At 72.3% G+C, this 57671-nt stretch carries 48 protein-coding genes and 1 other RNA gene (2 of these 49 cut by a window edge); 10 read left to right on the top strand and 39 right to left on the bottom strand.

The genetic code is table 11. The features are described 5' to 3' along the window. Nucleotides 1-787, bottom strand: partial view of an RDD family protein gene (locus ACIQ1J_RS24120; protein WP_403559881.1) — the beginning only. It extends 1067 nt beyond the left edge of the window; only the first 787 of its 1854 coding nucleotides appear in the window; the start codon lies at nucleotides 785-787; the stop codon falls past the left edge of the window. Between the two features lie 252 nt (nucleotides 788-1039). On the opposite strand from ACIQ1J_RS24120, the gene ACIQ1J_RS24115 reads away from it, so the two are divergent. Then, nucleotides 1040-1459: an SsgA family sporulation/cell division regulator gene (locus tag ACIQ1J_RS24115; RefSeq protein WP_403559879.1), complete on the top strand. Its 420-nt coding sequence runs from the start codon at nucleotides 1040-1042 to the stop codon at nucleotides 1457-1459. A gap of 13 nt (nucleotides 1460-1472) precedes the next feature. Here ACIQ1J_RS24115 and ACIQ1J_RS24110 read toward each other — a convergent pair whose 3' ends face one another. Beyond that, nucleotides 1473-2909 (bottom strand): FAD-binding oxidoreductase, encoded by a 1437-nt coding sequence (locus ACIQ1J_RS24110; RefSeq protein WP_210960723.1) that lies wholly within the window; start codon nucleotides 2907-2909, stop codon nucleotides 1473-1475. 99 nt (nucleotides 2910-3008) lie between these two features. On the opposite strand from ACIQ1J_RS24110, the gene ACIQ1J_RS24105 reads away from it, so the two are divergent. After that, complete coding sequence (locus ACIQ1J_RS24105; RefSeq protein WP_403559877.1) at nucleotides 3009-4421, top strand: tetratricopeptide repeat protein; 1413 nt, start codon at nucleotides 3009-3011, stop codon at nucleotides 4419-4421. A gap of 6 nt (nucleotides 4422-4427) precedes the next feature. Here ACIQ1J_RS24105 and hppD read toward each other — a convergent pair whose 3' ends face one another. Further along, entirely contained in the window at nucleotides 4428-5573 is a 1146-nt protein-coding gene (gene hppD, locus ACIQ1J_RS24100; protein ID WP_403559875.1) for a 4-hydroxyphenylpyruvate dioxygenase, read from the bottom strand. Nucleotides 5574-5707: 134 nt separating this feature from the next. On the opposite strand from hppD, the gene ACIQ1J_RS24095 reads away from it, so the two are divergent. The 5 genes from ACIQ1J_RS24095 (at nucleotide 5708) to ACIQ1J_RS24075 (ending at nucleotide 10056) form a co-directional block, all read left to right on the top strand. Next, nucleotides 5708-6190, top strand: coding sequence for an Lrp/AsnC family transcriptional regulator (locus ACIQ1J_RS24095; RefSeq protein ID WP_121747227.1), 483 nt, complete (start codon nucleotides 5708-5710; stop codon nucleotides 6188-6190). Between the two features lie 42 nt (nucleotides 6191-6232). Continuing rightward, the gene (locus tag ACIQ1J_RS24090; RefSeq protein WP_210960726.1) at nucleotides 6233-6880 is read left to right on the top strand and encodes an ABC transporter permease; all 648 of its coding nucleotides are present in this window, start codon (nucleotides 6233-6235) and stop codon (nucleotides 6878-6880) included. A gap of 97 nt (nucleotides 6881-6977) precedes the next feature. Then, nucleotides 6978-8186 (top strand): betaine/proline/choline family ABC transporter ATP-binding protein, encoded by a 1209-nt coding sequence (locus ACIQ1J_RS24085; protein WP_210960801.1) that lies wholly within the window; start codon nucleotides 6978-6980, stop codon nucleotides 8184-8186. Next, complete coding sequence (locus ACIQ1J_RS24080) at nucleotides 8183-9061, top strand: ABC transporter permease (RefSeq protein ID WP_403559872.1); 879 nt, start codon at nucleotides 8183-8185, stop codon at nucleotides 9059-9061. Before ACIQ1J_RS24085 ends, ACIQ1J_RS24080 begins: the two co-directional genes overlap by 4 nt. A gap of 29 nt (nucleotides 9062-9090) precedes the next feature. Further along, nucleotides 9091-10056, top strand: coding sequence for a glycine betaine ABC transporter substrate-binding protein (locus ACIQ1J_RS24075; protein WP_403560230.1), 966 nt, complete (start codon nucleotides 9091-9093; stop codon nucleotides 10054-10056). 30 nt (nucleotides 10057-10086) lie between these two features. On the opposite strand, the gene ACIQ1J_RS24070 is transcribed toward ACIQ1J_RS24075, so the two are convergent. From ACIQ1J_RS24070 to ACIQ1J_RS24005, 14 genes are all read right to left on the bottom strand, one after another. Further along, entirely contained in the window at nucleotides 10087-10866 is a 780-nt protein-coding gene (locus ACIQ1J_RS24070; protein WP_403559870.1) for a S16 family serine protease, read from the bottom strand. A 210-nt stretch (nucleotides 10867-11076) separates the two neighbouring features. Then, nucleotides 11077-11742 (bottom strand): IclR family transcriptional regulator, encoded by a 666-nt coding sequence (locus ACIQ1J_RS24065; protein WP_403559868.1) that lies wholly within the window; start codon nucleotides 11740-11742, stop codon nucleotides 11077-11079. 302 nt (nucleotides 11743-12044) lie between these two features. After that, the gene (locus tag ACIQ1J_RS24060) at nucleotides 12045-13841 is read right to left on the bottom strand and encodes a DEAD/DEAH box helicase (RefSeq protein ID WP_403559866.1); all 1797 of its coding nucleotides are present in this window, start codon (nucleotides 13839-13841) and stop codon (nucleotides 12045-12047) included. Between the two features lie 164 nt (nucleotides 13842-14005). Beyond that, nucleotides 14006-15466, bottom strand: a complete 1461-nt coding sequence (locus tag ACIQ1J_RS24055; protein ID WP_403559864.1) for an MFS transporter — start codon at nucleotides 15464-15466, stop codon at nucleotides 14006-14008. An 88-nt stretch (nucleotides 15467-15554) separates the two neighbouring features. Then, nucleotides 15555-16145 carry an SUKH-4 family immunity protein gene (locus ACIQ1J_RS24050; protein WP_403559862.1) on the bottom strand — a complete coding sequence of 197 codons (591 nt, stop codon included), beginning with the start codon at nucleotides 16143-16145 and terminating at the stop codon, nucleotides 15555-15557. A gap of 123 nt (nucleotides 16146-16268) precedes the next feature. After that, nucleotides 16269-18584, bottom strand: a complete 2316-nt coding sequence (locus ACIQ1J_RS24045) for a xanthine dehydrogenase family protein molybdopterin-binding subunit (protein WP_403559860.1) — start codon at nucleotides 18582-18584, stop codon at nucleotides 16269-16271. Continuing rightward, nucleotides 18581-20668 carry a 2Fe-2S iron-sulfur cluster-binding protein gene (locus ACIQ1J_RS24040; RefSeq protein WP_403559858.1) on the bottom strand — a complete coding sequence of 696 codons (2088 nt, stop codon included), beginning with the start codon at nucleotides 20666-20668 and terminating at the stop codon, nucleotides 18581-18583. Before ACIQ1J_RS24040 ends, ACIQ1J_RS24045 begins: the two co-directional genes overlap by 4 nt. Next, nucleotides 20665-21558, bottom strand: coding sequence for a xanthine dehydrogenase family protein subunit M (locus ACIQ1J_RS24035; protein ID WP_121747238.1), 894 nt, complete (start codon nucleotides 21556-21558; stop codon nucleotides 20665-20667). Before ACIQ1J_RS24035 ends, ACIQ1J_RS24040 begins: the two co-directional genes overlap by 4 nt. A gap of 355 nt (nucleotides 21559-21913) precedes the next feature. Next, entirely contained in the window at nucleotides 21914-23527 is a 1614-nt protein-coding gene (locus ACIQ1J_RS24030; protein WP_403559856.1) for a beta-N-acetylhexosaminidase, read from the bottom strand. A gap of 1 nt (nucleotide 23528) precedes the next feature. Next, nucleotides 23529-24374, bottom strand: a complete 846-nt coding sequence (locus ACIQ1J_RS24025; protein ID WP_121747240.1) for a carbohydrate ABC transporter permease — start codon at nucleotides 24372-24374, stop codon at nucleotides 23529-23531. Further along, complete coding sequence (locus tag ACIQ1J_RS24020) at nucleotides 24371-25336, bottom strand: carbohydrate ABC transporter permease (RefSeq protein WP_403559853.1); 966 nt, start codon at nucleotides 25334-25336, stop codon at nucleotides 24371-24373. The genes ACIQ1J_RS24025 and ACIQ1J_RS24020 overlap by 4 nt, the downstream gene beginning before the upstream one ends. Beyond that, nucleotides 25333-26631, bottom strand: coding sequence for an extracellular solute-binding protein (locus ACIQ1J_RS24015; RefSeq protein ID WP_403559851.1), 1299 nt, complete (start codon nucleotides 26629-26631; stop codon nucleotides 25333-25335). Before ACIQ1J_RS24015 ends, ACIQ1J_RS24020 begins: the two co-directional genes overlap by 4 nt. A gap of 189 nt (nucleotides 26632-26820) precedes the next feature. Beyond that, nucleotides 26821-27114, bottom strand: a complete 294-nt coding sequence (locus ACIQ1J_RS24010) for a DUF3039 domain-containing protein (protein ID WP_055417189.1) — start codon at nucleotides 27112-27114, stop codon at nucleotides 26821-26823. A gap of 56 nt (nucleotides 27115-27170) precedes the next feature. After that, nucleotides 27171-27743, bottom strand: a complete 573-nt coding sequence (locus ACIQ1J_RS24005) for a YqgE/AlgH family protein (protein ID WP_210960737.1) — start codon at nucleotides 27741-27743, stop codon at nucleotides 27171-27173. A 234-nt stretch (nucleotides 27744-27977) separates the two neighbouring features. On the opposite strand from ACIQ1J_RS24005, the gene murA reads away from it, so the two are divergent. Beyond that, nucleotides 27978-29324, top strand: coding sequence for a UDP-N-acetylglucosamine 1-carboxyvinyltransferase (murA, locus tag ACIQ1J_RS24000; protein WP_121747244.1), 1347 nt, complete (start codon nucleotides 27978-27980; stop codon nucleotides 29322-29324). A gap of 163 nt (nucleotides 29325-29487) precedes the next feature. Here murA and ACIQ1J_RS23995 read toward each other — a convergent pair whose 3' ends face one another. The 13 genes from ACIQ1J_RS23995 to ACIQ1J_RS23935 form a co-directional block, all read right to left on the bottom strand. Next, nucleotides 29488-29769 carry an HU family DNA-binding protein gene (locus ACIQ1J_RS23995; protein ID WP_003950507.1) on the bottom strand — a complete coding sequence of 94 codons (282 nt, stop codon included), beginning with the start codon at nucleotides 29767-29769 and terminating at the stop codon, nucleotides 29488-29490. 352 nt (nucleotides 29770-30121) lie between these two features. Beyond that, nucleotides 30122-31537, bottom strand: a complete 1416-nt coding sequence (locus ACIQ1J_RS23990; protein WP_403559847.1) for an NAD-dependent malic enzyme — start codon at nucleotides 31535-31537, stop codon at nucleotides 30122-30124. Between the two features lie 427 nt (nucleotides 31538-31964). Further along, entirely contained in the window at nucleotides 31965-34277 is a 2313-nt protein-coding gene (locus ACIQ1J_RS23985) for a HelD family protein (protein WP_403559845.1), read from the bottom strand. Nucleotides 34278-34447: 170 nt separating this feature from the next. Then, a complete protein-coding gene (locus tag ACIQ1J_RS23980; protein ID WP_403559843.1) occupies nucleotides 34448-35227 on the bottom strand; it encodes a zf-HC2 domain-containing protein in 780 nt (259 codons plus the stop codon). Nucleotides 35228-35298: 71 nt separating this feature from the next. Further along, nucleotides 35299-35823, bottom strand: coding sequence for a sigma-70 family RNA polymerase sigma factor (locus ACIQ1J_RS23975; RefSeq protein WP_247696390.1), 525 nt, complete (start codon nucleotides 35821-35823; stop codon nucleotides 35299-35301). Nucleotides 35824-36019: 196 nt separating this feature from the next. After that, nucleotides 36020-36610 carry a CGNR zinc finger domain-containing protein gene (locus ACIQ1J_RS23970; protein ID WP_403559840.1) on the bottom strand — a complete coding sequence of 197 codons (591 nt, stop codon included), beginning with the start codon at nucleotides 36608-36610 and terminating at the stop codon, nucleotides 36020-36022. A 176-nt stretch (nucleotides 36611-36786) separates the two neighbouring features. Further along, nucleotides 36787-37938, bottom strand: coding sequence for a uroporphyrinogen-III synthase (locus tag ACIQ1J_RS23965; protein WP_403559838.1), 1152 nt, complete (start codon nucleotides 37936-37938; stop codon nucleotides 36787-36789). A 107-nt stretch (nucleotides 37939-38045) separates the two neighbouring features. Continuing rightward, nucleotides 38046-39407: a nitrate/nitrite transporter gene (locus tag ACIQ1J_RS23960; protein ID WP_403559836.1), complete on the bottom strand. Its 1362-nt coding sequence runs from the start codon at nucleotides 39405-39407 to the stop codon at nucleotides 38046-38048. 142 nt (nucleotides 39408-39549) lie between these two features. Continuing rightward, entirely contained in the window at nucleotides 39550-40527 is a 978-nt protein-coding gene (locus tag ACIQ1J_RS23955; protein ID WP_403559834.1) for a hypothetical protein, read from the bottom strand. 101 nt (nucleotides 40528-40628) lie between these two features. Next, nucleotides 40629-41981, bottom strand: a complete 1353-nt coding sequence (locus ACIQ1J_RS23950; RefSeq protein WP_403559832.1) for an acyltransferase — start codon at nucleotides 41979-41981, stop codon at nucleotides 40629-40631. Next, complete coding sequence (locus ACIQ1J_RS23945) at nucleotides 41978-44176, bottom strand: glycosyltransferase (protein ID WP_403559830.1); 2199 nt, start codon at nucleotides 44174-44176, stop codon at nucleotides 41978-41980. The genes ACIQ1J_RS23950 and ACIQ1J_RS23945 overlap by 4 nt, the downstream gene beginning before the upstream one ends. After that, complete coding sequence (locus ACIQ1J_RS23940; protein WP_403559828.1) at nucleotides 44176-45093, bottom strand: hypothetical protein; 918 nt, start codon at nucleotides 45091-45093, stop codon at nucleotides 44176-44178. The genes ACIQ1J_RS23945 and ACIQ1J_RS23940 overlap by 1 nt, the downstream gene beginning before the upstream one ends. Nucleotides 45094-45964: 871 nt before the next feature. Further along, nucleotides 45965-46936: a LysR family transcriptional regulator gene (locus tag ACIQ1J_RS23935; RefSeq protein ID WP_403559826.1), complete on the bottom strand. Its 972-nt coding sequence runs from the start codon at nucleotides 46934-46936 to the stop codon at nucleotides 45965-45967. A gap of 83 nt (nucleotides 46937-47019) precedes the next feature. On the opposite strand from ACIQ1J_RS23935, the gene ACIQ1J_RS23930 reads away from it, so the two are divergent. Then, nucleotides 47020-48330: an MFS transporter gene (locus ACIQ1J_RS23930; protein WP_403559824.1), complete on the top strand. Its 1311-nt coding sequence runs from the start codon at nucleotides 47020-47022 to the stop codon at nucleotides 48328-48330. 48 nt (nucleotides 48331-48378) lie between these two features. On the opposite strand, the gene ssrA is transcribed toward ACIQ1J_RS23930, so the two are convergent. From ssrA to ftsE, 5 genes are all read right to left on the bottom strand, one after another. Continuing rightward, nucleotides 48379-48778, bottom strand: a transfer-messenger RNA (tmRNA) gene (ssrA, locus tag ACIQ1J_RS23925). A gap of 106 nt (nucleotides 48779-48884) precedes the next feature. After that, nucleotides 48885-49364 (bottom strand): SsrA-binding protein SmpB, encoded by a 480-nt coding sequence (gene smpB, locus ACIQ1J_RS23920; RefSeq protein ID WP_073723717.1) that lies wholly within the window; start codon nucleotides 49362-49364, stop codon nucleotides 48885-48887. A 46-nt stretch (nucleotides 49365-49410) separates the two neighbouring features. Then, complete coding sequence (locus ACIQ1J_RS23915) at nucleotides 49411-50598, bottom strand: S41 family peptidase (RefSeq protein WP_403559821.1); 1188 nt, start codon at nucleotides 50596-50598, stop codon at nucleotides 49411-49413. A gap of 68 nt (nucleotides 50599-50666) precedes the next feature. Continuing rightward, the gene (gene ftsX / locus ACIQ1J_RS23910) at nucleotides 50667-51584 is read right to left on the bottom strand and encodes a permease-like cell division protein FtsX (protein ID WP_403559820.1); all 918 of its coding nucleotides are present in this window, start codon (nucleotides 51582-51584) and stop codon (nucleotides 50667-50669) included. Between the two features lie 32 nt (nucleotides 51585-51616). Then, on the bottom strand, nucleotides 51617-52306 hold the full coding sequence (gene ftsE / locus ACIQ1J_RS23905) for a cell division ATP-binding protein FtsE (RefSeq protein WP_053131878.1): 690 nt from the start codon (nucleotides 52304-52306) through the stop codon (nucleotides 51617-51619). Nucleotides 52307-52521: 215 nt separating this feature from the next. Between ftsE and ACIQ1J_RS23900 the strand changes: the two genes are divergently transcribed. Next, nucleotides 52522-52713, top strand: coding sequence for a hypothetical protein (locus tag ACIQ1J_RS23900; RefSeq protein WP_210960753.1), 192 nt, complete (start codon nucleotides 52522-52524; stop codon nucleotides 52711-52713). Nucleotides 52714-52838: 125 nt separating this feature from the next. On the opposite strand, the gene ACIQ1J_RS23895 is transcribed toward ACIQ1J_RS23900, so the two are convergent. From ACIQ1J_RS23895 to ACIQ1J_RS23880, 4 genes are all read right to left on the bottom strand, one after another. Then, nucleotides 52839-53549, bottom strand: coding sequence for a hypothetical protein (locus ACIQ1J_RS23895; RefSeq protein ID WP_403559817.1), 711 nt, complete (start codon nucleotides 53547-53549; stop codon nucleotides 52839-52841). Nucleotides 53550-53873: 324 nt separating this feature from the next. After that, nucleotides 53874-54980, bottom strand: coding sequence for a peptide chain release factor 2 (gene prfB, locus ACIQ1J_RS23890; protein ID WP_403559815.1), 1107 nt, complete (start codon nucleotides 54978-54980; stop codon nucleotides 53874-53876). An 87-nt stretch (nucleotides 54981-55067) separates the two neighbouring features. Next, nucleotides 55068-56312 (bottom strand): serine/threonine-protein kinase, encoded by a 1245-nt coding sequence (locus ACIQ1J_RS23885; protein WP_210960756.1) that lies wholly within the window; start codon nucleotides 56310-56312, stop codon nucleotides 55068-55070. A 143-nt stretch (nucleotides 56313-56455) separates the two neighbouring features. Next, on the bottom strand, nucleotides 56456-57671 hold the 3' portion of the coding sequence (locus tag ACIQ1J_RS23880) for a serine/threonine-protein kinase (RefSeq protein WP_403559812.1). Its footprint extends 509 nt past the window's final position; the window shows 1216 of its 1725 coding nt (coding positions 510-1725); its start codon lies off the right edge, out of view; its stop codon occupies nucleotides 56456-56458.

The raw sequence follows: 57671 nt of genomic DNA, 5'->3' as shown, positions 1-57671 counted from the left end.
CGGACCGGGCGTCGGCGGACCGGCCGCCGCCCACGGGGCCCGCGGGTACCGAGCCGCCACCGGCGGCCCCGGCCGGGGCACCACTCGCCGCCCCCGCACCACCACCAGCGGGACCGCCGGAGGCCTGCCCGGCCTGGGCACCGCTGCCCACCGCACCCGCACCGGCACCGGCACCGGCACCGGCACCGGCACCACCAGCGGGACCGCCGGAGGCCTGCCCGGCCTGGGCACCGCTGCCCACCGCGCCCGCACCGGCACCGGCACCGGCACCAGCGGGACCGCCAGAAGCAGGCCCGGCCTGAGCACCGCCCACCGCACCCGCGCCGGAACCCGGCCGGGCCGGGCCGCTGCCCGCGCCGGCGGGGCCGGGCTCGGCCGCCGCTCCCCCGGCCGGTCCCGCCCCCCGGGCGTGCGGAACCCTCGGGTCCGCGCCCTGGGCGGCGCCCGGCCAGGCGACGCGGTGGTTCGGATCGTCGGCGAAGCCGGACTGGCGGGAGCGGTCGGCGCCCCAGGCCGTCGCGGGTTCCGGGCGGCTGCCGTGCTGGGACGCGGCGCCGGGCGGCTCCTCGACCGGGTCCTCGTCGAAGAAGTGCGGGCCGGTCTCCTCGACGGAGGGCCGCGCGCCGGGCGGAGGCGCGAGCGACTCGCCGTCCTTGGGGGCGGGCCGGCTGGTGCCCGGCACCCAGGAGGCGCCGTTCCAGTACCGGACGTATCCAGGAATGGACGGGTCCGGGTAATACCCTTCGCGGGGCCTGTCGTCGCCGGGGGCCGGGGTTGGGGCGCTCATGTCCGTCGTCCCGTATCTGCTCGGGGGTTGATATGGGGGCTCAACATCTATCAGACGGGCGCAATCCGCACCGCCGGTCCCGCCGGACCCACCCCTTTCCGGGCAACCTCTGCATGGACCTTCACACCGGGGACAGAGTTGGGAAAAAGTTCCGCGAACCCGCGTAACGCTCGCGGCCGCGGCCGCTCTCACTCGTGCGGGCCCGTTCCAGGCGGCCCGTGCGGACCCGTACGAGAGAGGAACAACCCCGCCATGCACCCCAACCCCACCGTCGTGGAGCGCGAACTGGAGCTGCGGCTCATCCTGTCGCCCGAGCGCGGCATCCCGGTAGCCGCCCTGCTCGGCTACCACACCGACGACCCGTACGCCGTCCACATCACCTTCCACATCGGCTCCGGCCACCCGGTGCACTGGACTTTCGCCCGCGATCTGCTGGTGGAGGGGGTGTTCCGGCCGTGCGGGCACGGGGACGTACGGGTGTGGCCGTCGAAGGCGGAGGGCCGCAGCGTCGTGCTCATGGCACTGAGCAGCCCGGACGGTGACGCCCTTCTGGAGGCGCCGACGGCGCAGGTGTCGGCCTGGCTGGAGCGGACCCTGCGGGCGGTGCCGCCCGGCACCGAGGGCGGGCAGCTCGGTATCGACGACGGGCTGGCCGAGCTGCTCGCCCGGTGACGGGGAGGAACGGTCAGAAGAGCTTGCCCGGGTTGAGGATGTCCAGCGGGTCGAAGGCCCGCTTGACCGCACGCTGCATCTCCAGGCCCACGGGGCCGATCTCCCGCGCCAGCCACTCCTTCTTCAGGACGCCCACGCCGTGCTCGCCGGTGATGGTGCCGCCCAGTTCCAGGCCGAGGGCCATGATCTCGTCGAAGGACTCGCGGGCGCGCCGGGACTCGTCGGGGTCCTGGGCGTCGAAGCAGACGGTGGGGTGGGTGTTGCCGTCGCCCGCGTGGGCGCACACGCCGATGGTGAGGTCGTACTTGGCGGCGACGCGCTCGATGCCCTCCAGCATGTCGCCGAGCCGGGACCGGGGCACGCACACGTCGTCGATCATCGTCGTGCCCTTGACGGCCTCGAGGGCGGTGAGGGACAGGCGGCGGGCCTGGAGGAGGAGCTCGGACTCGGCCGCGTCGTCGGCGGGCACCACCTGCGTGGCGCCCGCGGCCTCGCACAGCGCGCCGACGGCGGCGAGGTCGGCGGCCGGGTCCGCGGTGTCGAAGGCGGCGAGCAGCAGGGCCTCGGTGGTCTCCGGCAGACCCATGTGGGCGAGGTCGTTGACCGCCTTGACGGTCGTACGGTCCATCAGTTCGAGGAGGGACGGCACGTGCCCGCCCTCCATGATCCGGCAGATCGCGTCGCAAGCGGCGGTCGCGGAGGCGAACTCGGCGGCCAGCACGAGCTGCTCGGGCGGCTTGGGGCGCAGGGCGAGGACGGCCCGTACGACGATGCCGAGGGAGCCCTCGGAGCCGACGAACAGGCGGGTGAGGTCGTACCCGGCGACGCCCTTCGCGGTGCGGCGGCCGGTGGACATCAGGCGGCCGTCGGCGAGGACGACCTCCAGGCCGAGGACGTACTCGGCGGTCACCCCGTACTTGACGCAGCACAGGCCGCCGGAGGCGGTGCCGATGTTGCCGCCGATGGTGCACATCTCCCAGCTGGAGGGGTCGGGCGGGTAGTACAGGCCGTGTTCGTTCACCGCGCGGGAGAGCGTGGCGTTGACGACGCCCGGTTCGACGACGGCGACGCGGTCGACGGGGTTGATCTCCAGGATGCGGTCCATCCTGGTCAGGGACAGCACGACGCAGCCGTCGCTGGCGTTGGCCGCGCCGGACAGGCCGGTGCGGGCGCCCTGCGGGACGACGGGGACGCGCAGCGCGGTGGCGGTGCGCATCACGTGCTGGACCTCCTCCACGGTGCGCGGCAGGACCACCGCCGCGGGGGCGCCGGCCGGGCAGAAGCTCGCCATGTCGTTGGCGTAGGAGGCGGTGACGTCGGGGTCGGTGAGGACGGACTCGGCCGGCAGGCCGGCGAGCAGCCGGTCGACGAGGGTGCCGGAGGCCGCCGTGACCGCTCCGGCTTCGTGGGCTGCGTCGTCTTTGTCGCGAGGCGCTTCGATACGGCTCATGATCGGAGGTTCGCACCCGGGGGCCATCGGTGTGAACCCCGTCGACGGCACCCGGCGCAAGACCCGGTGCGATCGTCGCATTGGCGCACAGTAAGCGCCATGGAGGTCATGAAGAGGGAGACCGAGAACGGGTGGCGCTCACGCCGCCGGAGCCGGGTGCTGATCGTCTCCGTCGCCGGGGCCGTCGTACTCGGCGGGGTGCTGGTGCTGCTCCCCCGGGACAGCGGCGACGCTTCCCCGCCCGCGCCGGGGCCGGCCGCGCTGGCGCGCGGGGCGGTCACCACGGGCCTGCCGGCCGCGCTGCCCGACCTGGCCGCGCTGATCGGCGACCGGGAGACCCACCTGCGGGCGCATCCGCTGGATGGCGTGTCGTGGGCGGTGCTGGGGGCGGCGTACGTCGAGCAGGGCCGGCGTACGGCGGACACCGCGAACTGGCCGAAGGCCGAGAAGGCGCTGCGCACCTCGCTGAAGGTCGGGGCGGAGCGCAATCCGCAGGCCCTGGAGGGGCTGGCGGCGCTGGCGGTGGCGCGGCGGGACTTCCCCGCGGCGAAGAAGTGGGGCGAGAGCGCGGTCGAGGCGGCGCCGAAGCGGTGGACGGCGCACGCGGTGCTGATCGACGCCTACACCGGTCTCGGCGATCACGAGGGCGTGGGGCGGGCCCTGGACAAGGTGATGGAGCTGCGCCCGGGGACACCGGCGGTCAGGGCGCGGGCCGCGGCCGTCTACCGGGACCGGGGCTGGCGGGAGGACGCGGCGGCGCAGATCTCCGACGCGGCGGCGGCCGCCGAGGCGCCGGCCGAGCGGGCGGCGTATCTGGAGCAGGCGGGGCGGCTGGCGTTCGAGCGCGGGGACCGTCAGGAGGCGCTGCGGTTCTTCCGGGAGGCGCTGCGCACGGACCCCGACCAGCGGGCCGCGCAGGCCGGGCAGGCGCGTGCGCTGGCGGCGCTGGGCCGGACGACGGACGCGCTGTCCGCGTACCAGGCGGCGCTGGCCAAGCGGCCGAGCCCGGAGTACGCGCTGGAGCTGGGCGAGTTGTACGAGTCGCTGGGGCTGGACCAGGCCGCGCGGGTGCAGTACGACCTGCTGCGGGCGCGGGTGCGGGGCGCCGAGGCGGCCGGGGCCGACGAGGAGCTGGTGCTGGGGCGGTTCGAGGCGGACCACGGGGACCCGGCGGCGGCGGTGCGGCGGCTGCGGACCGAGTGGGGGCGGCAGCCGGGGATCGCGGTGGCCGACGCGCTGGGCTGGGCGCTGCACCGGGCCGGTGCGGACGAGGAGGCGCTGGAGTTCGCGACGATCGCGACCGACGGCGACCAGGGCGGCGGGGTGCGCAGCGCGCTGCACGTGTTCCACCGGGGTGTGATCGAGAGGGAACTGGGGCGGTACGGGCCCGCGCGGCGGCATCTGCGGGAGGCGCTGATGATCAACCCGTACTTCTCGCCGCTGCGCGCGCCGGAGGCGGAGCGGGAGCTGGCGGAGCTGGGCGAGCCCTCCGTGGAGGACCCGCCCGACTAGCCGCCGTCAGAGGTTGCCGCGCCTCTCCTGCTCGCGCTCGATCGCCTCGAACAGGGCCTTGAAGTTGCCCTTTCCGAAGCCCATCGAGCCGTGCCGTTCGATCATCTCGAAGAAGACGGTCGGGCGGTCCTGGACCGGCTTGGTGAAGATCTGCAGCAGGTAGCCGTCCTCGTCCCGGTCGACGAGGATCTTCAGCTCGCGCAGCGTCTCCACGGGCACCCGGGTCTCGCCCGCCCACTCGCCGAGCGTGTCGTAGTACGAGTCGGGCGTGTCCAGGAACTGGACGCCGGCCGCCTTCATCGTGCGTACGGTGGCCACGATGTCGTTGGTGTTCAGCGCGATGTGCTGGACGCCGGCGCCGCCGTAGAACTCCAGGTACTCGTCGATCTGGGACTTCTTCTTGGCGACCGCGGGCTCGTTGATCGGGAACTTGACCTTGAGGGTGCCGTCGGCGACCACCTTGGACATCAGCGCGGAGTACTCGGTGGCGATGTCGTCGCCCACGAACTCCTTCATGTTCGTGAAGCCCATGACCTTGTTGTAGAAGCCGACCCACTCGTTCATGCGGCCGAGTTCGACGTTGCCGACGCAGTGGTCGACGGCCTGGAAGGTGCGCTTGGCGGGCGGCTCGACCATCGGCTGGGCCGCGGTGTAGCCGGGCAGGTACGGGCCGTCGTAGCCGGTGCGCTCGACGAGGGTGTGGCGGGTCTCGCCGTACGTGGCGATGGCGGCGAGGACGACGGTGCCGTGCTCGTCCTTGACCTCGTACGGCTCGGCGATGGAGCGGGCGCCGTGCTCGACGGCGTAGGCGTGGGCGGCGCGCGCGTCCGGGACCTCGATGGCGAGGTCGACGACGCCGTCGCCGTGCTCGGCCACGTGCCGGGTGAGGAAGTTCCCCCACTCGGTGGCGGGCTTGACCACCGAGGTGAACACGAAGCGGGCGGAGCCGTTCTCCAGGACGTAGCTCGCGGTCTCCCGGCTGCCGTTCTCCGGTCCGGAGTAGGCGACCAGCTGCATGCCGAAGGCGGTGGAGTAGTAGTGCGCCGCCTGCTTGGCGTTGCCCACGGCGAAGACGACCGCGTCCATTCCCTTGACCGGGAAGGGGTCGGCCTGCCGGGCGGTGTCGGGAGTGTGGTGTGTGGTCTGCGTCATAGCCGCAGGGTCTCCCGCGTCTGCAAGGTGCGCAATAGTTTGCGTCTTCACTGGGCAACCTGACCAGTGATACGGCGGTCGGGCCGGGCGATCTGTACAGGATGACCAGGGTGACCGGCCGGGAGGGCGCGGGCATGGCGATCGATCGACTGGACGGGCGGATCATCGGGCTGCTGGCCCGGGAGCCGCGGATCGGGGTGCTGGAGATGTCCCGGCGCCTGGGCGTGGCGCGCGGCACCGTGCAGGCGCGGCTGGACCGGCTTCAGTCGAACGGAGTCATCCGCGGCTTCGGCCCCGAGGTGGACCCGGCGGCGCTCGGCTACCCGGTCACCGCGTTCGCCACGCTCCAGATCCGGCAGGGCCAAGGCGCCGACGTACGGGCCCACTTGGCGACCGTGCCGGAGGTACTGGAGCTGCACACCACGACCGGCACCGGGGACATGCTGTGCCGGCTGGTGGCCCGCTCGAACGCCGATCTCCAGCGTGTGATCGACCTGGTTGTCGGTTTTGATGGCATCGTCCGGGCCTCCACGGCGATCGTCATGGAGAACCCCGTTCCGCTGCGGATCATCCCGCTGGTGGAGCAGGCGGCCGAGGACAGCGGCAGACGCGACTGAGACCGGCTCCCCGGCCGGCCCGAATCCCGGAGGTGAGCGGCGGTGAACTTCTGGGAGTTCGTGGGCAGCCGCCACCAGCAGCTGCTCACCGACGCCTACCAGCACGCCAGCGCCGTCTTCCAGTGCATGGTCGTGGCGACGCTGCTCGGGGTCCTGATCGGCGTCGTCACCTACCGCAGCGACTGGGCGGGGAACCTGGCGACGCTGACCACCTCGACGATCCTGACCATCCCGTCGCTGGCCATGATCGGTCTGCTCATCCCGATCGTGGGGCTCGGCGTGCCGCCGACGGTGACCGCGCTGGTCCTGTACGGGCTGCTGCCGATCGTGCGCAACGCGATCGTCGGCCTGCGCGGGGTGGACCCGGCGCTGGTGGACGCCGCGACGGGCATCGGGATGTCGCGCGTGGCCCGGCTGCTGAGGGTGGAGCTGCCGCTGGCCTGGCCGCCGATCCTCACCGGCATCCGGGTCTCGACGCAGATGCTGATGGGCATCGCCGCGATCGCCGCATACGCCTCCGGGCCGGGGCTCGGCAACGAGATCTTCCGCGGGATCGCCTCGCTGGGCAGCAAGAACGCGCTGAACCAGGTCCTCGCGGGCACGCTCGGCATCATCATCCTGGCGCTGCTGTTCGACGCCGCGTACGTCCTGCTCGGGCGGCTGACCATTCCGAGGGGGATCCGTGTCTGAGACCACCGGGGCGACCGGTCACGGTGCCGCCACCGGGGCGACCGGTCACGGTGCCGCCACCGGGACGACCGGTCACGGTGCCGCCACCGGGGCGACCATCGAGCTGGACTGCCTGACCAAGCACTACCCCGGCAACCCGCAGCCGGCCGTCGAGAACGTGTCGATGGAGATCAAGGCCGGCGAGACGGTCATCTTCGTCGGCCCCTCGGGCTGCGGGAAGTCGACCACCCTGAAGATGATCAACCGGTTGATCGAGCCCACCGGCGGACGCATCCGCATCGACGGCGAGGACGTCACCGACATCGACCCGGTGAAGCTGCGCCGCAAGGTCGGCTACGCGATCCAGGCCTCCGGCCTCTTCCCGCACATGACCGTCGCCCAGAACATCGCGCTGGTACCGAAGATGATCGGCTGGTCGAAGGCGCGGATCCGCTCGCGGGTGGAGGAGATGCTCGACCTGGTCGGACTGGACGCCGGGGAGTTCCACGGCCGTTATCCGCGCCAGCTGTCCGGCGGCCAGCAGCAGCGGGTGGGCGTGGCGCGGGCGCTGGCGGCCGATCCGCCGGTGCTGCTGATGGACGAGCCGTTCGGCGCGGTCGACCCGATCACGCGGGACCACCTCCAGGACGAGCTGATCCGGCTCCAGCACGAGCTGCACAAGACGATCGTCTTCGTCACCCACGACTTCGACGAGGCGATCAAGCTGGGCGACCGCATCGCCGTGCTGCGCGAGCGCTCCCACATCGCGCAGTTCGACACCCCGGAAGCCATCCTCACCAACCCGGCGGACGACTTCGTCTCCGGTTTCGTGGGCGCCGGGGCGGCACTGAAGCGGCTGAACCTGACCCGCGTGCGGGACGTGGGCATCACCGACTACCCGACGGTGACCGTGGAGGACCCGCTCCAGCACATCTTCAACGCGCTGCGGGCGGCCGGCACCAACGAGATCCTGCTCCTCGACCGGCGCCGCCGCCCCTACAAGTGGCTGCGGCGCGGCGACCTGATGCGGGCCAAGGGCTCGCTGGCGCGGGCCGGGACGCTGGTCCACGACACGGTGACCCGGGACGCGACCCTGCGGGACGCGCTGGAGGCGGTACTCACCGACAACACGGGGCGGGTCGCGGTCACCGGGCGGCGCGGCGAGTACGAGGGCGTCGTCGACATGGAGACGCTGCTGAACTCCGTGCACGAGCTGCTGGAGGCCGACCGGCTGGACGCGCTGGAGCACCAGCACGACCTGGAGGAGACCCGGGCGGAGCAGACCCATGCCGAGCAGGAGGGTTTCGGAGGGGAGGCGAAGGCGTGAGCAGCACTTCCGGCCCTTCGTCCGGCTCCTCGTCCGGCCGGCAGCCCGAGGGCGAGCGCGAGACCGGGGGGATCGCCTACGGCGACGACGACGAGGTGGAGCAGGAGCCCCGCCCGCCGTCCCCGGCGGCGACGAGGCGGCGGGTCGGCTGGCGGAAGCTGACCTTCCTGCCCGCGGCCCTGGTCGCCGTACTGCTGGCGACCTGGCTGTGGTTCCGGCAGGCCGACCTGGACGCGCTGAGCGAGAACGCCCTGTCCGACGGGCAGGTCACCAAGGCGCTGTGGCAGCACGTCCAGCTGACCGTGATCTCCACCTTCTTCGTGCTGATCATCGCGATCCCGCTGGGCATCCTGCTCACCCGCCCGATGTTCCGGAAGGCCACGCCGGTAGCCATGACGTTCGCCAACATGGGCCAGGCGACCCCGGCGATCGGCCTGCTGGCGCTGCTGGTGATCTGGCTGGGCATCGGCCGCCGGGCGGCCCTGATCGGCATCATCATCTACGCCGTCCTGCCGGTGCTCTCCAACACCATCGCCGGCCTGAAGGCGAACGACCCGGCCCTGCTGGAGGCGGCGCGCGGCATCGGCATGTCCCCGCTGGGCGTGCTCACGCGCGTGGAGCTGCCGCTGGCCGTCCCGCTGATCCTGGCCGGCGTGCGCACGGCCCTCGTCCTCAACGTCGGTACGGCGACGCTGGCCGTCTTCGGCGGGGGCGGCGGGCTGGGCGTGCTGATCACCACCGGGATCACCAGCCAGCGGATGCCGGTGCTGGTGCTCGGCTCGATCCTCACCGTGGCCCTCGCACTGCTGGTGGACTGGCTGGCCTCGCTCGCGGAACTGCTGCTGCGGCCCCGCGGCCTGGAGGTGCGGACATGAGCAGGCGGTTCGCGGCACGGCCCCGGGTCCTGCGACGCCGTACGTGGCTGGTGACGGCGGCGCTGCTGGTGGCGGCCTCCGGCTGCGGGCTGACCAGCGGCTCCCCCATGGTCGACGACGTCGGGCCCGGCACGATCGGGAAGGGCCGGCCACTGGAGGGCGCCGACCTCACCGTCGTGTCCAAGCAGTTCACGGAGCAGCTGGTCCTCGGCGCGATCATGGGCATCGCCTTCCAGGCGGCCGGCGCGGAGGTGCTCGACCGCACCGGCATCCAGGGCTCCGTCGGCACCCGGGCGGCCGTGGAGAACGGCGACGCGGACGCCACGTACGAGTACACGGGCACCGCCTGGATCACGTACCTGGGGCACGCCGAGCCGATCACCGACCCGCGCGAGCAGTGGGAGGCCGTGCGCGAGGAGGATTTGGAGAAGGGGCTGACCTGGCTGCCGCCGGCCGAGCTGAACAACACCTACGCGCTCGCGATGAACCAGGCGAACTACAAGAGGTACCGGACGAAGACCCTGTCGGAGGTGGCCGAGCTGTCGAAGTCCGACCCGGCCGCGGTGACGCTGTGCGTGGAGGTCGAGTTCGCCAACCGGGCGGACGGGCTGCCGGGCATGGAGAAGGCGTACGGGATGAACATCCCGGCCGGGAACGTCACGGACATGGACACCGGGATCATCTACACCCAGACGGCCGACGGCGCCTGCACCTACGGCGAGGTGTACACCACCGACGGGCGGATCAAGTCGATGAACCTGGTGGTGATGGAGGACGACAGGAACTTCTTCCCGAACTACAACGCGGCGCCGATGGTCCGCACGGACGTCCTGAAGAAGTGGCCGGCGATCACCGACGTCCTCGCTCCGGTCACCAAGGCGCTCGACAACGACGTGGCGCGGACGCTGAACGCGAAGGTCGACGTCGACGGCGAGGACCCGCACCAGGTCGCGCTGGACTGGATGGTCGAGAAGGGTTTCGTGACGGAGGGCTGAGCGAAGGCCGGGCGGGGAGCTCCGCCTCCCTCAGCAGGCGGGGACCTCGCCCTTGCCCGTCTCCAGGGCCTCGAGCGAGTCGACGGCCCCGTCGAGGGTGGTGACCGGGATCAGCCTGAGCCCCTTCGGCAGCTCCGCCCGCGCGTCCGAACACTCCGCCTTCGGCACCAGGAAGACCGTGGCCCCGTCCCGTCGCGCGGCCTGCGTCTTCAACGGCACACCGCCTACGGCACCGACCTTGCCACCGGTGGTGATGGTTCCGGTACCGGCGATGACCCGGCCGCCGGTGAGGTCGCCGGCGCCCAGCTTGTCGACGATGCCGAGGGAGAAGAGCAGTCCCGCGCTGGGGCCGCCCACGTCCTCCAGGCGCAGGTCGACGTCGACGTCCGCCTCGTCGAGGTCCAGGTGGGCCAGCGCGGCGGTGGTCGCCGCGTCCTGGGACTCCCGCATCTGGTCCTCGTTGTACTCCTCGATCTCCTTGACGTCGTCGCCGCTCGGGTAGACGGCGTCGCGCGGCATGACCGCCCGGTCGGTGTCGAACCAGCTGCCGAGAACGTCACCGAGCTGCACGCTCGCGTCCGGGCCGGTCGCCTCGATGGTCGTCATACGCAGCTGACCGCTCGTCTCGTGCGTGGGCGCCCCCTTGATCGTGATCACCGGGGCGCCCTGGTTCCGCCCCAGCACGTCGGCCGTCAGGCCCGGCCGTGCCACGGAGAACGGCAGCGGCGCGAACACGGCGGTGGCGAGCAGCGCCACGACGGGGAGACCGCATACGGCGATGGTCTGGGGGCGCGTGAGACGAGAGAGCACGGGGTCAATCTAACGCGATGCCCTGTCGTGGCCGCGGGCAGTCGTGCCGTCCGCCGCGGCTGACGGGTGCTCCGCGTCGGTGCTGGGGCCGGGTGGGTCACGCCTGCCCGGCGCCGGCGGGATGCCGCTGCGCCCACCCGTGCCGCCCCTGGGGGACCTCCCGGGCCGTTCAGGCACTGGGGGCACGACTGGCCGCAGCTCAGTGGGGCGTCACTGCAACGCCTCCGCCACCTCCCGCGCCGCCTCCATCACCCGCGTCCCCACCCGTTCCGGGACCACGTCGGCCAGCATCACCACGCCGACGCTGCCCTCCACGCCCGTCACTCCGAGCAGCGGCGCGGCCGCCCCGCAGGCCCCGGCCTCCAGCTCGCCGTGGGTCAGGGTGTACCCGGGCCCTTCCACCGCGTCGCCGACAGGCTGCGGCTGTGCCTGCTGTCGCGCGGAGAGGATCGCCTTGCCCGCGGCCCCCCGCTCCAGCGGATGCCGGAACCCCGCCCGGTAGGCCACGTGGTAGTCCGTCCAGGTCGGCTCGACGACGGCCACGGCGAGCGCCTCCGCCCCGTCCACCAGCGTCAGGTGAGCCGTCGCCCCTATGTCCTCGGCCAGCGAGCGCAGGGCCGGCATGGCCGCCTCGCGGACGAGTGGGTGCACCTGGCGGCCCAGGCCCAGTACCCCGAGTCCGACCCGGGCGCGGCCGCCCAGGTCACGGCGTACGAGGGCGTGCTGCTCCAGCGTGGCGAGCAACCGGTAGACGACAGTCCGGTTCACGCCCAGTTTGTGGGATAGCTCGGTGACGGTCAGCCCGTGGTCCGTATCGGCCAGCAGTTTGAGGACGCGCAGTCCCCGATCGAGCGTCTGAGAGGTCTCCGCGGTCACGACGCCCACTCCTTAGTGGTGAGGTCGGCGGCCCTCCGAGCGGGATTGCGTCACCGAGTCCCGTCAGTGACGCGCTTCAGAGGCCGCCGATCGGCTGACGGCCCGGCCTTGTGCCCGGGCCCAGTCGCTTCACGGCTGCGCTCCGCGGCGGCGCTGCCACGGGGCGTGTGCGTAGCGGGACAGTAGCGACCTGGTTCGCTCAGCGGAAGGCTCCGTCCAGAATCCGGGCGGCGACCGGTAGGGACTACCTGTGTTTGTCCCGATACGTACAGCGCACGCGGGCGGCGCCCACGCCCCGCCCGTCACTTCATGCGGGTGGCCCACTCCTGCACCTTGGCGATGCGCTGGCGCAGCTGTCCGCCGGTGGCCTCGGCGCTGGGCGGGCCGCCGCACACGCGGCGCAGTTCGGTGTGGATCACGCCGTGCGGTTTGCCGCTCTGGTGGACGTAGGCGCCGACCATCGTGTTGAGCTGCTTGCGCAGCTCCATCAGTTCCTTGTGCGAGACCACCGGGCGCCGTTCGGCGGGCAGTTCGAGCAGGTCGGCCTCGTCGTCGGGCTTCTTGCGGCTGTGCGCGATCTGCCGGGCCTGCCGCTTCTGGAGCAGGAGCTGCACCTGGTCGGGCTCCAGCAGTCCCGGGATGCCGAGGTAGTCCTGCTCCTCCTCGCTCCCCGGGTGGGCCTGCATGCCGAACTCGGCGCCGTTGTACATGACCCGGTCGAAGGTGGCCTCGGACTCCAGCGCCTCGAAGGAGAACTGCTCCTGCTCACCGGTGTCCTCGTCCTGCTCCCGGTTGGCCTCGTCCATCTCCTTCTCGGACTCGGCGTAGGGGTCCTCCTCGCCCTCCTTCTTGGGCTTGTCGAGGACGTGGTCGCGCTCGCGCTCCATCTCGTTGGCGAAGGTGAGCAGGTCGGGCACGGTGGGGAGGAAGACGGAGGCGGTCTCGCCGCGGCGCCTGGAGCGTACGAAGCGGCCTACGGCCTGGGCGAAGAAGAGGGGGGTGGAGATGGTCGTGGCGTAGACGCCCACCGCGAGGCGGGGGACGTCGACGCCCTCGGACACCATGCGGACGGCGACCATCCACCGGTCGGTGCTGCCGCTGAAGTCATCGATGTTCTTGGAGGCGCCGGTGTCGTCGGACAGGACGACGGTGGCCCTGCTGCCGGTGATCTCGCGGATCAGCTTGGCGTAGGCGCGGGCGGAGTCCTGGTCGGCGGCGATCACGAGGGCGCCCGCGTCCGGGATGGCCTTGCGGACCTCGGTGAGCCGCTGGTCGGCGGCGCGCAGCACGGCGGGCATCCACTCGCCGCGCGGATCGAGGGCGGTGCGCCAGGCCTGGCTGACCGCGTCCTTGGTCATCGGCTCGCCCAGCCGCGCGGCGATCTCGTCGCCCGCCTTCGTCCGCCAGCGCATGTTGCCGCTGTAGCTCATGAAGATGACCGGGCGCACGACGCCGTCGGCGAGCGCGGAGCCGTATCCGTAGGTGTAGTCGGCGGCGGAGCGCCGGATGCCGTCGTTGCCCTCCTCGTACGTGACGAAGGGGATCGGGTTGGTGTCGGAGCGGAACGGCGTACCGGTCAGCGCGAGTCGGCGGGTGGCCGGCTCGAACGCCTCCAGGCAGGCCTCGCCCCAGGACTTGGAGTCACCGGCGTGGTGGATCTCGTCGAGGATGACGAGGGTCTTGCGCTGCTCGACGCGGTTGCGGTGCAGCATGGGGCGGACGCCGACGCCCGCGTAGGTGATGGCGATGCCGTGGTACTCGCGGCTGAGCGGGCCCGCGCTGTACTCGGGGTCGAGCTTGATCCCTATCCGGGCCGCGGCCTCGGCCCACTGCTTCTTCAGGTGCTCGGTCGGCGCGACGACGGTCACCTGCTGCACGACGTGGTGGTGCAGCAGCCAGGACGCGAGCGTCAGGGCGAAGGTGGTCTTGCCGGCACCGGGGGTGGCGACCGCCAGGAAGTCCCGGGGCTGCTCCTGGAGGTACTTCTCCATCGCCCCTTCCTGCCAGGCCCGCAGCTTGCCGGCGGTGCCCCACGGGGCGCGGCCGGGGAAGGCCGGGGACAGGTGGTGCGAGGTGCTGGAGCTGGCGGTGGTAGTCACGGTCTCCGAAGGGGGTAGATCGGCTCGGCCACGTATGACAACCGGGCCACCCTACCGGCGCCCCGACGCGATCAGCGCGCGCACCCGGGCTGGTCACCCCCGGGTGGGACGGAGGTCACAGCTGTCGCAGCCGCCCCGCCAACCGCGTGGCCCGGTTCATCCGTTCACCGCTCCCGCACCCGCGTGGCCACCCACGCCCCCACCAGCGCCACCGCCGCCATCGGCAGGAACACCGCCGCGAAGGCAGCCGGGTGGGAGCCGGTCGCCTCCGTGGCCGCGTGGCTGACCGTGCCGCCGCCGAGGGCGGCGAAGGCCGCTCCGCCGACCGACAGCAGGATGACGTTGGAGAGGCCGTCGGAGATCTGGAGGGCGGCGGAGTTGGTGCCGGCCTCCTCGGGTGCGGAGAGCCTGAGCAGGAGCACGCTGGTCGAGGAGATCACCAGGCCCATGCCGAAGCAGCCGAAGCCCCAGGCGACGGCCACCGTCCAGGCGGGCACGGCGTCGATCAGCACACTGGGCGCCGTGGCGATGGCCGCCGCGACCAGGACCATCCCGAGGGCCATCAGCCGCTCGCGGTGGGGTTCGAGGCGCGGCCGGGACTGGAACCAGGAGCCCAGGGCCCAGGTGGCCCCGCCCGCGGCCAGCGAGAACCCGGCCATCGTGGGGCTGAGCCCGCGCTGCGTGACCAGCATCAGCGGGACGAAGGACTCCGCGGCGATGAAGGCGCCCGCGGCGACGCCGCGCAGCAGCACGACGGAGGGCAGCCCGCGCACCGCCCGGTAGGTGCCGCGCGGCAGCAGCCCGAGGACGGCCGGGACGAGCAGCGCCACGCCCAGCGCGCCGGGCAGCAGCGATGCCGGGCGCAGGTCCTGGGCGGCGTACTGGAGCAGGCCGGCGCCGAGCGAGATGGCGAGGGCGAGGCGGATGCGGCGGCGGTCGGAGGAGGCCGGTGCCTCCGCCCCGCCCACCGGCCCGGCCGCCCGGCTGCGTATCTGCGGCAGCGCGAGCGCCAGCGGGAGCACGACCAGCACCGGGATGCCGACGAACACCCAGCGCCAGCCAAGGTGCTCGGTCACCGCGCCGGAGGCGAGCGGGCCGACGATCGACGGGACGACCCAGCCGGCCGCGAACGCCGCCATGATCGCGGGCCGCAGCCGCTCGGGGTAGGCCCGCCCGACGACGACGTACAGCGCGACGATCACCAGCCCGCCGCCGAGCCCCTGCACGGCCCGCCCGAGGATGAACAGCCACATCGCGCCGGCCGTCCCGGACAGCACCAGCCCGGCCGCGAAGGCGGCGATGCCGGCGGTCAGCGGTGCCAGCGGCCCCCGCCGGTCCGACCACTGACCCGAGAGCACCATCCCGAACAGGCTCGTCGTGAAGTACCCCGAGAACGCGAACGCGTACAGCGACACCCCCTCCAGCTCCCGCGCCGCCACCGGCATCGCCGTCCCCACCGCCGTCGCCTCGAAGGCGATCAGGACGATGACGGAGACGATGCCGACGCTCAGCGCCCGGTAGGCGCGGCTCAGCACGGTCTCGGCGGCGGGCGCGGTGCGGTCGGCCTTCGGGCCGGGGACGGGGGTGTCGGCGACCTCGGTGCCGCGCGGTTCAGGGACGGTCATGGTCGCCAGAGTAAGGGCCGCAAACCGCTTTGACCCCTGTCGGGAGGCGGTACGGGACCGGGACCTTGGTCGTACGACCGGCCTCGCGTCAGCGTGCTCCGCCGCGGGGTTGCGCGGGTGCGGATCCCGCCTCGGCCTCGGGTGCTGCCGCGCGGCGCAGCAGACACAGCGTGAGGACGAGGGTCGAGACGTCCGGGGTGAGGGGGCGCAGGCTCGCGTCGGCCGGGTGCCAGGTCAGGACCGTACCCGTCGGGCCGTCCACGACCACGTCGCTGCCGTCGGGCAGTCGGCCGAGCCGGACCAGCTGGCCCGCCGCCTCGGCCGGGACCGCGTGCCCGTAGTGCTCCGCCAGGGTCGGCAGCGGTATCCCGTCGTCGTCCGTCCCGAGCGGGAACCCGTTCTCCGGCAGGCCCGTCTCGCGCAGGAAGCGGCGGGTGGGCTCGTGGGTGAGGGCCGGTGGGAAGTCGATGTCCTCGAAGCGGGCCACGCGGCCCCGGCCGAACTCACGGGCCAGCAGACGGTAGGACAGGTCCAGGGCGAGACCGGAGACCGTGCGGCGGCCCGCGGACAGGAGCAGGCAGCCGATCACCGCCGCCGACGTCCACAACAGCGGCGTCTCGCGCCCCGGCGGCACCCGCGCCGGCGCCCGCGTCGTCATGTCCGTGGTGACCCCGTGCATCGTCTCCCCCGAGTGTGTGCGCGACCGAACCGTAGCCGGTGGGAGCGGCAGTCGTCCCCACCGCTTCGCAGCCTACGTGCCACCACTGACAACGCCCCCGACCACGAGGGCGCCCACCCCCGGTCAGGCGGTGACCACCGCGGCCTGCGGGCGTATCGGGAGGCGGTTCACCGGGCGTCCCGTGGCCGCGCGCACGGCGGAGGCGACGGCCGCCGGGGACGCCACCACCGGTGCCGCGCTGACCGCCTTCGCGCCGAAGGGGGCGACCACGTCGCGTTCCTCGACGAGCTTCACGATCCGGATGTCCGGGGTGTCGAGCGCGGTGGGGAGGGCGTAGCCGGTGAGGTCCGGGTGGCGGATCAGGCCGCGCGGGGTGCGGAGGTTCTCCGTCAGCGCGATGCCCACGCCCTGGGTCACGCCCGCCTCGATCCGGGCGGTCAGCTGGGCCGGGTTCAGCACGCGGCCCACGTCCTGCGCGACGGCCAGTTCAACGACCCGTACCGAGCCGATCTCGATGTCGACGTCCACCACCGCGCGGATCGCGCAGAAGGCCATGCCGACGAAGGCGTCGCCCTGGCCCGCCTCGTCCAGCGGCTCGGTCGGGTGCGGGCGGCACTGGGCGGTGGCCCACAGTTCCTTGCCGTCCAGTGCCTCGGCGACCGTCGTCGACAGCACGCCGTCGTAGGAGGTGATCTTGCCGTCGGCGATCTGGAGCAGCTCGGTCGACATTCCGAACTGGTGCGCGAGGGGCTGGAGAAGCTGGGTGCGGACCATCTTGGCCGCCCGTTCCACCGCGCCGCCCGACACCCAGGTGTGGCGGCCCCGGCAGCCCGGGCCGGCCGGGGGCTGGTCGGTGTCGACGGGCGCCACCTGCACCTCGTCGACGCCGAGGGTGTCCTGGACGATCTGCCGGGCCAGGGTGGTGAAGCCCTGGCCGGTCTCGACCGCCGCGCACAGCACCGTCGCCACGCCGTCCTGGACCTTCACGGTGGCCGTGGAGACCTCGTCGGCGCCCTCGGCGCCCAGCATGTGCACCATGCCGATGCCGTAGCCCACGCCCCGGCGCACCGCGCCCGGCTCACCCGCGCCCTCGGGGCCGCCGGGCAGCAGCCACTCGTCCTCGGGCGTGTCCTTGGGCAGCGCGGGGAGCGGGAAGTCGCGGACCGCCTGGAGCAGTTCGGCGACGGGGGCGGGGCACGTGACCGTCTGGCCGGTGGGGAGCACGTCGCCCGTGGCCAGGGCGTTGCGCAGCCGCACCTCGGCCGGGTCCAGGCCGAGCTTCCTGGCGACCTTGTCCATCTGCGCCTCGTACGCGGCGCACACCTGCATGGCGCCCTCGCCGCGCACATGGCCGGAGGGCGGGTTGTTGGTGCGTACGGCCCAGCCCTCGATGAAGGCGTTGGGGACGACGTAGGGGCCGCAGGCGAACGCCACCGCGGCGGCCAGGGCGTCCGAGGAGGTGTCGGCGTAGGCGCCCGCGTCGAGCAGGATCTGCGCCTCGACCTTCACCACCCGGCCCTCGGCGTCCGCGTGGTGGCGGTAGCGCAGGAGGGTGGGGTGCCGGTGGACGTGGCCCAGGAAGGACTCCTCGCGCGTGGCGGTCAGTTTCACCGGGCAGCCGGTCTTCAGCGCCAGCAGGCCGAGCGGCAGCTGGAAGCCCTGGTCCTCGCGGTCGGCGGTGGCACCGGGCACCCCGGTGACGACGATCTTCACCTGATCGGGTGACAGGCCGTAGCAGGACGCGGCCGTGTCGCGGTCGGCGTGCGGATCGGTGGAGGCCAGGTACAGCTCCACGCCGCCGTCCGGGCGCGGCACCGCGAGGCCCGCCTCGGCGCCGATGGGCGCCGGGTCCTGGCGGCCGATGCGGTACAGGCCCTCGACGACGACCTCACCGGTCGCGTCCGGGTGGCCGTGGCGCAGCGGGATGTGCCGGATCAGGTTGCCGTCGGGGTGCAGCGGTTCGGCCTCGAAGGCCTGCTCCGGGTCGGTCACCGGGTCGAGCACCTCGTACTCGACGATGACGGCGGCGGCGGCCATCCGCGCGGTGTCCGGGTGGTCGGCGGCGACGGCGGCGATGGGCTCGCCGTGGTGGCGTACGGCCTCGGAGGCGAACACCGGGCGGTCGGCCCGGCCGCCGCGTCCGTGCAGCGGGGCGCCGGGTACGTCCTCGTGCGTGACGACCGCCCGTACGCCGGGCATCTCGCGCGCGTGGGTGGTGTCGATGGACACGATGCGCGCGTGCGGGTGCGGCGAGCGCAGGACGGCAGCCCACAGCAGGCCCTCGGCCCACAGGTCGGCGGCGTACGGGAAGGTGCCCTCCGTCTTGGCGCGGGCGTCGGCGGGCGGCAGGGACGCCCCGAGGCCGTGCGGGATCGGCTCGGCGACGGGGGTCGCCTCATCGGTTCCCGCGGCCTCCGCAGTCCCGGCGTCGTTGCTCACGCGTGGCCTCCGTCCTGGCCGTTCTCACCGTAGGGCTGGTCGTGCGGTCCCGGGGCGTCCGGTGTGCCCGGCGGTCCCTGGGGCTCGAACGCCGACGGGTTGACGCCGCCCGCGCCCGGACCCGCCTGGTGCGGGATGCGGGGCTCGTCGGCGTCCGGCGTCCCGGCCGCGTCGGCGGTGGCGTGCGCCTCGCGCTCGGCGACGACCTCCTTCACCGCCTCCAGGACGCCCCGGTAGCCGGAGCAGCGGCAGAGGTTGCCGCACAGGGCCTGCCGGGCCTCCAGTTCGGTCGGCGCCGGGTTGCCCTCGAGGAGGTTGTGCAGGGTCATCGCCATGCCGGGCACGCAGAATCCGCACTGCACCGCGCCGCGCCGGGCGAGCGCCCGCTGCACGTCCGACGGCCGTCCGTCGGCGGCGAGGCCCTCGACCGTACGCACCTCGCTGCCGGCACTGGTGACGGCCGGGACCAGGCAGGAGGCGACCAGCCGGCCGTCGACCTGCACGTTGCAGGCGCCGCACTCGCCCTGCGAGCAGCCGTCCTTGGCGCCCGCGAGGCCGAGCCGCTCACGCAGCACGTACAGCAGCGACTCGCCGATCCAGGCGTCGGTGACGGGCCGGTCGGCGCCGTTGACGCGCAGCACGTAGGAGGCGAGGGGGTGTTCCTCGTGCGGTCCGGCTGGGGCCCGCTCCTGAGAGGCGGCCGGGTCGGCCGCGGCGGCCAGGGCGGCCGGGGCGGTCTCGGAGGCCGGGTCGGTCTCGGCGGCCGGGTCGGTCTCGGAGGCGGAGACGGCCGGGTCGGTCTCGGAGGCGGCCGGGTGGCTCTCGGTCCGGGGGGCGGTGCGGGGCTCCGCCTCCGGGTCCCGCTCACGCTCCTGCCCGTACTCCTGCTCCTGCCCCGGCCCCTCCTGCCCCGGCCCCTCCTGCTCCTGCCCCGGCTCCCGCTCCTGCCCGGGCTCCGGCTCCCGCTCCTGCCCGGGCTCCGGCTCGCGCTCCTGCGCGGCGGTCGGCGCCGGGCCCGTCACGGGCCCCTCGGCGGCCTCCGGGCCGGATTCCGCCGCCACGTCCTCGCCGGTGCCCGCGGGGGGCTCTACGGGCCCCTCGAAGGCCTCCTCGGCACCCTGGGGCTCGTCGGTCGCCGGCTCGCCGGCCACCGTCCCGGCGGCCGCCGATGCCGAGGGCCCTGCCTCCGCGGTGGGTTCCGCGGGCGCGACGTACGGACCCGCCGCCGGCTCGGGCCCCCCGGGTGCGGAGGTGGCCGCTTCGGACGGCCGTTCCACGCCGCCCGGTGCGGCCTCGGCCGCGCGATCGCCCCAAGGCTGTCCGGCCGGCTGGGTCGCCCAGGGCGCGGGGGCGCCGCCGGGCAGGGTGGCCGGTGCGGTGCCACCCCACTGCTCAGCCAGGGTCGACTGGGTGAATTCGCCCGACTCGTCCGGCAGGTCGCCGTCGGCGACGGGAATGGACCACTGCCCGGTCACGTCCTGCCCGGTCACGTCCTGGCCGGCCATGTCCTGGCCGGACGCGGCATCCGGCTCGGGCGCGGTGCCGCCGGAGGCCGTGGCCGCGGCCTCGGAGAAGTCCCACTGGCCGGTTGTCCCGGGCCGGTACGTGAACCGGTCGCCCTGCCCGGCGTGCACGTCGTACGGCGCGTTCGTGTCGTACGGCGCGCTCCCGCCGTACGGGTCCTGCTGCGGGTACTCGGCATACCCCTGGTGAGCGGCGGGCTCCCGCCCCGCGTCCGGGACGTGCCACTGCGTGCCGTCCACGGGTGCGGCCGGCACCGCCCAGGTGCCGGTGGCCGCCGGGTCGGTGCCGGCCGTGGTGGCGGGCGCGACGGTGATCTGCGGCGGCACATAGCCGTGCCCGGGTGCGGCGAGCGGGCTGTCGGCGGAGGCGAGGAGCGCGTCCACGCCGCCCTCGGGAAGCTTCACGAAGGCGGTGGCGCCGTCGTCGTAGTCGCCCTGGGGCAGCGGGTCCCAGCGTCCGCCGCTCGGGGGTGCGCCCCCTCCGTACTGATCGCCGTACTGATCGCCGTACTGATCGCCGTACTGATCGCCGTGCCGGTCGTCGTGCTGGTCGTCGGTCACGACAGCGCCCTCCCCAGTGCTCGTCGGGCCAGCGCGGCGACGGTGCGCCGCAGGTGCAGTACGGCCGGCGGGAGCTGCGGTACGGAGCCGTCCTCGGCCGGGGCCGCGTCGGGGATGCAGGCGGCGGCGACGTACTCGCCGAAGGCGCTCAGCGCCTCCGGGACGATCGCGCGGCCGTTGTCCCAGTCGATGAGGGAGGCCACCCACTGCTCGGCCTCCAGGGGGCGCAGCGGCATCGGCGCGATGGCGCCGACGGCGCACCGCACCCCGCGCCGGGCGGGGTCGAGCACCAGCGACACGGAGGCCATCGCGCGGCCCGGGCCGGTCCGGCCGGTCGCCTTCAGGAAGACCTGCGGCGCGTGCAGCAGCGGCACGCGCACGTAGCCGATGAGTTCGCCCGCGCGGAGCATCTCCATGCCGGCCAGCAGGTGCGACACCGGCATTTCGCGGCGGGCCCCGTCCGGGCCCGCGATGATCAGCGTCGCCTCCAGCGCGGCCAGCACCGGCAGCGCGTCGCCGGTGGGGGCGGCCGAGGCGATGTTGCCGCCCAGGGTGCCCGCGTTGCGGATCTGCGGGGGCCCGGCGGCGCGCGCGGCGGCGGCGAGCGCCGGGATGAGCGCGGCGAAGTCGGGGCGGCCCATGCGGGCGTGGGTGAGTCCCGCGCCCAGCAGCGCGTGACCGTCCTGGTACTGCCAGCCGCGGATCTCGCTGATCCGGCCGAGGCCCACCAGCGCGGCGGGCCTGAGCTGGCCGGAGTTGACGGCGGTCATCAGGTCGGTGCCGCCCGCGACCGGAACGGCGGCGGGCATGGCGGCCAGTGCCGCCACGGCCTCGTCCAGTGTCGTGGGCAGCGTGACGGCCTGCGCCGCCTGCGGTGCGTGCGTGGTCAAACCGACTGCCCCTTCCCGCTGTCCCACCTGGTCCCGCCCATGTGGCCGTACGGTACGACCTCACAGGGCGGACGTGGCAACTCTGGCACATCTTTGCAGGGCCCGAACGCGGGGGTCCGCTAGGAGGCATTCGCCCACCTCGTCGGCGAGATGGTCTGATTTCACACCGGATCTCCGTCAATCAGCCGACAATCAGACGTGAGCGCGATGAGCGCGAGTTGCCACTCCTCTGTGGCGTTTCGGGGCTTTCTCCTTACTTGTGCGCCCTACTTGTGCGTCTTGGCTGTGCGTCTTGGCTGCTCGTTGTCTGTCCGCCTTGTCTGCCCGCCTTGCCTGTCCGCCTTGTCTGCCCGCCTTACTTGTCCGGCGGCGGTCCGTCGATCGGCCGGCCGAGCACACCGGGCCGCCGCTGCCAGGGCAGCGGACCCCCGGGCGGCCGGTAGCCGACGCCCAGGGCGTCAAGTCGCCGGTAGTGGGCGGTCATCCGGCGCTCGAAGCCGGCGAAGTCCCGGTCGGCCGGGGCGGGCAGGGCACTCCAGGCGACCTCGGCGAACGCGGCGAGCCTCGGGAACGTCTGGTAGTCCACGCGCGCCTGGTTCTCCATCACCTCGGTCCACACGTTCGCCTGGGTGCCGAGCACGTGTCCGGACTCGTCCGGCGTCAGCTCCGCGGGCACCGGCTCGAACCGGTAGACGTCCTCCAGGGTGCGCACGAAGCCGATCGGCACGGGTTCGTCCTCGCCCGCGTGCTGCCGGTGATCCAGGTACACCTGCTGCTCGGGGCACATGACGACGTCGTGTCCCGCGCGCGCGGCGGCGACCCCGCCGGCGTACCCGCGCCAGGAGGACACGGCCGCGCCCTTGGCCAGTCCTCCCTCCAGGATCTCGTCCCAGCCGATGAGCCGCCGTCCGCGTTCGGCGAGCCAGGTGTCGAAGTGCTGGATGAACCAGGCCTGGAGTTCGTCCTCGTCGGCGAGGGCGAGTTCCTCGATGCGCGCCTGCGCGGTGGCCGAGCGCCGCCACTGGTCCTTGGGGCATTCGTCGCCGCCGATGTGGATGAACTCCGAGGGGAAAAGCTCCAGGAGTTCCTCGAACACGCCCTCGTAGAAGCGCAGTGTGTTCTCGGTGGGGGCGAGTACGTTCGGGGAGACACCCCAGGTGTCCCAGACGGAGAGGGCGGTGGTGTCGATCACGTCGGTGTTGCCGAGTTCCGGATACGCGGCGATGGCGGCCTGCGAGTGTCCGGGTACGTCGATTTCGGGGACGACGGTGATGTGCCGCTCGGCGGCGTAGGCGACGATCTCCCGGATGTCGTCCTGGGTGTAGAAACCGCCGTGGGGTTTGTCCTCCCAGAGCGGCGAGGCGCGGTGGCCGTATTTGGTGCGCGCCCGCCAGGAGCCGGTCCCGGTGAGCTTCGGACGGCGTTTGACCTCCACGCGCCAGCCCTGGTCGTCGGTCAGATGGAAGTGCAGGACGTTGAGTTTGTGGGCGGCCATCAGGTCCAGGTAACGCAGGACGCCTTCCTTGGGCATGAAGTGCCGGGCGACGTCCAGCATCAGGCCGCGCCAGCGGAAGCGGGGCGCGTCCTCGATGCGGACCAGCGGCAGCCGCCACCGGCGGTCGGGCAGGGGCGCGCGCCGGAAGGCGTCCGGGCCGAGCAGTTGCCGGAGCGTCTGAGCGCCCCAGAAGAGGCCGTCCGGACCACCGCCCGTCAGGTGCACGCCCGTCGGTTCGACGACGAGGCGGTATCCCTCGGCGTCCAGCTCACCGTCGAGGGACAGGCGGACGACGTCGTCGCCCCCCGGCCCGGGCGCGAGCGGCAGGCCGGTCGCGGCGCCCAGCGTGGCGCGCAGCCAGCGCTCGGTGTGCTCCGTACCGCCGTCCGCCACCATCTTGGTGTCCGGGCCGAGCCCGAAGAAGTCGTTCTCGTGGTCGGTCACTTGCCGTGGCTGGGGAATCACGTCTGTCACGTCAGTCCTTCACCGCTCCGCCGAGGCCGGAGACGAGTCGTCGTTGCACGAGTACGAAGAAGACCAGCACCGGAATCGTCATCACCGTGGACGCGGCCATCACACCGCCCCAGTCGGGGTCGTCCGGCTTGTAGAAGACCAGCAGCGCCATCGGCAGCGTCGACTGGGAGGTGTCGCTGATGATGAACGACTTGGCGAACAGGAAGTCGTTCCAGGTCGAGATGAAGGAGAAGACGCTGGTGGCCACCAGCCCCGGGAAGACCAGCGGGAAGAGGATCTGCCACAGGAACCGGGCCCGGCTCGCCCCGTCGATGTAGGCGGCCTCCTCCAGGGCCTCCGGCACGGCTTTCACGAACCCTCGCAGCATCCAGATCGCGAACGGCAGCGAGAAGGCGATGTGGGGCAGGATCAGCGACCCCAGCGTGTTCAGCTGGCCGAAGTCCCGCATGAGGAAGAACAGCGGGATGGTGAGCGCCTCCACGGGCACCATCTGGGCCACCAGGAACATGATCAGCAGGGTGGTCCGGAAACGGAACCGGAAACGCGTCACCGCGGTCGCCGCGAGGAACGCGATCAGTGCCGAGGCGATCACGACGGTGCCCGCCACGAGCAGGCTGTTGAGAAAGTAGCGACCGAATTCCTGCTGCCCGAAGACCCGCCGGAAGGAATCGAGCGAAGGCGCCAGGGTCCACGGACGCGGCTCGCTCGACTCGATCTCCCCGGCCGGTTTGAAGGCACTCAGCACCATCCAGTACAGCGGGAAGGCCACCACGACCGCGATCAGCAGTGCCGAGGCCTCGGCCGCCAGCCGCCACGGACGGCGCACACGCGCGCGCGGAAGATTCACAGCTCCTCCCCTTGGCGGCGCAGCAGCCGCAGGTAGACCAGCGTCACGGCGAGCAGGATCAGCAGCATCACGACGCCGATCGCCGAGCCGAGGCTGTACTGCGAGGACGCGAACGCCTTCTGGTAGGCGTAGACGTTGAGGACGAGGTTCTGGCCGGCGATGCCGCCTCCGTTGGTCATGACGTAGATCTGGGTGAAGACCTTGAAGTCCCAGATGACCGACTGGATGGTGACGACGACCAGGATCGGCCGGAGCATCGGGGCGAGCACCGACCGCCAGATGCGCCACTGCGAGGCGCCGTCCAGAGCGGCGGCCTCCAGCACCTCGGCCGGCACGGCGCGGATCCCGGCGTAGACGGTGACCATGACGAACGGGAAGGAGCACCAGACCACTTCGAGCAGGACGAGCGCGAAGGCGCTGAAGCGCCCGTACGTCCAGGAGTGGTCGCCGAGGCCCAGCATCCGGTTGACCGGCCCGAAGTCCGGGTCGAACAGCAGCAGCCACACCGTCGACCCGGTGACCGCCGGGGTCGCCCAGGCTCCGAGGGCGGCCATCATCAGCGCGAGCCGGGGCAGGGCACGCACCCGAGTGAGCAGCACGGCGAGCGCACACCCGACGGCCAGCGTCGACACCACACAGGCCGCCGCGAACACGACGGTGGCGAGCAGCACCCGCCAGAACTGACCGTCCCCGAACAACTCGGCGTAGTTCCCGAACCCTTGGAAGGTGGTCGGCTCCCCACCGGACACCTGGGCCTGCGTGTACTCCAGGAAGGAGATCAGCCCAAGCTGATAGACGGGGTAGACCAGCAACCCACCGAGGACAACGAGAGCGGGCGCGAGATACAGCCAAGGAACACTGGAGGAGCGCCCGAAGGGGCGCGGGGAACGGCGCGACCAGCCACCACGGCCCCGCGGCCGCGAACGCACCGCACCCCCCGAGCCACTGAGCACCGCCCTCACCCGGCGGAGCCGAACGCGTCGTCCATCTTCCGAGCCGCGTCCCCGGCGGCAGCGCCCACGTCCTTCTTGCCGCTGACCACCTCCTGGAACATCGTCGGCAGCACCTGCGACGAGTCGATGGCCGCCCACGCCGCCGAGGCCGGCACGAACTTCGTGCCCGCGGCGAGGGTGTCGACGAACGGCTTCACGAACGGCTCCTCGGCCGCGACCCGCTGCCGTACGTCCGTGAAGGTCGGCAGGAAGCCCATCGCCTCGAACATCTGGCCCTGCGCCTGCTTCGACGCGAGCCGCTTCATCAGGTCGACGGCGAGGGTGCGGTGCGACGTGCTCTTCAGGACGCCGATGTTGTTGCCGCCCGCGAAGGCCGGGGCGATCGAGCCCGGCTCCACGCCCGGCAGCGGCACGACCGCGTACTTGCCCTTCACCTTCCCGGCCTCCACGGCCTGGCGGCTGAAGTCGCCGCCGATCGCCATGGCCGCCTTGCCGGAGGCGAACGCGGTGACGGTGTCGTTGCCCCCCATGCCGGCGCACTTCGCGGCGGGGCAGTTGTCGTCGCCGAAGAGGGACGTGTACGCCTTGATGCCCTTCCGGGCTGCGGCGCTGTCGATCGCCGAGGCGTACGAGCCGCCCTTGCCGGTGGCGAGTTCGCCGCCGCCCGCCCAGAGGAAGGGCATCGCGCCGTAGGTGTAGGCGCCGCCGACCGCGATGCCGTAGAGGTCGGGCTTCGCGGCGCGGACCTTCCTCGCGGTGGACGCCAGTTCGTCCAGCGATTCGGGGGCCTCGATGCCGAGTTCGTCGAAGACGTCGGTCCGGTAGTACAGGGCGCGGACGCCGACGAAGTAGGGGGCGCCGTAGATCTTGCCGTCCACGGTGACGGACTGCCGGGCGGTGGGGTCGGCGTCCTTGGCCTCGTCCCAGGCCCCGAAGTCCTCGGTGACGTCCATCAGCCCGCCGTCCTTGACGTAGCCGGCGGTGTCGGTGTTGCCGTACTCGATGACGTCGGGGGCACTGTCGGGGTCGTTGAAGGCGGCCTTGATGCGCTGGGCGCGGGTCTCGACGGGGATGTACTCGACGTCGACCTCGGTGCCCTCGTGCGCCTTCTCGAAGTCGGCCAGGACCGCGTCGACGACCTTCTCCTTCGGCTTGGTGTTGACCTCCTGGAAGAGCCAGACCCGTAGCGTGCCGCTCTTCTCGTCCTTGCCGGAGGAGGAGTTGTCGGACGTCTGGGGGGCGCAGGCGGTCGCGGTGACGACGGCGGCGGCCAGCAATACGGCCAGGCGGGGGGCGAGCTTCATGGAGTGTTCCTCCGGGCGTGCGTTGCAACATACGCAATGACAGTTTCGCTCTGCACAACACCCAGGAGGTTATGGAGTACATGAACATGTCCACAAGAGGTCTCAACCACTTCGTGACAACGCGAAGGCCCCCGGAGTGCGCGCGGGCACACTCCGGGGGCCTTCGGAAGAACTCGGCCGGAAGGGCTGCTACTTCTTGTCGCCGCCCTTGCCGCCCTTGCCCTCGTCTCCGCCGCCGCTCATGGACTCGTAGATCTCCTTGCACATGGGGCAGACCGGGTACTTCTTCGGGTCGCGGCCCGGTACCCAGACCTTGCCGCACAGCGCCACGACGGGGGTGCCGTCGAGGGCGCTCGCCATGATCTTGTCCTTCTGGACGTAATGGGCGAAGCGCTCGTGGTCACCGTCACCGTGGGAGGTCTGCGGTGTCGGCTCTACGAGGGTCCCCGTACCAGTCCCGCGCTCGGGCTCGAGAGTGCTCATGCATGCCAGGGTACTGAAAGCCCGGGTATCGAAGCTCACACGCTCCGGCCGGGAGATCAGTTGAGCGAGGGGTCGTCCGGGTACGTCGCCACCATCGCCAGGTCGCCCCGCTGGCGGCGCAGCACCTCGCGCCAGAGCCTCTCGGGCACCGGGCAGGACACGTCGCCGGGCTCGGACTCCACCACGTACCAGGCACCCTCCGACAGCTCGTCCTCCAGCTGACCGGGGCCCCAGCCCGCGTACCCGGCGAAGATCCGCAGGGCGCCCACGGCGGGCGCCAGCAGCTCCGGCGGCGCCTCCAGGTCCACCAGCCCGATCGCGCCGTGCACCCGGCGCCAGCCCAGCGGCGCCCGCTCGCCGGACGCCCCGCCGGGGACGACGGCCACGCCCAGCGCCGAGTCGAGCGACACCGGGCCGCCCTGGAAGACGACGCCGGGTTCGCCGGTCAGGTCCGCCCAGCCCTCCAGGATGTCGCCCACGCCGACCGGCGTGGGACGGTTGAGGACGACGCCGAGGGAACCCTCCTCGTCGTGGTCGAGAAGGAGCACCACCGCACGCTCGAAGTTCGGGTCCGCCAGGGCGGGCGTTGCCACGAGCAGCCGCCCCGTGAGCGAGGACACCTCGGTCATGCCTGACATGATCCCGCATGTTCCCCTCCCGTGGGGAGGCAATCGGGGGCACGGGGGTGAACACGTGCGCCCTGCGCGCGCCGCCGCCGTGACCGCCCGTGCCCGGCGGTGAACGGTTCGTGTTGTGACAAACCCATGACGTTGCCGGACCGTGCACAGGCTTACTGAAGGGGGGTACAAGGCGATTACCCTTTCCCTTCTGGCCCCTGCCCAACCCCACGGAACGCGAGATTCATGACCGTCAACGGCGCTGATGACGTACTGCTTGTCCACGGCGGAACCCCGCTGGAGGGCGAGCTCCGGGTCCGCGGTGCGAAGAACCTCGTGCCGAAGGCCATGGTGGCCGCCCTGCTGGGCAGTGCGCCGAGCCGGCTGCGCAACGTGCCGGACATCCGCGACGTGCGGGTCGTACGCGGACTGCTGCAACTGCACGGGGTGACCGTCCGCCCGGGAGAGGAGCCCGGCGAGCTGGTGCTCGACCCCTCGCACGTGGAGAGCGCGAACGTCGCCGACATCGACGCCCACGCGGGCTCGTCGCGCATCCCGATCCTGTTCTGCGGCCCCCTGCTGCACCGCCTCGGCCACGCGTTCATCCCGGGCCTGGGCGGCTGCGACATCGGCGGCCGGCCCATCGACTTCCACTTCGAGGTGCTGCGGCAGTTCGGCGCGAAGATCGAGAAGCGTGCGGACGGCCAGTACCTGGAGGCCCCGCAGCGGCTGCGCGGTACGAAGATCAACCTGCCGTACCCGTCCGTCGGCGCGACCGAGCAGGTGCTGCTGACGGCCGTGCTGGCCGAGGGCGTCACGGAGCTGTCCAACGCGGCCGTGGAGCCGGAGATCGAGGACCTGATCTGCGTACTGCAGAAAATGGGCGCGATCATCGCGATGGACACCGACCGCACGATCCGCATCACCGGTGTGGACGAGCTGGGCGGCTACACCCACCGGGCCCTCTCGGACCGCCTGGAAGCCGCCTCCTGGGCCTCGGCGGCGCTGGCGACCGAGGGGAACGTCTACGTCCGCGGCGCCCAGCAGCGCTCGATGATGACGTTCCTGAACACCTACCGGAAGGTGGGCGGTGCCTTCGAGATCGACGACGAGGGCATCCGCTTCTGGCACCCGGGCGGTCAGCTGAAGTCCATCGCCCTGGAGACGGACGTCCACCCCGGCTTCCAGACGGACTGGCAGCAGCCTCTGGTGGTCGCCCTGACGCAGGCCACGGGCCTGTCCATCGTCCACGAGACGGTCTACGAGTCGCGGCTGGGCTTCACCTCCGCGCTCAACCAGATGGGCGCCCACATCCAGCTCTACCGCGAATGCCTGGGCGGCTCGCACTGCCGCTTCGGCCAGCGCAACTTCCTGCACTCGGCCGTCGTGTCGGGACCGACCAAGCTGGAGGGCGCCGACCTGGTCATCCCCGACCTGCGCGGCGGCTTCTCCTACCTCATCGCCGCCCTCGCGGCCCAGGGCACCTCCCGGGTCCACGGCATCGACCTGATCAACCGGGGCTACGAGAACTTCATGGAGAAGCTCGTGGAACTGGGCGCGAAGGTCGAACTGCCGGGCAAGGCGCTCGGCTGACGGCGGCACAACGCCGATGGGGCGGTCACCCGAACCCGGGTGACCGCCCCATCGGCGTTGTGCTGAGCGCCCCGGAAGGGGCGCGGGGAACTGCGCGACCAGCCGCATGCGGCCCGCAGGCCACGCGACGGCCCGCAGTCACCCTGCGCTCCGGGCGGAGCGGTTACTTGCCCTTGGCGGCTTCCTTGAGCTTCGAGCCCGCCGAGACCTTGACGCTGTAGCCGGCCGGGATCTGGATCGGCTCGCCGGTCTGCGGGTTGCGGGCGGTGCGAGCGGCACGGTGGGTGCGCTCGAAGGTCAGGAAGCCGGGGATGGTGACCTTCTCGTCGCCCTTGGAGACGATGTCGCCGACAACCTCGGCGAACGCGGCCAGCACGGCGTCGGCGTCCTTGCGGGTCACCTCGGCGCGGTCGGCCAGCGCGGCCACCAGCTCACTGCGGTTCATGTTGTTACTCCCGTGTTCTTCTTGCCGTTGAGGCGTGCCACGCGGCGGAGCCGCATGTTGGGCACAGCGATGCCGATGCTGCCAGGGTCCTCGGACACTCCCCGGACCCGGGTCGGTCGTCAGACCCTCGCGCCCAGGGAGGCATCCTGCCTCCACCTGCGGCGGTAAAGCCAATCCGGCACCCCCAGGAGTCGTGAGAACACCCTTGGGAGTCACACGCCGAGAGGGCCTGAGCCTTGCGCCACCCTAGAGGGCGATCCGAGGCCCGACATCCCGCGACGCGCCGGAGGGGCGGCCCGCCGTGGTGATCCTCACCACCACGCCACCGGCCGCCTTCCCCCGCCGGGGGGACCTACGCCACCACTCCGGCGGCCTTCGCCGCGTCCCGTACGGCGCCCGCGACGGCACCGGCGACCTTGTCGTTGAAGACGGACGGGATGATGTAGTTCGGGTTGATCTCGTCCTCGGTCACCACGTCCGCGAGGGCGTGCGCGGCGGCCAGCATCATCTCGGTGTTGACCGTGCGGGACTGCGCGTCCAGCAGGCCCCGGAACACGCCCGGGAAGACCAGCACGTTGTTGATCTGGTTCGGGAAGTCGGAGCGGCCGGTGGCGACGACCGCCGCGGTCTGGCGGGCGATCGCCGGGTCGACCTCGGGGTCGGGGTTCGCGAGCGCGAACACGATCGCGCCGTCGGCCATGGCGGCCACGTCGTCGCCGTCCAGGACGTTCGGGGCCGAGACGCCGATGAAGACGTCGGCGCCGTGCACGGCCTCCTTCAGGGTGCCGGTGAGGCCCTCGGGGTTGGTGTTGTCGGCGATCCAGCGCAGCGCCGACTCCGGGGCGGCGTCGACCAGGTCCGCGCGGCCCGCGTGCACGACGCCGTGGATGTCGGCGACGACGGCGTCCTTCACGCCCGCGGCGATCAGCAGCTTGAGGATGGCCGTACCCGCCGCGCCGGCGCCGGACATGACGACCCGTACGTTCTCGATGGGCTTGTCGACGACGCGCAGGGCGTTGGTCAGGGCGGCGAGGACGACGATGGCGGTGCCGTGCTGGTCGTCGTGGAAGACGGGGATGTCGAGGGCCTCGCGCAGCCGGGCCTCGATCTCGAAGCAGCGCGGCGCGGAGATGTCCTCCAGGTTGATGCCCGCGAAGCCCGGGGCGATGGCCTTGACGATCTCGACGATCGCGTCGGTGTCCTGCGTGTCGAGGCAGAGCGGCCAGGCGTCGATACCGGCGAAGCGCTTGAACAGGGCCGCCTTGCCCTCCATCACCGGCAGCGCGGCCTTCGGGCCGATGTTGCCGAGGCCCAGCACCGCGGAGCCGTCGGTCACGACCGCCACGGAGTTGCGCTTGATCGTCAGGCGGCGGGCGTCCTCGGGGTTCTCGGCGATCGCCATGCAGACGCGGGCCACACCCGGCGTGTAGATCATGGACAGGTCGTCACGGTTGCGGATGGGGTGCTTCGACGCCATCTCGATCTTGCCGCCGAGGTGCATGAGGAAGGTACGGTCGGAGACCTTGCCCAGGCTGACGCCCTCGATGCCGCGCAGCTGCTCCACGATCTCGTCGGCGTGCGAGGTCGAGCCGGCGGCGATGGTGACGTCGATACGGAGCTTGTCGTGGCCGGAGGCCGTGACGTCGAGGCCGGTGACGGAGCCACCGGCGGACTCCACCGCGGTGGTGAGCTGCGAGACCGCTGTCCCGCCCGCGGGCACCTCCAGTCGGACCGTCATCGAGTAGGAGACGCTGGGCGCCGTTGCCATGGCCGACTTCCTCTGCTTTCACCGTGTCACTGCGTTTGTGCCGTCCGATCGTCGCACCTACCACTGAGTACGTGGTAGCCACCCCGGATTGCGAACTTTGTGTTCGCGCACCGTCTCCGTCGGACCTCGAAGCACTTTCGGAAAACGACTTCCACCATACGAGAAGCTGCGGGTGGACGGAAGAGGGGGACCGGCCCGGGAAAGAACCCGCGGGACGGGAATTGTCTTGCGGGGATCGTTTGTTACCTTGGACGTGGCACCGGCTCGATCCAAGCCCCCGGGCCCAACCTTCGTCGCTACGAGCGACCACTTGCCGCGAGGCGAGCATGGCGGGTCGGTGCCACCTAATCGAAGAAGGCGAAGACGAGAGGCCCGCGCCGTCCCACGGCGCGGGCCTCTCGCATGTCCCGGTGTCCCTCCTCGCCGCTCAGTCGCGCAGCAGGTCCGGCACCCCCGCGGCGTCCGGTTCGTCCCGCTCGCAGGAGACGACCGTCAGCTGCTGGGTGGCCCGGGTCAGGGCGACGTAGAGCACGCGCAGCCCGGCGGGCGACTCGTCGGCGATCTCGGCGGGCGAGACGACGACCGTGGCGTCGTACTCCAGCCCCTTGGCCTCCAGGCTGCCGAGCGCCACCACGCGGTCGCCGAGCCCGGCCAGCCAGCGCCGGGCCTCCTCGCGCCGGTTCATGGCGACCACGACGCCTACGGTGCCGTCGACGAGGTCCAGCAGCCGGGCCGCCTCCGCCCGGACCGTCTCCGCGAGGGTGTCCTCCACCACCGCGAAACGCGGTTCCACGCCCGTCGAGCGCACCGCCGTCGGGGACTCGGAGCCCGGCATGGCGAGGGCGAGCACCTTGGCCGCCAGCTCGGCGATCTCCGCCGGGTTGCGGTAGTTGACGGTCAGTTCGAAGCGGCGGCGCGGGCGGGTGCCCAGGGCCTCGTCGCGGGCCGCGGCCGCCTCGTCCGGGTCCGACCAGGAGGACTGGGCCGGGTCGCCGACGACCGTCCACGTGGCGTGCCGGCCGCGGCGGCCCACCATCCGCCACTGCATGGGCGTGAGGTCCTGGGCCTCGTCGACGATGACGTGCGCGTACTCGGTACGCTCCTGCGCCAGCCGCTCGGCGCGCTCCCACTGGGTCTCCTCGCGCTGCGGCATCAACTCGTCCAGGCCGGTGAGCTGGTCCAGCGGGTCCAGCTCGCGCCGCTTGCGGGGGCGGGCCGGGGTGCCGACGATCGCCTGGAGTTCGTCGAGCAGGGCGACGTCGTGCACGGAGTGGCCCTCGCGGCGCAGCGAACGGGCCACCTTGCGGACCTCGCCCGGGTTGAGGACGCGCCGGGCCCAGCGGCCGAGGCGCCGTTCGTCCGCCATGGCCGCCAGCACGGCGCCCGGGGTCAGCTCCGGCCACCAGGCGTCGAGGAAGGCGGTGAAGGAGTCCTCGGAGCTGACGTCCTCGTCGAAGGAGGAACGCAGCTCGGCGGCGAGCTCGGGGTCGCTGTGCCGGGTCCCGGCGCCCGACTTGGCCCACAGGGCGTCCAGGAGCAGCCGGCGGGCGCGGGGGCGCAGCAGGTTGACGGGCGCGGTGCCGCCGAGGACGGTGCGGCGGATGCCGGCCAGCTCCGCCGCCCCGAGTTCGAGGCGGCGGCCGAAGGCGACGACCCGCAGCAGGGTCGGCGAGTCGCTCGGCTCCAGCGCTCCGCGCGCGGCCCTGCGCAGCACTTTGAGCATGCGGGAGGAGCCCTTGGCGCGGGCGGTGGCCGGTGAGTCGTACAGCGTGGCCTCGGCGCCTTCGGTCAGCGAGCCGATCGCGCGGATGGCGACCTGCCCCTCTTCGCCGAGGGAGGGCAGCACGCCCTCGGTGTACGCCACCAGGAGCGGGGTCGGCGAGACGATGAGGATGCCGCCCGCGTACCGGCGCCGGTCCTGATAGAGCAGGTACGCCGCCCGGTGCAGGGCGACGGCGGTCTTGCCCGTGCCGGGGCCGCCCTCGACGTACGTCACGGAGGCGGCGGGGGCGCGGATCACCAGGTCCTGCTCGGCCTGGATGGAGGCCACGATGTCCCGCATGGAGTGCGTACGGGCCTGGCCGAGGGCGGCCATCAGGGCGCCGTCGCCGACCACGGCCAGTTCCTCGCCGTCCAGGCAGGCCCTGATCTCGGGCCGCATGAGGTCGTCCTCGACACCGAGGACGCGCCGCCCCTTGGAGCGGATCACCCGGCGGCGCACGACCCGGCCCGGATCGACCGGCGTGGACCGGTAGAAGGGGGCCGCGGCGGGCGCCCGCCAGTCGATGACCAGCGGGGCGTAGTCCTCGTCCAGGACGCCGATGCGGCCGATGTGCAGGGTCTCGGCGATGTCGGCGGTGTTGTCGGGCCGCAGAGCGCCCTCGGCGGGCTCGACGGCCGTGTACGCGCCGTCCGGGCCCTTCTTGCCGTCCTTGCCGAGGAGCAGGTCGATACGGCCGAAGAGGAAGTCCTCGAACTCGTTGTTCAGGCGGCTGAGGTGGATGCCGGCCCGGAAGACCTGCGCGTCGCGCTCGGCGAGCGCGCCGGGCGTGCCGACGTGGCCGCGCTGTGCGGCGTCGTGCATGAGGAACTCGGCCTCGTGGATCTTCTCCTCGAGGCGGCGGTACACCCGGTCCAGGTGTGCCTGTTCCACGCTGATCTCTCGGTCTCGTACGGAGTCCTCCCGTACCGGGTCGTGAACCGAGTCGACCGCTGAGTCCTGTTGCGCCTGTGCGGCCACCGGGCCCCCTTCTGACGTGCTGGGCAGCCGTCAAAGGTACGCGAAGGGGGCCCCGGAAGCCACGGCCCGTCCGGTGCGGGCCCAGGGGTGTCGTTCGGATCGGGCCGACTCCGGGCAGCGGTGCCGGACCCCGCGACCCCGCGACCCCGGCAGGATCCGCACGACATCCCCTAAGCGTCCACCTCCACCAGCCGCTCGCCGTCGAAGGTCATGACCTCGAAGCGGTCGATCTGGTTGGGTTCGAAGGCGGCGCCGCCCTGCACGTAGAGAGGCTTCTTGCCCTTGTCGGCGGTGGCGTCCGGGATGCCGTATCCCCAGTCCGGGACCGACCAGGAGGTGACCGTCTCGCGTTCGCCGTTCTTGCCGACGGCGATCAGGGAGCACTTCTCGGGGCCCTTGAGGTTCTTCAGTTCCAGGACCGCGTCGGTGCCCCAGGCCTTCTTCTGCAGGGCCACGGTCGCGCTGACCTCGGTGGTCGGGTCGGTCGCCGTGACCCGGTCGGGCATGGCGGCGAACGCGGACTCGGCGGGGCTCGCGGCCTGCCGGGTGGCCTCGGTCTTCTTCCCGCCGCCGCCGTCACCGCCGCCGTCCGTCGTCGCCACGGCGGCGAACGGGCCGCCGATGATCAGCGCGGCGGCGGTGCCCACCAGGTAGAAGTTGCGCCGGCGTTTGCTCGCGCGGCGCTCGGCGACCTCGTCGACGAGCTTCTCCGCCAGCCGCGGGCTCGGCTTGGCCGTCAGCGACTCGGCGATCGCGGGCGTACCGGTGCCCGGCAGGTCCGCGAGCGCGGCCATCATGGGCTCCATCCCGGCCAGCTCGTCGAGTTGCTGGGCGCACCATTCGCAGCCGGCGAGGTGCGCCTCGAAGGCGGTCGCCTCCGCGTCGTCGAGGATGCCGAGGGCGTAGGCGCCGACGGTCTCGTGCTCGTTCGGCGCCGGTGATCCCTGCATGGGGACAGAATTACCCGTATCACCCGGGCCGAATCCCCCGCCGAATCCCTGAGCTCCCCCGTACCCGCTCATCACGCCGTCACCCCCCGCTCCTCCAGAGCCAGCTTCATCGAACGCAGGGCGTAGAACACCCGGGAGCGAACGGTGCCGCTGGGTATGCCCAGTGTCTGCGCCGCCTCATTGACGGTACGCCCCTTGAAGTACGTCTCGACGAGGACCTCCCGGTGAGCCGGGGTCAGGTCGTCGAGCGCGTCCGACAGCGTCATCAGCCACAGCGCCTTGTCGATCTCGTCCTCCGCGGGGATGACCTCCAGCGGCGACGGATCGACCTCCTGCGGCCGGGCCTGCCGGCTGCGGTGGCCGTCGATGACGATGCGCCGGGCGACCGTCACCAGCCAGGGGCGTACCGATCCGGTCGCACGGTTGAGCTGACCGGCGTTCTTCCAGGCACGGATGAGCGTCTCCTGGACGACGTCCTCGGCGCGCTGCCGGTCCCCCGCGACCAGCCGCAGCACGTAGGCCAGCAAGGGGCCGGCGTGCTCCCGGTACAGCGCGCGCATCAGCTCCTCGTCGGGTTCCGAGGGCGCCTGGGACATGCGATGTCGGGCCCTCGCACCACGTTCATTGGCCACGACGGAATCCTTGCGCACGCCCACCTCCGATGTCCGGGGGTTCCCCCAGTCGGTCGCTCGCCCATTCGGTACGGACGCGAAGTGCGGCGTGTTCAAAGCGGGATGAGAGTTTCTCGAAGCCGGTGCGACGAAGGGGACGTAGCCGTACTTACCGCCGCGCTCATCGGGCGAGGGCGGCGCGGCGGCGGTGCCGGGCGACGCGCTCGCGGTTGCCGCAGATCTCACTGGAGCACCAGCGCCGGCGGCGTCCGCGGGAGGTGTCCACGTACACGATCGGGCAGTTGTCGCCCTCGCACTGCCTCAGACTCGACCGCGCGACGGGGTCGGTGAGCAGTTCCACGGCGTCCCGGGCGAGGGTGCCGAGCAGCGCCGCGCACTCGGGCGGCCCGGTCAACTCCCGCACCAGCGCGCCGTTCTCGCCGTGGACCGCGCGCGGGGCCGGGGGCGCGGTGACGGCGAGGTCGTTGACGCGGGCCAGCGCGAGGTCGTACGGGTGGGTGCCGGGCGCGGACCTGGAGCGGACCAGGCGGGTGGTCTGGCCGCGCAGTTCGCGGAAGCCGGTCAGCCAGTGCCCGTCGGCGTGGGCCAGTGGGGTGCCGGGCGGGACGAGTCCGGATCCGGTGATCCAGGCGCGCAGCGCCTCGACGCGGTCGAGCCGTTCCATGGGATGGGTGGTGGCGATGAGATCCAGGCAGATCCGCCCGGTGTCGAAGCGCAGCTCGTACGGGTCGGTGGCCGTACCCAGTGCCATGTTCCTGTCACCGCCTAGGGGTTGCCCGGTGGGGCGGGCCGAGAAGGGGAGCAGGTGGAACGCTCCCTCTACAGTGCCTGCCCGCTCCCGCGCCCGGAACCCCTCGTACCGCCTCCGCCCGGACGCCTGGGTGCGCGGGTGCGTACCCGGGTGATGCCCTCCCGGCGTCTTTCGCCTCACCCGTCCGTGTACTTGGCGTCCGTCGCCGGGTCCAGGGCCAGGCGGTAGCCGCGTTTCACCACCGTCTGGATCAGCTTGGGGATGCCGAGGGACGTACGCAGGCGGGCCATCGCCGTCTCCACGGCGTGTTCGTCGCGGCCGGTGCCCGGCAGCGCCCGCAGCAGTTCGGCCCGGGGCACGACCCAGCCCGGCTGCCGGGACAGTGCCCGCAGCAGGGACATGCCGGCGGGCGGCACGGCCCTGAGCGCCCCGTCGATCAGCACCGCGTGCCCTCGGATCTCCATCCGGTGCCCGGCGACGGGCAGGGCACGGGCGCGGGCCGGCAGCTCCTGGCAGAGCAGCTGTACGAGGGGGCCCAGCCGGAAGCGTTCGGGCTGGACCGTGTCGACGCCGTGCGCCTGGAGCGGCACCGCGGTGACCGGTCCGACGCAGGCGGGCAGCACCTCGTGTCCGAGGGCGGCGAGCAGCTCGGGCAGCATGCCCCGCTCCTCGGCACGGGCGAGGAGGGAGACGGCGGCCGGCGCGCTGGTGAACGTCACGGCGTCCAGGCCGTGCGAGACGGCGGCGTCCAGCAGCCGGTCCACGGGCCCGAGATCCTCCGGCGGCAGCCACCGGTAGACGGGTACCCCGACGACCTCCGCACCGCCCGCCCGCAGCGCCTCCACGAACCCGGGCAGCGGCTCACCGTGCAGCTGTACGGCGATCCGGCGGCCGTCGACGCCCTCCTCCAGCAGCCGGTCCAGTACCTCGGCCATGGACTCGGAGGCGGGCGACCACTCCTCCGTCAGCCCGGCGGCCCGGACCGCGCCCTTGACCTTGGGACCGCGCGCGAGCAGTTCCACCGCGCGCAGCCGCTCCAGCAGGGCGTCGCCCAGCCCCCAGCCGTCGGCGGCCTCGACCCACCCCCGGAACCCGATGGCGGTGGTGGCCACGACGACGTCCGGTGCCTGGTCGATGAGCTGCTTGGTCGCGGCCAGCAGCTCGCTGTCGTCGGCGAGCGGCACGATCCTGAGCGCCGGGGCGTGCAGGACGGCGGCACCGCGCCGCTGGAGCAGCGCGCCCAGTTCGTCGGCCCGGCGGGCGGCGGTCACGCCCACGGTGAATCCGGCCAGGCGACCGTGGTCAGGCCGCTGCTGTTCGTCGTCCATGGCTCGCCGCGCTCCGATCGTTCACACCACGTGCATACTCGCGTGCCGACCGAGCCTGTCAACGGTGCGTGACAGGCTCGGTTCGGCTTCATGTCACCAGTGTTACGTCATACCTGGGCGTAACTGAGCCGGTCCTTCGTCTCCGCCGGGCCCGCCGGTCCGTCAGGCGGCCGTACGGCGGGGCGGCGAAGGTATACCGCCCACGTGACGGCGAAGCAGACGGCGTAGTAGGCGAGGAAGGCGACGAAGGCGCCGGTGCCCGAGCCGAGGGAGAGGAAGGACTGCCGGAAGGCGAGGTTGATGGCGACGCCGCCGAGCGCGCCCACCGCGCCGATCAGGCCCATGGAGGCGCCGGAGAGCCGCCGCCCGTACGCCACGGCCGCGTCCCCGCCCAGCCCCTTGGCGAGCGCCTTGTTCTGGAAGATGCCGGGGATCATCTTGAACGTCGAGCCGTTGCCGATCCCGCTGAGTACGAACAGCACCACGAACACGGCGACGAACAGCCCGAGCGACTTCGCCATGCTGGCCGCGACGAGTACGGCGGTGGCGGCGGCCATGGCGACGAAGTTCCACAGCGTGATCCGCGCGCCGCCGTACCGGTCGGCGAGCCTGCCCCCCAGCGGCCGGATCAGGGAGCCGAGCAGCGGGCCGATGAAGGTCAGGTACGCCGCCTGGAGCGGGGTCCGCCCGAACTGGGTCTGGAGCACCTGCCCGAAGGCGAAGCTGTACCCGATGAACGACCCGAACGTGCCGATGTACAGCACGGCCATGATCCAGGTGTGGGCGTCCCGGGCGGCGTCCTTGGCGGCCCCGGTGTCGTTCTTCACGGAGGCGAGGTTGTCCATGAAGCAGGCGGCGAGGACGGCGGCCACCAGGATCAGCGGGATGTAGATGCCGAGCAGCACCCGCGGCCCGCCGCTCGCCCCGATGATCGCGAGCGCGGCCAGCTGGATGACCGGCACGCCGATGTTCCCGCCCCCGGCGTTGAGGCCGAGCGCCCAGCCCTTCCTCCTGAGCGGGAAGAAGGCGTTGATGTTGGTCATGGAGGAGGCGAAGTTGCCGCCGCCGATGCCGGCCAGCAGCCCGACGAGGAGGAAGGTCGAGAAGGACGTGCCGGGCTCCATGACCGTGAACGCGGCCACGGTCGGCACGAGCAGCAGCCCGGCGGAGACGATCGTCCAGTTCCGCCCGCCGAAGATCGCGACCGCGAAGGTGTAGGGCACCCGCACGACGGCCCCGACGAGCGTGACCACGGACGTCAGCAGGAACTTGTCGGCCGGCGTCAGCCCGTACTCCGGCCCCATGAAGAGCACCAGTACGGACCACAGGGTCCAGACCGAGAACCCGATGTGCTCGGACAGGACGGAGAAGAACAGGTTCCGCCGCGCGACCCGCTCCCCCGTCTCCTTCCAGAAGGTCTCGTCCTCCGGATCCCAGTGCTGGATCCAGCGGCCGCCAGGGACTCTCATGACGCCTCCACGGTGCTCCACATCTCGTTGCACCGAAGCTAGGGAGGACGCGTTTCGGGCCGGTGGGGCTGTGGATGACCGGAAGGGAACGTTGCTCTCACCCGGCGCCGGGGCGGGATGAGAGGTCGCCGAGGGTCCGCCGTCAGCTCTGCGGGGGCCGGGGCTGCCCGTGCGGAGGCTGCTGGGGGTAGGGCTGGGGCGGGTAGGGCTGCTGCGTCTGCGGCTGCGCGTACGGCTGCGGCGGTGCGTACGGCTGCGCGTACGGCTGCGCGTACGGCTGCGGCTGCGGCTGCGGCTGCCCGTAGGAGGGCTGAGCGGCCTGGGCCGGGTACGGCTGCTGCTGCGGGGCCTGGGGCTGCTGCCCGTAGCCCGCCTGGGCCGGATGGGGCGGCTGCTGCGGGGCGTACGGGCCGGGCGCGGGCTGTCCGTAGCCACCGGGTGCGGCGGGCGCCTGCGGATAGCCGTACGGGGCGCCGCCGGCCACGGGCCCGCCGGCACCGCCGAACGGATTCCCGTGCCCCGGCGGCTGCGCCCCCGGCGCCAGGTACCGCACCCGCCCCGTCTCGTCGGCCACCGGCACGAACCCGGCGGCCTGCAACCGCGCTGCGAACTTGGCGTTGCGCCTGCGGGTGACGAGGAAGCCGACGCCCAGGAGCGCCAGGGCGCACAGCCAGACGATCGCGGCCACGACGAAGTCGCCGGACGCACCGCCGAAGCGGTAGGCGAGGACCACGCAGCCGACGGTGACGCCGAGCGCGCCGTAGCCCATCCGCTTCTCGGCGTTCTTGCCGGTGAGGTCGAAGTTGATCCGCGCCTTGAGGAGTTCGAAGGCGTCCGGCACGAGCGGCGGCACCGATACCCCGTCCCCGGCGTTCGGGTACTGCGCCCAGTTCTGCGCGGCCCGGCTCCGGGCCTGCGGGCGGGGGTCGGGGACCAGCAGCATCCGGAGAGAGCTGTTGCTCCCGCCGCCCTGCCGCACGTCGGCGTACTCGTACCCGAACTGCTGGGCGACGAAGGCGAGCTTGGCGAGCTTCTTCACGGACGCCATCGGACTGGTGAGCTCGACCGGCTCCCCGCTCGCCATCAGCCGCAGCATCTTCTGCGTCTGGCGCTTACTCATCCCGCCTGTCCCCCTGACCGGCTCACGCCGCCCTGTTCACTTCCGCAACCGGGGCAGTCTCGCACGGGACACGGCGGCACGGTACCCGGGGCCGCCCGGCGTCAACCCCGGTGGGCCGCCCGCGCCCTGGGCCGGCTCCCGGCGGAGCGCCTGGTGCCGTTCGGCCACAGCCGCGGCCCGCGCTTCGCCGCCAGGTCCTCGACCCAGCCCACGGCGAGGACCATCAGCCCGATGAGCGGCCAGACGAGGGCGAACATCCAGATCGTGTACGCGCCGTCGAGGGCGGCCACCGCCCGCTCGCTCTGCATGAAGGGCAGTTGGTAGGCCAGGTCGATGATCGGGACCGTCGCCATGATCAGCAGGTTGTGCCACAGGTAGATGGTGACCGCGCGGTTGTTGGAGAGGGTCACCAGTTTGTCCCACTTGGCCAGCCGGCCCGGGAGTTCCTGCCACGACGGGGAGTACTGGAGCAGGATCACGACGAACCCGAACGACCAGGTGGCCTGGGCCAGCGGGATGTCGTTGAGGTCCCAGCCGTCGGGACCCAGATGGTTCGAGGCCCACCACAGGCCGAAGGCCATGATCAGGGACGCGCAGGAGACGGAGACGTACCGCGGGATCTGCTTCAGCAGGCCCTCGTGGTGGGCGAAGCCCAGGACCCAGCAGCCGCCGTAGACGGCGAAGTCGGTGACCGCGTTGCCCGTCTCACCGGGAATGGTCACCACGCCCGTGCCGACGATCGCCGTGAGGCCGAGCGGCGCGAGCAGGGTCGGCCAGGGGGCCTTGCGGAACAGCCACAGCAGCAGCGGGGAGGCGATGACGAACCACAGGTAGGCGCGCAGGTACCACAGCGGCCCCGCGGCCTGCACCGCCCAGGTGTCCTCCAGCAGGCCGGACTGGGAACCGACGTGCCAGGGGTAGGGCGGCGCGCCGATCGGCACGATGTAGTTGAACAGCTCGACCAGGCCCCAGGTGCCCCCGCGGTCCGGGTCGTCCGCCGGGTTCCAGCCGTTCATGAACATCATCGCGAGCACGACCGCGGCGAACACCCACATCGGCGGCAGGAGGCGGCGCACGCGCCCGCGGATCACGCTCATCGCCGGACGCTTCAGCGAACGCGCCATCAGCGAACCCGCCAGCGCGAACATGACGCCCATCGACGGGAACACCACCGACAGCCAGGCCCAGCCGAACAGGTGGTACACCACGACGCGGACCAGGGCGATGGAGCGCAGCAGGTCCAGGTACCGGTCACGGCCCGGCTTCCTGGCGGCCGGGGCCGGCGTGGTGCCGGGCTCGGGTGCGGGCTCCGTCGTGCGCTGCTGCGGGACGGCGTGCGGCACCCCCGCGGCACCGTACGGGTCTCCCCCGTTCGGGGCCCCCGCGTACGGGGCTCCGTACGGGCCGGCCGGCTCCGGGTTCGTACCCGTACCGGTCGTGTATCCGTGGGTCATGCCACGGGCCTCCGATCATCGCTGCCCCGCGAGCCCTGGCGCGGCACCGAGCCGCCGGGCGCCCCGACCACGCCGGTGCGCCGGAGCTTCTGCCAGCGCAGGCGGCCGCCGGTGAGCGCGGTGATCCAGGACTGGAGCAGCACTACGTACATGAGCTGGCGGTAGAGGATCTGCTGCAGCGGCAGCGAGATCAGGTGGGTCATGCGTTCGCGGTCGAGACGGAAGGCGTACGCCGCGCAGACCGCCTGGATGGCCAGGACGCCCAGCCACGCCATGATCGTCTTCTGGGTCGGGCCGAAGACGATGCCGTAGAGCAGGAAGACGTCGATCAGCGGGGCCAGGAGCGGGGCCAGGACCATGAACAGGGAGACGAAGGGCAGGCCCACGCGGCCGAAGCGGCCCGAGGGGCCCTTCTCGACCACCGCGCGGCGGTGCTTCCAGATGGCCTGCATGGTGCCGTACGACCAGCGGTAGCGCTGGGACCACAGCTGCTGGACGGTCTCTGGGGCCTCGGTCCAGGCGCGGGCGTTCTCGGCGTAGACCACGCGCCAGCCGGCCCGGTGCAGCGCCATGGTGACGTCGGTGTCCTCGGCGAGCGTGTCGTCGCTCATGCCGCCGATCGGTGCCAGCGCCGAGCGCCGGAAGGCGCCCACCGCGCCGGGGATGGTCGGCATGCAGCCGAGGACGTCGTACATCCGGCGGTCCAGGTTGAAGCCCATCACGTACTCGATGTGCTGCCAGGCGCCGATGAGGCTGTCCTTGTTGCCGACCTTCGCGTTGCCGGCCACGGCGCCCACCTTGGGGTCGCCGAAGGGCTGGACGAGTTCGCGGACGGTGGACGGTTCGAAGACGGTGTCGCCGTCCATCATCACGACGATGTCGTGACTCGCGTTCGCCAGTCCGCGGTTGAGCGCCGCCGGCTTGCCCGCGTTGAGCTGGCGGACCACCCGGACGTTCGGCAGGCCCATCGCCTCGACGATCCGGGCCGTGCCGTCGCTGGAGCCGTCGTCGATGACGACGACCTCGACGGGGTGGTCACTGGCCATCAGGGAGAGGACGGTGTTCTCGATGCACTTGGCCTCGTTGTACGCCGGCACCAGCACCGTCACCGGTTCGGTCACCGGCGGGCCCCAGCGGAAGCCCTTGCGGCGGACCCGGCGGGCGTGGACGCCGGAGAGGAGCAGCATCAGCACGAAGCGGCTGATGACCAGGGTCCCGATGATCGCCAGGCCCACCACCAGGCCGTCGGTGAGCTTCTCCGAGGCCTGGACGAGGAAGACCCAGGCCTTGCCCTTCCACAGCTCGGCGCCGGTCACCGGGCTCATCGCGCTGGGCGCGTCGAGGGCCTCGGTGAGGTTGTCGAACTCGTAGCCCTTCTTCTGCAGGTCGGGCAGGAACCTGTCCAGCGCCGCGACGGTCTGACTGCGGTCGCCGCCCGAGTCGTGCATCAGGACGATGGCGCCCTCGCCGTTCTTCGGCGTGGCACGGCGGATGATCTCGTCGACGCCGGGCCGCTGCCAGTCCTCGCTGTCGGTGTTGTTGACGACGGTGATGTAGCCGCGGCTGCCGATGTACTCGGTGACCGGCCAGGACTTGTTGTCCATGGCGTCGGAGAAGGAGGAGTACGGCGGGCGGAAGAGCGAGGTGCGGATGCCCGCCGCGCCGGTGATCGCCAGCTGGTTCTGCGACAGCTCCCAGTCGATGCGCTTCTTGGACTGGAAGGAGAGGTCGGGGTGGTTGAAGGTGTGCAGGCCCACCTCGTGCCCCTCGTCGACCATGCGCTCGACGAGGCCGGGGTAGCGGGAGGCCATGGTGCCGGTGACGAAGAAGACCGCGTGCGCGTCGTGCTTCTTCAGCACGTCCAGCACCTTCGGCGTCCAGGTCGGGTCCGGGCCGTCGTCGAACGTGAGGACCAGGCGGTGGTCGGGCACGCTCAGGCTCTCGGTGCGGCCGCCGCGGGCGTCGATGACCGGGCCGCCCTCCAGGATCTTCTCCGGCACCTGGTCGGTGGCGGCGGGCGGCTGGACGCGGTGGTCGGCGAGGATCTCGCTGTGCACGTACCCGCGCAGCATGAGCATCGCCGACAGGGCGACCAGGACGAGCAGCGGAAGCAGCAGACGCAGGGGCAGGCGGCGGCGCCTGACGCCCTCACGGGCGCTGCGCGCGGCCCCGTGACGGCGGGTGCGGGATGCCATCAGAGGGTGTTCTCCGGGGACAGGGAAGGGGACGTACGGGTGGTGTCCGGGCCGGCGGCGACGGGCTCGTCGGCGGGCCCGGCGGCGGAGAGGGGATCGCTCGCGCCGTTGGCGGTCGTGTCGCCGCCCGGGTCGGTGCCCGTGGTGGGGTCGACGGTGGGCGCGGTCGGGTCGACCGTGGGATCGCCGCCGCCCCCGGCCGGGGTCGACGGGTCCGTGGTGGCGGGCGGCGGAACCCGCGTCGACTGCGTCGGGTCCGGGTCGGACGCGCCGCCGCCCGGCTGCGTGCCGGCCCCGGTCTCCGAGGGCTCGGGGCCGGCGCCGGCGCCCGGCTGCCGCGCGGTACCCGACGTACCGGGCGCGGGTGCGTCGGCGCCCGGCGCCGTGGTCACGCCGGTACCGGCGGAGGGGCTGGCCTGCGGAGCGGCGCTGCCGGTGTTCGAGGGCCCCGGGGACTGCGAGGGCAGCGGAGTGGTGTCGACCTGGCCGGCCGGCTTGCCCTCCTGCTGGCCCTCCACGGGCAGCCAGGGCGCGTTGGAGTTGCCGGACAGCAGCGTGGAGACGATCACGACGGCGTAGACCGCGCAGGCGACGCCGACGGCGATGCCGAGACGGCGGTACAGACGGCTGCGGCGTCCGGACGCGTCGACGAACACCGGTCCGTCGGATTCGCGTTCCGGGCGGCGCTTGCGGTGCCTGCTGTCGGCCCGGCGGATCACGCCGTCACCGAGCTGGACGGCGTCGAGCTGGACCGTCACCTCGTGCGGGTCGTGGGTGTGATCTCCCACGCCCGGGGCGGCGTCGGGGTCGGTGTCCGGGATGTCCTGCCAGGGGTCGCGGAGGGCGGCGGTGGCGGGGCCGGGCGCGGTGGTGGGCAAGGCGCGGGTCGGGGTGGCCGCGGGGGCCGCGGGGGCCACAGGGAGGAAGCCCGTCCTGCCGGCGTCCGGGCCGGTGCCGTGCTGGCCGATTCCGGTCGGAGTAGTGCCCTGGGGGCCGTTGCTGGACGGGGTTGTCCCGGATGGGGTCGTCCTGTCCGGGGTCGTACCGTTCGGAGTCGTACCGTTCGCATTTGTCCCGTTCGGAGTCGTCCCGTTCGGAGTCGCCCCGTTCTGGGCCGGGATTCCCTCGTTCGGGTTCGCCCCGGCCTGGTTGGTTCCGCCCCAGGTTATCCGCCCCTGGCCGAACGGATCACCGACCCGGCCCCGGTCCATGCGGTCGGCGCCCACCGGGCTTCCGCCTATTCGGCCCCTCCCTATTCGGGAACCGAGGACCTCCGTCTCGTCCCCGCCGGCGCTCCCCCGGGGGCCGGGGAAGCGGCTCTCGGCGGCATCCGGCGACGGCCGGGCCACGTTGCGGGGAACCTCCGGACCGGCTGCGGCGCCCGCGGCTCCGGAGCCCCCGAACCACCCCGCGCCGGGCCCGCCGGATCCGGGGGGTGTGGCGGGCCCGTCGGACTGGACGGAGCGGGCGGACGGCGTTCCGGCCGTCGGGAACTCCCCGGTCACCGGGAAGGCCCGGGTCGCCGGGAACACCTCGGTGGCGTCAGCATCCTGTCTCGCCTCCGGGAGATCACGCGCCCCGGACGCGACCTGGGGCCACTCCGGTTGGGCGTCTTCTTGCCATTTCTTCACGCGCACGCACTTCCCCCCGAGGGACGGTTCCGGGTGCGCATACGACTCTGAGCACCCGCCGGCCGAACCGGCCCCCACCAGGTTCGAGCGCCCCCTGTACCACACCGTGCTCAGGCCAAGAATGTAGCGCACGCGGAGGATGTGTGGTTCCCGCGCGTCAGGTGTGGACGGACATCACAGCGGCGTCGACGCCGGGAATCCACCCTCCGGCAGGCCTGCGGAGCCAGCCTTCCTCGGCCGCGACCTGGGCGGCCGCCCGGCGCAGCGCGTCGAACGCGGGGTGCGCCATCCCCTTTCGCCAGACGAGTGACACCGGCGACAGCGGCACGGGATCGACGAGCGGGCGCACGACGGTCGAAGCCATGGCCGGAAAGCTCACTACGGCGAGGATCGGATTGCGCGTCTTGTCCATGATCCGCTGAAACTCCTCCTCCCCGACGGCCAGCGGAGCGGGTGCCGCCACTTCGATGCCGCGCCCCTCGAACAGGCGGTGCGCGAGGTCGGTCCACTCCGCCGTCCGCGGGTTTCCGGCCCCGGCGTACACGGTCTCGCCGGCGAGTGCGGCGAGCGGCACCCGGGGCAGCCCGGCCAGCGGGTGGTCCTCGGGCAGGACGACCGCCATGGGCTCGTAGCGGACGGGTTGGTGGCCGAGCCCGGCCCGCAGCGCCGGAGCGAGGCCCGCGAACCGGCCGAAGGAGACGTCGAGGCGGCCCGCGAGCAGTTCGGCGGCGGCGTGGGTCAGCCCGCTCTCGTAGCGCGCCATCAGCTCCTCCCCGGACGCCAGCCCGCGGGCCCGCTCCAGGACCAGGCGGCCGGTGACCAGTCCCGGGGAGTTGAGGTCGACCAGCAGCGGGCGGGCCTGTCCGAAAGCGGCCAGGAGGTCGTCCTGCGCCTGGAGGACGCGGCGGGCGTACGGCAGCAGCCGCTCGCCGTCGGCCGTCGGGGTCACCTGCCGGGTGGTCCGGACGAACAGTTCGGTGCCCAACTCCCGCTCCAGGCGCCGTACGTCCCTGCTGAGCGCCTGCTGGGCGACGTACAGACGGGCGGCGGCCCGGGTGAAGTGCAGCTCCTCGGCGACGGTGACGAAGGCGCGCAGGAGGCGGGGGTCGACGTGTGCGGGTGCGGGCATCCGGCCAATTTACAACGCGAGTGCGTGAATGGGTACGGAGAAGGTGTTGGACCCCCTGGTCACCCCCGGGCGACGGTAAGCGCATGCCGCGACCGACCTGCGAACGCCCGTCCGCCCGGACCACCTTCCTCGCCGTCACCGCCGACACCCTGGTCGCCGCCGACTTCGGCCCGCGCACCCGGCACCGGCCGCCCGGCCCCTACCGGCGCCTCCTCGCCATACCCGGCTCCCGGGCGTTCACGATCGGGAATCTCATGGCACGGCTGCCCATGGGCATGTTCAGCGTGAGCGCGGTCGTGATGATCGCCGGCACCCGTGGTTCGTACGCCCTCGCCGGCGCCGTGACCGCGACGGGACTCGCGGCGACGGCGCTGGTCGCCCCGTGGACCGCGCGGCTGGTGGACCGGCACGGCCAGGCCCGGGTGGCGCTGCCCGCCACCCTGCTCGCCGCCCTGGGCTCGCTCGCCCTGCTGCTGTGCGTCCGGCACGGCGCGCCCGCCTGGACGCTGTTCGCCGCGTACGCCGCCACCGCCACGACGCCCAACACCGGCGGCATGGCCCGCGCCCGCTGGGCCCACCTGCTGACGGACAGGAAGGACGCCGCCGACGCCCTGCACACCGCCAACTCCTTCGAGCAGGCAGCGGACGAGCTGTGCTTCATGCTCGGGCCGGTGCTCGCCGCGTTCCTGTGCACGGCGCTGTTCCCGGAGGCGGGCACACTGGTCGGCGTGGTGCTGCTGGTCAGCGGCATGCTGCTGTTCACCGCCCAGCGCTCGACCGAACCGCCGGCCCGGCCGCGCCCGACGGCGAAGGCCCCCTTCCGCGTGCCGGGCATCCCGCCGCTGCTGGTGGTGTGCCTGGCGATGGGCGGGGTGTTCGGGGCCATGGAGGTCGTCACGATCGCGTTCGCGGACGCACAGGGACACCGTGCGGCGGCCGGGGTGGTCCTCGCGCTTCAGGCGGCCGGTTCCTGCGCGGCGGGCCTGCTGTACGGCGCCATGAAGCCGGCCGGCCCCGCCGAGCACCGCCTGCCGTGGTGTGTCGCGGCGATGACGGCCCTGCTGACGCTGCCGCTGCTGGCGGCATCCCTCACCGGCTCGCTGCCGCTGCTGGCGCTCACGCTGCTGATCGCCGGGATGGCCACCGCCCCGACGATGGTCACCACCATGACGCTGGTCCAGCACCGCACTCCGGAGGGCCGCCTGAACGAGGGCATGACCCTCGCGGTGACCGGCCTGCTCGGCGGCATCGCCTTCGGCAGCGCGGCGGGCGGCTGGACGGTGGAGCACGTCTCCCCCACGGCCGCCTACGGCGTGCCGGTCACGGCGGCCGCGGTGGCCCTGCTGCTGGCCCTGGCACCGGCTCGGGACTCGGCGGGGCGGCCGCGGGCATGACGAAGGCCCCGCCGCGCTGGAGCGGCGGGGCCTTCGCCCACATGGGAACTGTGGAGATGGCGGGAATCGAACCCGCGTCCAACGGTGCGGAACCAGGGCTTCTCCGTGTGCAGTCCGCTTCGATTTTCTCAGCCCCGGAGATCACGCGGACAAGTCTCCGACGGGCTCAGTCACTGTTTGGTTTCCCTCTTCACCCCGTGACCGGGATCAAGGTTTAGTCCCCTAGCTGATGCCAGGATCCGGGTCGGGAACAGCCCCGGGCTGACACTCCCGTAGTAGGAGGCTCGCTTCGCTACCTGAGATCAGGCAGCGAGGGCGAAGGCCTGCTGGGAGGAATCGCGCTTGGTGTTGGCGATTATTTTTTTCGGCCTGTGGTTTACGAGATCATGGCCGCTTCCTCGACACGCTTCCCCTGCTTCGACATCCGCTGTCGAAACCGATCATCCCCATGTTGATTTTTCAAGTCCCTCCGAGGAGGGGCGCGCACCCGCTGTGGGGTGCAGATGCCATCGTACGTGACCAACGCACGCACGTGCCAGCCTATTCCCCGGGAGTCAGGCCCGCTGCTTGCGCCGGATCGCCGAGATCGTCCGCTCCGCCTCGCGGCGGTCCTGCTTCTCCCGGAGGGTCTGGCGCTTGTCGTACTCCTTCTTGCCTCGCGCCAGCGCGATCTCGACCTTGGCCCGGCCGTCCTTGAAGTACAGCGCCAGGGGAACGATCGTGTGACCGGTCTCCTGTGACTTCGCCTCCAGCTTGTCGATCTCCACGCGGTGCAGCAGCAGCTTCCGCTTGCGGCGGGCGCTGTGGTTGGTCCAGGTGCCCTGGCTGTACTCGGGCACGTGCACGTTGTGCAGCCACGCCTCGTGTCCGTCCAGCTGCACGAAGCCGTCGGCCAGCGAGGCCCGTCCCTGGCGCAGCGACTTCACCTCGGTCCCGGACAGGACCAGGCCGGCCTCGTAGGTGTCGAGGATCTGGTAGTCGTGCCGCGCCTTCTTGTTCTGCGCGATCAGCTTGCGCCCTTTTTCCTTAGCCATAGTGCCGCCCATTTTCGCACTACGGAGGGGGTCCGCGGAAAGCCGATTACGCGGCCGGTCCCAGTCCGCTCAGCACCGTCCGGGCCCGTTCCAGGGCGGCCGGGTCGGTCGGGTCCACCTCCAGGTCGGGCGTGATGCCGGTGCCGTCGACGCCGCGGCCCGAGGGAGTGCGGTAGTGCCCGACGGTCAGCTCGGCCACCGAGCCGCCGGGCAGCCGGCTCGGCATCTGCACCGAGCCCTTGCCGAAGGTGCGCGAGCCCAGGACGACCGCCCGTCCGCGGTCCTGGAGGGCGCCGGTGAGGAGTTCGGCCGCGCTCATGGTGCCGCCGTCGACGAGCGCCACCAGGGGTCTGGCGGTGCCGCCGCCGGGTTCGGCGTGCAGGGCCCGCTGGTCGCCGTCGACGTCGTACGTGGCGACCAGGCCGCCGTCCAGGAAGGCGGAGGCGGCGGTGACGGCCTCGGCGACCAGGCCGCCGGAGTTGCCGCGCAGGTCGAGGACGACCCCGGCGCCGGACGGCAGCCGCTGCACGGCGCCGCGCACCTGTTCGCCGACGCCCTTGGTGAAGGAGAGGACCTTGACGACCGAGACGCCGCCGGCGAGCGTGCGCACGGTCACGGGGTCCGTGGCGAGACTGGCCCGGCGTACGGTCTCGGTCCACGCGCGCGCGCCGCGTTCCAGGCCGAGCCGGACGGCGGTGCCGGCGGGCTCCTGCTCGGCGTCGCCGCGCAGTATCGAGACGACCTCCGTGACGGGGCGCCCGTCGACCCGCTCACCGTCGACGCTGCGCAGCCGGTCGCCCTCGCGGATCCCGGCGCCGTCGGCGGGCGAACCGGAGCGCACCTCCGTGACCTCGATGCGGCCGTCGCGCTCGCGGCGCGCGGAGAGTCCGACGCCGGTGTACCGGCCGTCGAGGGCGTCCTCCAACTCCTCGTACTCGCCCCGGGAGTAGACGGCGCCCCAACGGTCCCCGCTGCGGCTGACGGCGCGCTCGGCGGCCTCCTCGGGGGACTTGCCGTCGGCCATCGCCTCGGCGGCCGCCCGCGCGACGTCGGCGTGTTGAGCGGGCCGACCCTGCTGACCGGCCACTGGCGTCGTGTCGGGCGCCGGCTTCCGGTCGGCCTCGGGGAACGAGCCGGTGGCCGCGCCGGCGACGAGCACGCTCGCGAACACCAAGGTCAGGGTGGCCCCGTGGCGCGCGCGACGGGGCTGACAGAACAGGTCACGACCTGACATGCCGGTGAGTCTAGGACAACACAAGAGGGCCGCACGGTCGCTTGACCGTTCGGCCCTCTTGGTATGTGTCACACCTTCAGGTACTTGCGCAGCGCGAAGAACGCGGCCAACGCGGGCATCAGCAGGCTGGTGGCCAGGATGAGCGGGAGCTTCGTCAGCAGGGCGTCCCAGCCGATGAAGTCGATCAGGGCCAGCTTTTCGGACAGGGCGAGCCCGTGGTCGATGAGGAAGTACCGCGCGGCGACCAGGAACGCGCAGGCGACCGCGCCGCCGATGAGCCCGGCGACCGCCGCCTCCATGATGAACGGCGCCTGGATGTAGAAGCCCGAGGCGCCGACCAGCCGCATGATGCCGGTCTCACGCCGTCGGCTGAACGCCGAGACGCGCACCGTGTTGACGATCAGCATGAGCGCGACGACCAGCATGAGCGCCATCACCGCGCGCGCCGCCCAGTTCATGCCGTTGAGGAGCTCGAAGAGGCTGTCCAGGGTCGCCCGCTGGTCCGCGACGGACTGCACGCCGTCCCGGCCGTCGAAGGCGGTAGCGATGACCTGGTACTTCTCCGGGTCCTTCAGCTTGATCCGGTAGGACTCCTGCATCTGGTCCGGCGTGAGCGAGCTGGCCAGCGGCGAGTCGCCGAACTGGTCCTTGTAGTGCTTGTACGCCTCGTCCTGCGACTCGTACGTCACCTTGTCCACGACCGACAGCTCTTCGAGGTCGGCGAGGATCTGCTTCTTCTGGTCCTCGGTCACCGCACCCTTGGCGCAGGCGGGGTCGGACTTCGCGTCGCTCTTGTTGCAGAGGTAGACGGTGACGTTGACCTTGTCGTACCAGTAGCCCTTCATGGTGTTGACCTGGTCGCTCATCAGCAGCGAACCGCCGAACAGGGCCAGGGACAGGGCGACGGAGACGATGACGGCGAAGGTCATCGTCAGATTGCGGCGAAGACCGACACCGATCTCCGAGAGCACGAACTGGGCGCGCATGGCGTCTCGTTAAGCCTTTCCGTTCCTCGTCGTCAGTGCTGGTAGCCGTAGACGCCGCGCGCCTGGTCGCGGACGAGGCGGCCCTTCTCCAGCTCGATGACGCGCTTGCGCATCTGGTCCACGATGTTCTGGTCGTGCGTGGCCATGATCACGGTGGTGCCCGTCCGGTTGATGCGGTCGAGCAGCTTCATGATGCCGACGGAGGTCTGCGGGTCGAGGTTGCCGGTGGGCTCGTCCGCGATCAGCAGCTTGGGCCGGTTGACGAAGGCGCGCGCGATGGCGACGCGCTGCTGCTCACCGCCGGACAGCTCACCGGGCCTGCGGTCCTCCTTGCCGCCGAGCCCGACGAGGTCGAGCACCTGCGGCACGGACTTGCGGATCTCGCCGCGGGACTTGCCGATGACCTCCTGCGCGAAGGCGACGTTCTCGCCGACCGTCTTGTTCGGCAGCAGACGGAAGTCCTGGAACACCGTCCCCAGCTGGCGCCGCATCTGCGGCACCTTCCAGTTGGACAGGCGGGCCAGGTCCTTGCCCAGAACGTGCACCTGCCCGTGGCTGCACCGCTCCTCGCGGAGGACCAGCCGCAGGAAGGTGGACTTTCCGGAGCCGGAGGACCCCACGAGGAAGACGAACTCACCCTTCTCGACCTCCAGGGAGACATCCCTGAGAGCTGGGTGGTTCTGTTTGGGGTAGACCTTGGAGACGTTGTCGAATCGGATCACGGATGCACCACGGGTCGCCGGGGGTAGATGTGCGTGACCATACGCGAACCGGGGAGCCGACCGCAGTCACCGGTCGGGGTTGTGTATCAGTTGCGCGTTTTGTCCCTGGAGCGAGGGCGCGCGGGGTCTCTCGGAACCTGGCACAGTGGAAGGGGGAACGTTCGCGTCGGTGCGGGCGTTGTCCGGACGGAGCCGGCGGCAAGGAGGGTGAGCGCATGACGTACGACCGGTTGGTGTGCGCGAACTGCGCGGCGCCCGTGAGCGAGGGCAGGTGCCCGGTGTGCCGGGCGAACCGGGAGCGGCTGCAGCAGGGGAACTTCTTCGCGGGGCTGAATCCGATGACGCTGATCGCGCTGCTGGCGGTGCTGGTCGCGGCGGTGGCCCTGCTGGCCCACCAGACCGCCTGACGCCCGCGGAGGGCCCTGCGGGCCCCGGGACACGGCCACGGAAGGGGCCCGGAGCGCGATGTGCGCTCCGGGCCCCTTCGTGTGTGTTCTGGGCGCGCACGCGGGGCGTACGCGTGCGGCTACCGTCAGGCAGCCGCGCCGCGGCCGTTCATCAGTCGCGGCAGGAAGCGGAAGCCGATGCCGCCGGCGATCATCGTGGCGGCGCCGACCAACAGGAACGTGGTCTCCGCGGCGCCGGTCTCGGCCAGCTCGTCACCGCTGCCCTGGGCGGCGGCGTCGGAGGCCTGGGCCTCGTCGCCGGTGTCGGTCAGGGCCGAGGAACCCTCTTCCTGGGCGACGTTGTCGTTGCTGCCGCCGTCGGGGTCGGTGTTGTTGCCACCGTTGCCACCGTTGCCACCGTTGTCCCCGCCGTTACCCGGGTCCGTGGGGTCGGTCGGGTCCGTCGGGACCGTGGGGTCCGTGGGGTCCGTGGGGTCCGTCGGGTCCGTCGGGTCCGTCGGGTCCGTGGGGTCCGTGGGATCGGTCGGGTCCGTGGGATCGGTCGGGTCCGTCGGGTCCGTGGGATCGGTCGGGTCCGTGGGATCGGTCGGGTCCGTGGGATCCGTCGGGTCCGTGGGATCCGTCGGGTTCGGGTCCGTCGGGATGGTGGGCGGGTCCGTCGGCTCCTCGTCGTCGCCGCCGACGCTCACGCCGAGGTCGACGTTGGTGTCGCCGACACCCGCGCTCACGCCGATGTCGAGCGCCGAAGCGGCGCCCGCGGCGGTCAGGGAGGCGCCGGCCGCGATCACTGCGCCGGCCGCTATGCGCGCGACACGGATGCGCGTCTTCTTGGTCATGTAGTTGCTACCCCCAGTAGCCGATTAGTCAGTGAGGCCGCACTCGGGGGCCGTGATCAACGGGAGGTAGCTGTGTGCTGAAGTCCCCCGGTTCACATGCGCCCCAGAAATACGCATGCCGCGCCTCACCCTTACGAATGTTCAAAGCAACGTCAAGGCCGTTGCGTACGCGATGTCCAGGTAAGGGACGTATGCCGGACACAATGGGTGTGAGTGTGATGTAAAACCCAGACATCACCGGCGAACAAGGGGCCAGACAAAAGGCAACCGCCGCCCGGAGGGCGGCAGTTGCCTTGTCGACAAAGCGGCGTTCCCGCTTTCGCGCTACTTCTCCTGCTGCTTGCGCCAGCGAATGCCGGCCTCCAGGAAACCGTCGATCTCGCCGTTGAACACGGCCTCGGGGTTGCCCACTTCGTGCTCGGTGCGCAGGTCCTTGACCATCTGGTACGGGTGCAGCACGTACGAACGCATCTGGTTTCCCCAGGAGTTGCCACCGTCGCCCTTGAGGGCGTCCATCTTGGCCTGCTCCTCCTGGCGGCGCCGCTCCAGGAGCTTGGCCTGGAGGACGTTCATGGCGGTGGCCTTGTTCTGGATCTGGGAGCGCTCGTTCTGGCAGGAGACCACGATGCCGGTGGGGAGGTGGGTGAGCCGCACCGCGGAGTCGGTGGTGTTCACGCCCTGGCCGCCGGGACCGGACGAGCGGTACACGTCCACCCGCAGCTCGGACTCGTCGATCTCGATGTGGTCGGTCTGCTCGACCACGGGGAGGATCTCGACACCCGCGAAGGAGGTCTGGCGGCGCCCCTGGTTGTCGAACGGCGAGATGCGCACCAGGCGGTGCGTGCCCTGCTCGACGGAGAGGGTGCCGTAGGCGTACGGCGACTGCACGGCGAAGGTGGTCGACTTGATGCCGGCCTCCTCCGCGTACGACGTCTCGTAGATCTCGGTCTTGTAGCCGTGCTGCTCGGCCCAGCGCAGGTACATCCGCTGAAGCTTCTCGGCGAAGTCGGCGGCGTCCACGCCACCGGCCTCGGCGCGGATGTTGACGAGCGCCTCACGGGCGTCGTACTCGCCCGAGAGCAGCGTGCGGACCTCCATCTCGTCCAGCGCCTTCTTGACGGCCGTGAGCTCGGACTCGGCCTCGGCACGGGTGTCCGGGTCGTCCTCCTCCTCGGCCATCTCGAAGAGCACGCCGAGATCGTCGATCCGGCCGCGCAGGGCCTCGGCCTTCCGCACCTCGGCCTGGAGGTGGGAGAGCTTGCTGGTGATCTTCTGCGCCGCTTCCGGGTCGTCCCAGAGGGACGGCGCGGCCGCCTGCTCCTCGAGCACGGCGATGTCTGCCCTCAGCCTGTCGAGGTCCAGGACGGCCTCGATCGACTCCATGGTCGAGGAGAGGGACTTCAGCTCTTCGGATACATCGACGACTGCCACGCAACCAGCGTAACGGCTCCGTCCACCGGTATTCGCCGGGCCGTAACGGACGGCGCCGGCCACGGCGCTCCCGGCCCGGCGGAGAACTCACGGGGAGGCCGGCGCCGAGTTCCGCGTGTCCTGGGGGCCCGTGCCGCCCTCGTCACCGCCCGTGGCCAGCCACGTACCGACGCCGATCGCCGCCACCAGGGCGACCGCGCCCGCGCCCAACGCCAGCCGGCGGCGCCGCGCGGTGGCGCGGTTGCGGGCCGAGCCGGGGCGCGGGGCGCCGGACGCGCGCGGGGCCCGGGCGGTGCCGCGGGCGCCGCCGGCCAGCTCGTCGGGGGCCGGTACGCGCATGGAGGTGTGCGTGTCGCGGTTGGAGTCGGCGGGTTTCGCCCCCGGCACCAGGGGCACCGCCCCCCGGCGTCGCACCGGCTCCCCCGCGGGCGCGGCCGGCGCCGGCGGCTCCTCGGGCGCGTCCTCCTCCTGCTCCGCGTCCGGCTCGTCCACGTCCAGCGGGCCCATCCCGGCCAGCATCGGCAGCAGCTCGCGCAGCCGGGCGCCCAGCTCGGAGGCGCGCAGCCGGGAGGCCGGCGCCTTGGCCAGGCACTGCACGAGCAGCTGCCACAGCTCGTCGGGGATGCCGGGGAGGGGGACGACGCGCTCGGTCACATGGCGGCGCAGCACCGCGCCGGGATGGCCGCCGCCGAACGGAGTGAAGCCCGCCAGCAGCTCGTACAGGACAGTGGCCAGCGCGTAGATGTCCACCGCCGCGCGCGGGGGCAGGCCCTCGACGATCTCCGGCGCCAGGTAGTCCGGCGTGCCGATGATCTTCGTGGCGCGGGTGCGCCGGGGCGTGTCGATGAGCTTGGCCACCCCGAAGTCGGTCAGGAGGGCCGGGTGCGAGCCGCCGGGGCCGAGCGGGCCCTGCATGTCGAGCAGGACGTTCTCGGGCTTGACGTCGCGGTGCACGACCCCGGCGGCGTGCGCGGCGGCCAGGCCGTCGGCGACGTCGGCGACGACCGCCACCGCGGCCTCGGGCGCCAGGCGCCGCTCCCGGTCGAGGCGGGTGCGCAGATCCGTACCGCGGACCAGGTCCATGACCAGGGCGAGGTCGTTGCCGTCGACCACCAGGTCGCGCACGGAGACGACGTGGGGGTGCTCCAGGCCGAGCAGGGCGGTGCGCTCCTGCACGAAGCGCGAGACGAGCTCCTGGTCGGACGCCAGGTCCTCCCGCAGCAGCTTGATCGCGACGGGCCCCTCGGGCCCCTCACCCAGCCACACCGTGCCGGCACTGCCCCGACCGAGGATCTGGTGGGCGGTGTACCGGCTGCCGATCTTCCGTGCCAAGGCTGCTCCTACCGACGCGTGTTGCGCTAAAAGTACGCGTCCGGGGAGCCAACCTTCACAGCGGAGGCGGAAATCACCCGCCAGGTGTCGACAAATCTCCTGACTCGTCGTCGGATTCGGCCCGAACCCGGTCCGCCGACGGCTCAGTCGCCGGTGGAGGTCCCGCCGCCCGAGCCGCTGCCGCCGCCCAGGTCGCCGATCCAGTCCGTCACGGTGGTGAACCAGTCGCTGAGCTGCTCCCAGTAGCCCTTGCCCGTGCCGATCCAGTCCTGCAGGGGGCTCAGCTCCCAGATGAGCCAGCCGGCCACGAACATGATGACGAGCGTGAACAGGCATCCCTTGAGGCAGCCGAGCCCGGGGATCCGCATCGGGTTGGCGCCGCGCTGCCGCGGCGGCCTGGGCTCGCGCCGGGGCGGCTGGGGCTCGGGCGTGGGCGGCGGGGCGTACCGCTGCGGCTGGGGCCGGGGCTGCTGGGGCTGCGGGGTGGCGTACCGCTGCGGCTGTTGCTGCTGCGGATAGCCGTAACCGGGCTGCTGGGGCGGCGGGCCCTGGGGAGCCTGGTGTGGCTGCTGCGGCGGACGGGAGACCTGCCGCTGGGGGCGGCGGCGCAGCGGGTCCTGGTTCGGGTCGAGGTACTGGACCTGCGTCTGCTCGTTGCGGTCGCGGGCGGCGCGCAGCTGGTTCTGCCAGGGGTGCGGGTCGTCGGGTCCACCGGGCTGCCCGCCCTGGCCCTGCCCCGGTCCGCCCGGCTGCCCCGGCGGCACCGGCGGCATGACGGCGGTCGGGTCGGCCGCGCCGCGGTTCGGGAGTACGGCGGTGGGGTCGGCGGCGCCCGAGGCGTTGCCGGTGTGCGGCAGGACGCTGGTCGCGCCGTTCGGGTCGTAGGCGCCGTTCGGGTTCTGCGGCAGGACCTGCGTCGGGTCCGCGCCGCCGGGGGCGCCCGGTACCTGCGCGGGCGCGGGGTCGGGCGCGAGGAGCACGCCGACGTTCTCGGCGGCGCCGATCTGCGCGCTGCTCGAATGCACGCCGATGCCCTCGGCGACGACGCGCAGGCCGCGGGCGAGGTTCTCGGCACTGGGGCGCTCGTCGGGGTTCTTGCGCAGGCAGCGCTCGATGACCGTCCACAGCGGGTCGGGGACGGTGGAGGGGCGGCGCGGTTCCGCGCTCAGGTGCTGGTGCAGGACCTCCAGCGCGGAGCCCCCGCCGAACGGGGGCCGGCCGGTGACCAGCTCGTACAGCAGGATCCCGGCGCCGTACACGTCGACGGCGGAGGTCTGCGGGCGGCCCTCGGCGGACTCCGGCGCCACGTACGCGGGCGTGCCGACGAACTCGTGGGTACGGGTGAGGCCGGGTGAGTCG

Source organism: Streptomyces sp. NPDC097107, assembly GCF_044762405.1.
In the GTDB taxonomy this organism is placed as follows: Bacteria; Actinomycetota; Actinomycetes; order Streptomycetales; family Streptomycetaceae; genus Streptomyces; species Streptomyces thinghirensis.
This window is presented reverse-complemented; position numbering and strand designations above follow the sequence as displayed.

Coding starts and splice junctions, on each gene's coding strand:
- ACIQ1J_RS24115 (WP_403559879.1), top strand. CDS start 1,040: ATGCACCCCAACCCCACCGTCGTGGAGCGCGAACTGGAGCTGCGGCTC.
- ACIQ1J_RS24110 (WP_210960723.1), bottom strand. CDS start 2,909: ATGAGCCGTATCGAAGCGCCTCGCGACAAAGACGACGCAGCCCACGAA.
- ACIQ1J_RS24105 (WP_403559877.1), top strand. CDS start 3,009: ATGGAGGTCATGAAGAGGGAGACCGAGAACGGGTGGCGCTCACGCCGC.
- hppD (WP_403559875.1), bottom strand. CDS start 5,573: ATGACGCAGACCACACACCACACTCCCGACACCGCCCGGCAGGCCGAC.
- ACIQ1J_RS24095 (WP_121747227.1), top strand. CDS start 5,708: ATGGCGATCGATCGACTGGACGGGCGGATCATCGGGCTGCTGGCCCGG.
- ACIQ1J_RS24055 (WP_403559864.1), bottom strand. CDS start 15,466: ATGACCGTCCCTGAACCGCGCGGCACCGAGGTCGCCGACACCCCCGTC.
- ACIQ1J_RS24050 (WP_403559862.1), bottom strand. CDS start 16,145: ATGCACGGGGTCACCACGGACATGACGACGCGGGCGCCGGCGCGGGTG.
- ACIQ1J_RS24015 (WP_403559851.1), bottom strand. CDS start 26,631: ATGAAGCTCGCCCCCCGCCTGGCCGTATTGCTGGCCGCCGCCGTCGTC.
- ACIQ1J_RS24010 (WP_055417189.1), bottom strand. CDS start 27,114: ATGAGCACTCTCGAGCCCGAGCGCGGGACTGGTACGGGGACCCTCGTA.
- ACIQ1J_RS24005 (WP_210960737.1), bottom strand. CDS start 27,743: ATGACCGAGGTGTCCTCGCTCACGGGGCGGCTGCTCGTGGCAACGCCC.
- murA (WP_121747244.1), top strand. CDS start 27,978: ATGACCGTCAACGGCGCTGATGACGTACTGCTTGTCCACGGCGGAACC.
- ACIQ1J_RS23995 (WP_003950507.1), bottom strand. CDS start 29,769: ATGAACCGCAGTGAGCTGGTGGCCGCGCTGGCCGACCGCGCCGAGGTG.
- ACIQ1J_RS23990 (WP_403559847.1), bottom strand. CDS start 31,537: ATGGCAACGGCGCCCAGCGTCTCCTACTCGATGACGGTCCGACTGGAG.
- ACIQ1J_RS23980 (WP_403559843.1), bottom strand. CDS start 35,227: ATGCAGGGATCACCGGCGCCGAACGAGCACGAGACCGTCGGCGCCTAC.
- ACIQ1J_RS23975 (WP_247696390.1), bottom strand. CDS start 35,823: ATGTCCCAGGCGCCCTCGGAACCCGACGAGGAGCTGATGCGCGCGCTG.
- ACIQ1J_RS23970 (WP_403559840.1), bottom strand. CDS start 36,610: ATGGCACTGGGTACGGCCACCGACCCGTACGAGCTGCGCTTCGACACC.
- ACIQ1J_RS23965 (WP_403559838.1), bottom strand. CDS start 37,938: ATGGACGACGAACAGCAGCGGCCTGACCACGGTCGCCTGGCCGGATTC.
- ACIQ1J_RS23960 (WP_403559836.1), bottom strand. CDS start 39,407: ATGAGAGTCCCTGGCGGCCGCTGGATCCAGCACTGGGATCCGGAGGAC.
- ACIQ1J_RS23955 (WP_403559834.1), bottom strand. CDS start 40,527: ATGAGTAAGCGCCAGACGCAGAAGATGCTGCGGCTGATGGCGAGCGGG.
- ACIQ1J_RS23950 (WP_403559832.1), bottom strand. CDS start 41,981: ATGACCCACGGATACACGACCGGTACGGGTACGAACCCGGAGCCGGCC.
- ACIQ1J_RS23945 (WP_403559830.1), bottom strand. CDS start 44,176: ATGGCATCCCGCACCCGCCGTCACGGGGCCGCGCGCAGCGCCCGTGAG.
- ACIQ1J_RS23935 (WP_403559826.1), bottom strand. CDS start 46,936: ATGCCCGCACCCGCACACGTCGACCCCCGCCTCCTGCGCGCCTTCGTC.
- ACIQ1J_RS23930 (WP_403559824.1), top strand. CDS start 47,020: ATGCCGCGACCGACCTGCGAACGCCCGTCCGCCCGGACCACCTTCCTC.
- smpB (WP_073723717.1), bottom strand. CDS start 49,364: ATGGCTAAGGAAAAAGGGCGCAAGCTGATCGCGCAGAACAAGAAGGCG.
- ACIQ1J_RS23915 (WP_403559821.1), bottom strand. CDS start 50,598: ATGTCAGGTCGTGACCTGTTCTGTCAGCCCCGTCGCGCGCGCCACGGG.
- ftsX (WP_403559820.1), bottom strand. CDS start 51,584: ATGCGCGCCCAGTTCGTGCTCTCGGAGATCGGTGTCGGTCTTCGCCGC.
- ACIQ1J_RS23900 (WP_210960753.1), top strand. CDS start 52,522: ATGACGTACGACCGGTTGGTGTGCGCGAACTGCGCGGCGCCCGTGAGC.
- ACIQ1J_RS23895 (WP_403559817.1), bottom strand. CDS start 53,549: ATGACCAAGAAGACGCGCATCCGTGTCGCGCGCATAGCGGCCGGCGCA.